This window comes from Teichococcus aestuarii (genome assembly GCF_003116135.1).
GTDB classification, from domain to species: Bacteria; Pseudomonadota; Alphaproteobacteria; order Acetobacterales; family Acetobacteraceae; genus Pseudoroseomonas; species Pseudoroseomonas aestuarii.
On the sequence record NZ_PDOA01000010.1, the window covers coordinates 54,947 to 109,626 of the forward strand.

Consider the following 54,680-nt stretch of genomic DNA (forward strand, 5'->3'; position numbering starts at 1 on the left):
TGATGATCTCGGTGGACGATGACGGCCCCGGCATCCCCGAGCAGGCGCGGGAGGAGGCGTTCCGGCCCTTCACCAGCTTCTCCGCCGGCGGCACCGGGCTGGGCCTGGCGATCGCCCGCGATATCGCCCGCGCCCATGGCGGGGATATCGTGTTGCAGGGCAGCCCGCTGGGCGGGTTGCGCGCCCTGGTCCGCCTGCCGGCCTGAGACATGCGCCGGGAGCAACATGGACAAAAGTCCATGAAAACCTCCCGGCGGCGGCGCTTTTCAGCCGAAGCTGGGCCGCTGCCCCTGGTACCCCCTCCCGAGGAGACCGCCTGTGCCGAACGACGCCGCCACGCCCCTGCTGGTTCCCGGCGAGACCTGCTGGCGGGTGGCGCGGGCTGACAAACTGGCCGTGCTGGTGGATGCGTCGGACTATTTCCGGACGGCCAAGCAGGCCATGCTGCGGGCCCGGCACAGCGTCATCCTGGTCGGCTGGGATTTCGACGCCCGCATCACCCTGGAGCCACAGGGCCAGACGCTGGAGGGCCCGAACCGCGTCGGCGCCTTCCTCAATTGGCTCGCCAAGCGCCGGAACTCGCTGCGCATCGGCATCCTGAAATGGGATCTCGGCCTGCTGCAATCGCTGGGCCGGGGTGAGACGCCGGCCTATTTCCTGCGCTGGCTGTTCGGACACCGGGTGCGGATGAAGCTGGACGGCGCCCACCCGCCCACCGCCGCGCACCACCAGAAGCTGCTGGTGGTGGATGACGCGCTGGCCTTCTGCGGCGGCATCGACATGACGGTGGGCCGGTGGGACACGCCGGAACATGCCGAGGATGCCCCGGCCCGGCACACGCCCGGCGGCAAGCCCCTCCCCCCCTGGCACGACGCCACCACCTGCGCCGACGGCCCGCTGGCCCGAGCGCTGGGCGAGCTGGCCCGCGAGCGCTGGAAGCGCGCCACGGGCGAGGACTGGCCCGCCGCGCCGGGCGAGGGGCCGAGCTGGCCGGAGGAGCTGGAGCCGCTGCTGCAGCAGGTGGAGGTCGGCATCGCCCGCACCATGGCGGCCTACCAGGAGGAGCCGCAGGTGAGCGAGATCGAGGCGCTGACGCTGCGGCTGATCGCCACGGCGCGGCAGAGCCTCTACATCGAGAGCCAGTACTTCGCCTCCCGCCGTGTGGCCGAGGCCATGGCGGCGCGGCTGCGGGAGCCGGACGGGCCGGAGATCCTGCTGATCAACCCGGAATCCGCCGATGGCTGGCTGGAGCAGGCAACGATGGACGCGGCGCGGGTGCGGCTGGTGCACATGGTGCGCAAGGCGGACCGGTACGGGCGCTTCCGCATCCTGCACCCGGTGAACGAGGCGGGCACGCCGATCTATGTGCACGCCAAGATCATGATCATGGACGACCGGGTGCTGAAGATCGGCTCCGCCAACCTCAACAACCGCTCGATGGGGCACGACACCGAGTGCGACCTGGCGGTGGATGCCACCATGGCCGCCGATCCGGAGGCGACGCGGCAGGCCATCCTGGCGCTGCGGCACCGGCTGCTGGCGGAGCATCTCGACCATGATCCGGAAGCCGTCGTGGCGGCGGTCGGGAAGCACGGCTCGCTGATCGGCGCGGTGGAGGCGCTGGCCTCGGGTGGGCGCCGGCTGCAGCCCCTGCCGCTGCGGGAGCTGAGCGCCGCCGAGGAGACCCTGGCGGAGAGCGACCTGGTCGATCCCGAGCGGCCGCCCAGCCTGAAGCGGCAGATGCGCTCCCTGTTCCGGCGGCGCCGCTAGGCGCCGCCGGCTTTGCTCCGGCTCAGCCGGAGGATTTCGCCATCAGCGACTTCACCTCGTCCATCGCCTCGGCGAAGCGGCGGTTCAGCAGCGACAGCGCCTCGGCGTTGGATTTCTGGATGAGATCGGCGATCTCCTGCATGTTGGAGACGGCGCGGCCATAGGTGGCCTTGACCATCTCGGCCTGGCGCGCCGCCTTGGCCTGCGGGTCCGCCTCGCCGCTCAGGCCCTGCATGGCCTGGGTCATCTCCGCCATGGAGCTCTGCAGGATCTCCATGTGCCGGCGGGCGACCGCCTGGGCGCCTTCCAGCGCCACCTTGTTGGCGGCCGAGAGCGCCTCGAAATTGCGGCGCTGGGCGGCGGCGAGCGCCTCGACATCCGGCATCACCGGCAGTCGGAAGTCGGAAAGCATCCGCATGATGTCCATCTCTGGCGGGGGGGTGGGCCTGTCTGACATGGACGTTCCTTATCGTTGCTTCGGTGGCACTCTAGCGCGGCGCGGAACGGGCCGGAAGCGCAACCCGGATCGTCAGGTCACGATCTCGGGGGCGGGCGCCGAAGGGGCAGGCGGGGGAGGGGCAGGCGGGGGAGAGGCGGGCGGCGGCTCCGCGGCATCCAGGCGCAGCATCCGCGCCACGCGCTCCGCCTTGTCCAGCGCGCGGTCCAGCGCGGCCATGGTGGGGCCGAGATCCTGGCTGTCATCCTGTTCCCAGGCCCGCAGCGTGGCGATCCACACCGCCGAGAGGCCCTTGACCCGCAGCAGGCCCTGCAGCCCGCCCGCCTCGATGCGCGCCGCCTCCAGCATCCACTGCATCGATCCGGCCAGCACCGGCGCCAGCGCTAGGCTCAGCGCCGGGTCGCGCCGCATGTCGCGGCCGAAGCGGAGCAGGCCCTCGCGGTGGGGCTGCAGCGCGTCGATCCGCCGCATCAGCGTGTCGAACAGCCGGTCGCGCGGGGCGCCGCCGGTGCTCAGCGCGGAATCGGCCAGCACCGCCCGGTCCACGGCGCGCGCATGGCGGCAGAGCAGGGCGAACTTGGTGGGCACCATCTCGCGCAGCGCCTCGAGCGTCGTGCCGGCGCGCTCCGCCAGCTCGGCCATGGCGAAGCCATGCCAGCCCTGCTCGGCCACCAGGGACCAGAGGGCGTCGTTCAGGCGGGTCTCGTCGGGGGGAGAGCTTGCTTCGGTCATGGGAGGAGTCTGGGGTCCGCGCCGGGTTTCACCAGGGGGAGAGGCTGGCCAGGGGCACCGCGCCCCGCCGGGGAACAGCCGGCGGGGCAGGGGGTTTCAGCCGGGGGTTTCAGCCGGGGGGGTTCAGCCGGCCAGCTCGCGCGAGCGGGCGGTGGCGGCGGCGATGGCCTCGGACATCAGCTTCGGCCAGGCCTCGGGCGCCATCAGTACGTTCAGCGCGCGCTCGGTGGTGCCCTTGGGGCTGGTGACGTTGACGCGGAGCTGCGCGGCATCCAGCGGGCTGGCGGCCAGCAGCGCGCCGGAGCCCGAGACGGTGCGCCGCGCCATGCGCCGCGCCAGTTCGGGCGGCAGCCCCTGCTCGATGGCGGCCTTCTCCAGCACCTCGGCCAGCAGGAACACATAGGCCGGCCCGCCGCCGGAGACGGCGGTGACGGGGTCGATCAGCGCCTCCTCCTCCAGCCAGGCCACCTCGCCGATGGCGGCGAGCAGCGTGTCGGCCAGGGCGCGCTGCTCCTCCGTCACGCCGGGGCCGGCGAAGGCGGCGGTGAAGCCCTGGCGCACGGCGGCGGGGGTGTTGGGCATGGCGCGCACCACCCGAGCCTCGCCGCCCAGCAGCGCCGTCATGCCCGCCACCGTCTTGCCGGCCATGATGGAGACGAACAGCGCGCCGGCCCGCGCGAAGGCGGCGCAGGCGGGCAGCGCGGCCTCGGCCTGCTGCGGCTTGGTGGCCAGCACCACCACGGCGGGGGCGAAGCCGGCCGGGATGGACTCGACCCCGGCGCAGACCGTCACGCGGTCGGAGAAGGGGGCGACGGAGGCGGGCTGCGGCTCGACCACCACGGCCTGCCGCACGCCCCGCTCCAGCCAGCCCTCGAGCATGGCGCCGCCCATCTTGCCGCAGCCGACCAGCAGGATCGGCGGCAGGGGAGAGGCGGCGGGGGTGGGAGCCGGCACGGTCATGCCTCGCCCACGCAGTCCAGCATGGCGGCGGCCAGCGCCTCGGCCGGCGGCTTGCCGCCCCAGAGGACGAACTGGAAGGCGGGGAAGAAGCGCTCGCACTCGGTGATGGCGATGTCCACCATGTCCTCCAGGCTCTCGGCGCTGGCGCCGGGCGCGCCGCGCAGCAGCACGGCATGGCGGTAGACCGGCGCGCCATCCTCGCTGTCAATGCCGAAATGGCCGATCCAGAGCTTCTCGTTGGCGAGCGCCAGCAGCTCGTAGAGCGGGCCGCGCCGGTTGGATGGAACCTTCAGGTCGAAGGCGCAGGTGAAATGCATGGCGCTGATCTCCTGCGACCAGGAGAAGAACAGGCCATAGTCGCACCACTTCCCCGGTGCCTCGACGGCCATCTCGCCATCGGAGCGGCGCTCGAACACCCACTCATTGGCGGCGACGATCTGTTCCAGCACGTCGAGCGGATTGGCGGAACGGTCGCGGTCGGCGGTTTGCAAGCCGGACATCGCGGCACCTCCTTCCCTATCGGGGGACAGGGCCACCCAGGTCTTGGGTGAAGCCAGATGCCCACACCACAAAGGCTTGCATATCGCGGGCTCAAATGCCGTCGCAAGGGGCTTGGCCCGAGTCTGGCGGGGTGCCGGCGGATTTTCATCGCGCCGCAGCATGGGCGCCCCGGGCGGGGCTTCATCCGCCCGCCACCATGGGCAGCGCCGCGGCGCGGGGCTAGGGTCGCGCGCATGTCCGCCGATTCCGCCCTGGGCCCCGCCGCCGCCCCCCGCCCCGCCAGCCGGGAGCGGGCGATCGGCCTGCTCTGCGCCTTCGCCGTCGTGCTGGTCTGGAGCGGCTTCGCCCTCTCCGGCCGGCTCTCCGCCCGCCAGGCCTTCACGCCCTGGGATGTCGGCGCGCTGCGCTACGCCGGCTCGCTGCTGGCGGGGCTGGCGCTGGTGGCGCGCTTCGGCTGGCCGCGGCTGCCCTGGCGGCGCGCGCTCGGGCTGATGGCGGGCGCCGCCTTCGGCTTCCCGCTCGCCGCCTACTGGGGCTTCAGCTTCGCCCCCGCCGCGCATGGCGGCGTCATCATGACCGGGCTGCTGCCCTTCGCCACGGCGCTGCTGGCGGCGCTGTTCCTGGGCGAGCGCTTCTCGCGCGGCCGCGCTCTCTCGCTCGGCGTGGTGGCGCTGGGCATCGGGCTGCTGGCCTCGGACACCTTCGGCACCTATCCCGGCGCCTGGCGGGGCGACCTGATCTTCCTGCTCGGCTGTTTCTCCTGGGCGAGCTTCACCGTGCTGATCCGCCGCTGGGGCGTCTCGGCCATCACCGCCACCACGGTGCTCGCGCTCTACCCGCCGCTGCTCTACCTGCCGGTGTGGTGGCTGGTGCTGCCCTCCAGCCTCGGCACGGCGTCGCCGGGGGCGATCGGCTTCCAGTTCTTCTACCAGGGCTTCATCGCCGTGGTGGTGGCGGGCTTCCTGTTCACCCGCGCCGTGGTGGCGCTGGGCGGCGGGCTGACCACCACCATCACCGCGCTTACCCCCGCGCTCGCCGCCCTGGCCGCCTGGCCGCTGCTGGGCGAGCCGCTGGGCCTGGCCGGGCTGGCCGGCGTCGCCATGGTCTCGGCGGGCATGGCGCTCGGCGTGCTCGGCGGGGGGCGCTGAGCCGTGGCGGAGGCAATGCGCATCGCCCTGGCCGCGCCGCACCCGCGCCTGGGCGCGGTCGCGGCGAACGCCGCCGCCCTGCTGGAAGCCCGCGCCGGGGCCGCCCGCCAGGGCGCCGCGCTGCTGCTCGCGCCGCTGGCCTCGCTGAGCGGCGCGCCCGCCGCCGCCCTGGCCTGCTTCCCCGATTTCCGCGCCGCCTGCGAGGTGGCGCTGGCGCGCCTCGCCGCCGCCACGGCGGATGGCGGGCCGGGGCTGGTGGTCGGCCTGCCCTGGGCGGAGGGCGCGGTGCTGCATGAGGGGCTGGCGCTGCTGGAGGGGGGGCGCGTCGTCGCCCGCCGCGCCTGCCACCGGCTTTTGGCGGCGCAGGAGGGCGTCTTCGCCCCGGGCCCGTCGCCCGGCCCGGTGGCCTTCCGCGGCCTGCGCCTCGGCCTGATGGCCGGCGCCGACCTCGACGACCCCGCCGTGCCCGAGACGCTGGCCGAGACGGGGGCGGAGCTGCTGGTCTCGCTCTCCGCCACCCCCTTCCGCCGCAAGCCGGCCGACCGTGCCATCGACCGCGCCGTGCCGCGCGTGGTGGAGACCGGCCTGCCGCTGCTGGCGCTGAACCTGCACGCCGCCCAGGGCGAGGCGATCTGGCCCGGCGGCGGCTTCGCCCTGAACGCCGATTGCGCCCTGGCCGCGCGCTGGCCGGAGGCGGCGGACGGGCTCTGGCTGACCGAATGGCGCGCCGGCCCGCAGGGCTGGGCCTGCGCCCCGCAGCCCCTGCCGCCGCTGGAGGCGGAGCCGGCACGGCTGTGGCGCGCTTTGGCCTTTGCCCTGGCCGAGGCGGTGGCGCGGGGCGGATTCTCCGGCGTGCTGGTCGATCCGGCGCAGGGCGAGGCGGCCGCGCTGTGCGCCGCCCTGGCCGCGCCGCTGCCGGTGTGGCCAGCGGAGGCCGCGGGCGCTGAGGCGGGCCATGCCCGCGAGGCCGCGCTCTGGGCCGAGGCGGAGGCGCGCCGCGCCCTGCTGGTGAACGCCGCCGACAAGACGGCGCTCGCCCTGGGCGAGGGCCAGCGCGCCGGCCACTTCGCCCCGCTGCGCGACCTGTTCCGCACCGAGCTGGCGGCCCTGGCGGTCGCCCACGGGCTGCCCGCCCCGCCGGGCGATGCCGGCACCGACGGGCTGCTGCGCGGCCTGCTGGAAGAGCACAAGGGTGTGGACGCGCTGGCCGCCGGGGGATACGACCCCGGAGAGGTGCCGGAACTCTGGCGCCGCATGGCCGGGGCGGCCGGCTCCCGCCGCCGCGCGCCGGAGGGGCCCCGCCTCAGCCGCCACGGCTTCGGCCGCGACCCCATCGGCCATGGCTTCACCCACGCGACCACGGAATGACGAGCCCTATCTGCATGAGCGGCAACCGATGAGCGGCGATTTCGACGACACCATCTTCGCCCCCAAGGGCGGCTTCAGCGTGGTGATCCGCGACCTTTCGGGCGGCAACGGCGCCGAGCCGGTGGAGATCGTCCGCAACTTCCCGACCCTGCTGCAGGCCAACGGCTTCGCCCGCCGCTATGTGCGCGACAGCATCGAGCGCTGCCGCGCCCCCGGCCTGACGCCGGACGAGGTGCTGGCCGCCTGGTTCGCCTTCGGCGAGGATGCCGAGGTGACGGGCGCCGAGGCGCAGGGCTGGACCAGCGGCGCCGAGATCCGCGACTTCGCCGCCACGCCGAGCCGCGACCCGGAGGAGCGCAACTGGCGCATCCTCGACCCCCGCCGGCTCGAGGATGACGCGGATGCGGGCGAGGAGGGGGAAGAGGGATGAAGCTCCGCTTCGCGCCCAGCCCCACCGGCTACCTGCATGTCGGCAATGCCCGCGTGGCGGTGGCCAACTGGCTGCTGGCCCGCCGCCATGGCGGCCGCTTCGTGCTGCGCTTCGACGACACCGACACCGAGCGCAGCAAGCCGGAATATGCCGCCGGCATCGAGGAGGACCTGCGCTGGCTGGGCCTCGACTGGGACGAGAGCTTCCGCCAGTCCGACCGGCTCGACCGCTATGAGTTGGCGGCGGAGAAGCTGAAGAAGAGCGGCCACCTCTACCCCTGCCTGGAGAGCGAGGAGGAGCTGCGCTTCAAGCGCGACCAGCGCCAGAAGCAGGGCCGCCCGCCGGTCTATGACCGCGCCGCACTGAAGATGACGGCCGAGCAGCTGCAACGCGCGCTGGACAACGGCAAGAAGCCCTACTGGCGCTTCAAGCTGGCCACCCGCACGGTGGAGTGGCAGGACGGCGTGCTGGGCCGCCGCCAGGTGAAGCTGCCGCCCATCTCCGACCCCGTGCTGATCCGCGCCGACGGCTCCTTCCTCTACACCTTCACCTCGGTGGTGGACGACCTGGAGACGGGCGTCACCGACATCGTGCGCGGCGAGGACCACGTCACCAACACCGGCGTGCAGATCGACATCCTCGAGGCGCTGGGCGGCCGCCCGCAGGGCAGGCCGGGCGCCATCCGCTTCGCGCACCTGCCGCTGCTGACCGATGCCGATGGAGGGCCGCTCTCCAAGCGGCTGAACTCCATGGGACTGCGGCAATTGCGGCGGGACGGCATCGAGCCGGTGGCGCTGGTCGGCTATCTCGCGGCGCTCGGCTCCTCGCAGGACCCGGTGGCGGCGCCGCCGGCGGCGCTGGCGCCGGGCTTCGCGCTCGCCAACATGTCGCGCAGCACGGCGCGCTTCGACCCGACGCAACTGCTGGCGCTGAACCGCCGCCACCTGCACGGGCTGGACTTCGCCACGGTGCGGGACCGCCTGCCTGAAGGCGCCGACGAGACCTTCTGGCTGGCCATCCGCGGCAATCTCGACCTGCTGGGCGAGGCGCGGGACTGGTGGGAGGTGGCGCGCGGCGAGATCGCGCCGGCGCCGCAGCCGGAGGAGGCGGAGTTCCTCGGCGCCGCGCTGGAGACGCTGCCGCCCGAGCCCTGGAACGAGGAAAGCTGGAGCGCCTGGACCCGCGCCCTCGGCGCCGCCACGGGGCGCAAGGGCAAGGCCCTGTTCCTGCCGCTGCGCCGGGCGCTGACGGGTGCCGAGCACGGGCCGGAGCTGAAGCTCTTCCTGCCGGTGATCGGGCGGGAGCGGGCGGTGGCCCGGCTGCGGGCGGCGCGGGGCGGCGCCTAGGGCGGAACCCCCGCGGGGGCGCGCGGCGCCCCCCGCCGCCTACAGCGAGAAGCTCAGGCGCAGGCCGATGGCCTGGAAGCGGCGGTTCTCCTCATCCAGCCGCAGGATGCCGTTCTGGTAGTTCAGCATCACCGCCAGGGTCTCGGTGGGGTACCAGTTGAGGCCGGCCGTCCAGATGCGCTGGGCGCCGCCGCGCAGCACCGGGCCATTCCGCAGCTCGGCGGCGCTGTAGCGGCCGGCCAGCTCCCAGGCGCCCCAGGCGCTGTCCGCCTCCGGGGTCGGGCGCTTCCAGGTGCCGTCCTCGGCATCGTGCCGGCGTGGCCGGCCAAGCAGGGTGTAGGCGCCGGCCAGGTACCAGGCCTGGACCTGCCGGCCGCCGCTCTCCTCCGTCTCGACGCCGATGCGCTGGTATTCCGCCTGGGCGTAGAAGCGGCCGAGGCCGGCCGAGAAGCTCGGGCCCACCGCCCAGGCATTGCTGGCGCGTACCGCATCCGTGTCCAGCAGCTGCCGCCCGCTCAGCCGCAGCTCCGGGTAGTCGGACAGGGCGATGCTCTGCGGGTCGCTCTTGTCGCCGGGGCGGAACTGGTAGGCGCCGTTCACGCCGAGCTGCGCCACGAGCCCCTCGGGCGTGGGCAGCAGCGCCGTCACCCGCCCGACGAGCCCGCGCTGCCCCCAGCTGTTGGGCTGCGAGGCGAGGCCGCCGGTGACGTAGCCGGAGGCGGTCCACCGCTCGCCATTCGCCTCCAGGCCGATGGCGAGGCGCGTATCGCCCGAGGCCAGGCCGGAGGCGAGGTTGGTGGCGGCGGCGGATTCCATGAACAGCAGGTCGCGCGAGCTGCTGGCTTCCTCCAGCATGTGGCGCGGCTCGTAGGCACCCACCCGCAGCGTGCCGATGCCGAGCCCCGAATAGCCCACCCAGGCCTCGTAGAGGTCGCTGTGGTCGTTCGGGTCGCCGCCGAAATCCCAGGCGAAGGCGAAGGTCACATCTTCGCCAACGCTGGCCTCGAAGCCCAGATAGCCGCGCCGCAGATTGGCGCCGGGGCGGAATCCGCCGGGCCGGTTCTGGCCGAAATAGCTGCCCGCATCGGCGTCGAACTGCAGGGTCGGCGTCAGCCGAACCGCGCCATTGCCAAGGGAATAGGCCGTCTCCGCCCGCGCGGCGGCCGGCAGGGCGAGGACGAGCAGGGCGAGCAAGGCATGGCGCATGGGGCGGATGATCCGGCGCAGGGGCGGGGGCCGCCAGCCTTGGCGGGTGCCCATGGCGCCGTCAATCGGCGCCGGGCGGGAGGGGGTGGGCGGCTGGGCGGCGGGGCAGGGCCAGCAGCAGGGCGCCGAAGGGCATCAGCCAGGCGATGCGCGCCTGGTAGCGGTGGTGCGGCTTGGAGAGCGCGCCGGTGGCCAGCGCATTGCCCGAGACCGCGACCAGCAGCACCAGCACGAAGGCCAGCCGCAGCCGCCGCTCCGCCTCGGGCAGGGGGCCGCCGCGCCGGGCCAGCGCGCGCCAGAAGGCCAGCAGCCCCAGCGCACCCAGCACCAGCACCACGCCCTGCGGCCAGAGGAAGGGCGCGGCGAGGCCCTCCAGCCGGTCCTGCGCCTGGGCGGCGGCGTCATGCGCCGCCACCTCGGCGGGCGGGAAGGCCTGGACGAGGCGCGGGCGGACCGAATCACCCAGTGCGTGGCGGCTCAGCGTGTCTCCCACCCCGGCCTTGAAGAGCTGCGCCGCGCCATTGCCGAGCGCCGCCCAGCCCACGGCCAGGGGCTCGCGCCGCAGCGTCTCGGCCACGATGATCCGTGCCTCCTCCGCCAGCAGCACGCCGCCGAGGAAGCGGGGGCGGCCCTCGGCGTCGCGGTTCACCGGGCTGTCGGGGGTCCAGAGGAAGACGTCGCTGTCCGCCGGCAGGCGCCCGGCCCAGGCGCAGAGATACCAGCCCGATTGCGGGCAGCGTTCGGCGATGGTGCGCGCCGCCGGCCCGTCGCCGATCAGCCGCGCCAGCAGGAAGGTGGAGCCATAGGGCGAGAGGGAGAGCCGCCCATGCCCCACGGCGTTGCTGCCGAGCAGCAGCAGCACCGCCAGCCCGAGCGGCGCCGCCACCCGCAGAACCGGCCGCAGCGCCCGGGCGTAGAGCGCCGCCAGCACCAGCAGCGCGAAGGCCAGCGGCAGGTTGGACAGATGCGCCGCGATGGCGAGCGCGCCGAGCAGCAGCAGGTAGAGCGCCTCGCCACGGGACAGCGCGCCGGGTGGGGCGAAGCCCAGCAGGAACAGCGCCAGCACCGCCAGGGGGGTGAGGATGTCCGGCATCAGCAGCGCCGCCACCCAGGGCAGGGCGGTGAGGGTGGCGAGCGCGGCGCAGAGCAGCAGGTGCGCGGCCGGCGTGGCGCCCGTGCCCTGCCCGGTGGCGCGCAGCACGCGCTGGGTCAGCCACAGCAGGTGCGAGAGCGCCAGCCCCTGCGCCAGCAGCGGCGCCCAGAGCGTCTGTTCCCAATGGAACAGGTGCAGCAGCGGGCCGTAGATCCAGGGCTTGTCCCAGATCATCAGCGGCTCGACCGTCTGCGCCAGGAAGGCGCCGGTGTCGCTGAACAGCAGCGGGTAGCCGTTGAGGAAGGCGGGCCAGACCAGCAGCGGCACCGCCGCGAGGATGGCGGCGAGGCGCCCGGCCCGGCGCATGGCGCTAGACGGCCTGCCGCCAGCGCTCGGCGGCGGCGTCGTCGCTGGCGCGGGCCTCCACCCAGCGCTCGCGCCCGTCGGCGAATTCCTCGCGCTTCCAGAAGGGGGCGCCGGTCTTCAGCCAGTCGATGAGGAAGGCGCAGGCCTCCAGCGCGGCGGTGCGGTGGGCGCTGGCGGCCAGCACCAGCACGATCGGCTCGCCGGGCAGGATGCGCCCCACGCGGTGGATGACGGTGCAGCCGGTGAGCGGCCAGCGCGCCTCCGCCTCGGCGGCAATGCCGGCCAGCGCCCGCTCCGTCATGCCGGGGTAGTGCTCCAGCACCAGCGCCGCGATGCCGTCATCGGCGCGGCACAGGCCGGTGAAGGCGGCGATGCCGCCGACATCGACACGGCCCTCCGCCAGCGCCGCCTGCTCGGCCGCGATGTCGAAGGGTGCTTCCTGCACGCGGACCGTGGCCATGGCCTCAGCCGCCCGTCACGGGGGGGAAGAAGGCCACCTCGTCGCCCGGCCGCACCGGGTGGTCGGGCGGGCAGAATTCCTGGTTCACCGCGGCGCGGATCTGCCCCGGCTGGGCGAAGGCCGCCGCATGGCCCGGGCTGCGCGCCGCCAGCCAGCGCATCAGCCCCGCCACGTCCGCCACCTCGGCCGGCGGCTCCAGCGTCTCGGCGCCCTGGCCGACCTTCTGCCGGACCCAGGCGAAGTAGAGGATTTCCATGGCCATCAGCGCGGCGTCGGCACCTGGCGCACCGAGCCGTCCTGGCCCAGCAGCGTGGTGGTGGCCCCCTGCGGGATGGCGACGCCGGAGCCGCCGCCCGGCGAGTTGTAGGTACTGTAGCCCGCCCCCTCCGTGGTGGTGACGGCCGGCCCGGAGGGGGTGGGGATGACGCGCCCGGCGCGGCGCGGCGGCGGGGCCGGCTCGGCCGGCGGGGGCGGGGCCTGGAAGTCGGCGCGGTTGTCGCGCGGCAGCACGGTGCCGGGGGTCAGCAGCTCGGGCGGCGTGCTGCTGCCGCGCGGGATCGGCCGGTTCGGCGGCGGCGGGTCGGCCGGGCGGTTGAGGATGTCGGGCGTGCCCAGGGTGGGGCGCTCGGCCTGGTCCTCCTCGGTGGGCCAGACATTGCCGGGCACCGGCATCAGCGGCTCCGCCTGGGTCGGCATGCCGAGGATGCGCTGGGTGGTCAGGCTGTCGGCCGGCACGGTGATCGGGTCGCCGGTGAAGGAGGAGGCGCAGGCGCCGAGGCCAAGCAGCAGCGCCAGCCCCGCCGGACGCGCCCAGGGGCCGGGCCTGCCGGGAGTCTTGCCACGTGAAAGCTGGGCCATCCGCCCCTCCTGAGACTGCGTTGCGGGAAAGATGCGCCCGCCCTGCCGCCCGCTCAAGTGCGGGGGCCTCAAGGGCGGGAGAGTTCCTTGGGGGCGGCGTTGGCGCGGGCGCTGTCCTGCTGCCCGGCATGGCGCAGCCCGGCGCGGAGATAGTCCCACCCCGTCAGCAGCGTCAGCGCGGCCGCCAGCCACAGCAGCAGCTCGCCCAGCGCGCCGATCGGCAGCAGGCCGAGGCCGAGGGCCCCGGCGCCGCTGTCGCCCGCCAGCAGCACGCCGAGGGCGGTCATCTGCACGCCGGTCTTCCACTTGGCCAGCCGCGTCACCGGCAGGCCGACGGCGAGGCCTGCGAGATACTCCCGCAGGCCCGAGACCAGGATCTCCCGCAGCATGATGACGATGGCCGGCAGCAGCCCGAGCAGCGAGAGCCGCCCGAGGCCGGCCAGCAGCATCAGCGCCGCCGCCACCAGCAGCTTGTCCGCGATCGGGTCCAGCATGCGGCCGAAGGCGGAGGTGAGCTGCCGCTCGCGGGCGATCTTGCCGTCGAAATAGTCGGTGATGGCGGCGGCCGAGAACAGCGCGCAGGCCGCCACGTCGCCCCATGGCGTCTGCAGCGCCGCCAGCAGCACCAGCAGCGGCACCGCCACGATGCGGGCGAGGGTCAACAGGTTCGGCAGGTCGGTCGGCACAGTGTTCTCTTCCCGAGCTTTATCCCGCGGGGCGCCCCGGCGGCTTGCCCGATGTGTGCTTTCCCAAATTCGCCCCGCCCGCGCCAGGGTGGAAATGCTCATGGATGCGCGCCGCCATCGATGGACCGACGCCCGGGCAGTTGCCGAGATCCTCGAGGCCGGCCTGCCGCACCCCCCGCGCCGAGCCGAAATGGTTGAGCAGCCGCCGCTTCAGCGCGCTGCCCACGCCGGGGATTTCGTCCAGTTCGCTGCGGGTGATCGACTTGGAGCGGCCGGCCCGGTGGGTGGTGATGGCGAAGCGGTGCGCCTCGTCGCGCAGGCGTTGCAGGTAGTACAGCACCGGGTCGCGCGGCGGCAGCTGGAAGGGGGCGCGGCCGGCGCTGTGGAACCATTCCCGCCCCGCATCGCGGTCCGGCCCCTTGGCCACCGCGACCATCGGCAGATCCTCCAGCCCCAGCTCCGCCATCACCTCGCGCGCCGCCGAGAGCTGGCCGGCGCCGCCATCGATCAGCACCAGGTCGGGCCAACCCTCGCCCTGGCGCTCCGGGTCCTCCTTCAGGGCACGGCCGAAGCGGCGCTCGAACACCTCGCGCATCATGGCGAAGTCGTCGCCGCCGCCGCTGGCCACGCGGCTGCCGCCGCCGGGGCGCCGGTTGGCGGGGCGGGGAGAGGGGCGGGTCTCGGCCAGGCCGCCCGGCACCTCGGCGGCGATCTCGGGCGGAATCCGCGGCGCCTCGACCGGCGCCTCGACCGGCGCGGCGGCGGGCGGGGAGGGAGCGCCCGGCGGATCGGCCGGCGCCGGGGCCGGCGGCGGCAGCGGGGACAGGGACGGGGGCGGGGGTGCGCCGTGGCGCAGCGCCGCGGCGCCGGCCAGGCCGGTGCCGCCCTGGATGGCGTATTTGCGGTAGGCGGTCTTCAGGAAGCCTTCGGGCCCGGCCACCACCATCACGCCATAGGCATGGCTGCCCTGGATGTGGCTGTTGTCGTAGATCTCGATGCGGCGCGGCGTCTCGGGCAGGTCGAACAGCGTGGCCACGCCCTCCAGCAGCGCGGCCTGGGCCGTGCCCTCGGCCAGGCGGCGCTCCAGCGCCTCGCGCGCATTGGTGCTGGCGTGGTCCACCGCCATCCGCTTCTCGCCGCGCTGCGGCGCGTGCAGCTCCACCTTGCGGCCCGCCTTCAGCGCCAGCGCCTCGGCGATCAGCCCGGCATCCGGCAGGGGATGGGAGAGCAGCACCAGCGGTGGCGGCGGCAGGTCGTCGTAAAGCTGGGTGAGGAAGGCGGAGAGCACCTCCTCCGGCTCGGCATCGTCCTTCAGGTGGGAGGGGAAGAAGGAGCGGTTGCCGTTGTTCCGCCCGCCGCGGAAGAAGAACACCTGCACGCAGCTCTGCCCGGCGATCTGGTGCAGCGCCACCACGTCGGCGTCGCCCACCCCCTCCAGGTTGATGGCGTTCTGCCCCTGCACATGGGTGAGGCCGCGGATACGGTCGCGGAGGGCGGCGGCGCGCTCGAACTCCAGCGCCTCGGCCGCCTGCTCCATCTCGGCCGCCAGCCGCTTCTGGATGGAGGGCGTCTCGCCGGAGAGGAAGCGTTTGGCGTCGCGCACCAGCCCAGCATACTCCTCCGGGCTGACGCGGCCGACGCAGGGCGCCGAGCAGCGCTTGATCTGGTGCAGCAGGCAGGGCCGGTCGCGGCTCTCGAACACCGTGTCGCGGCAGGAGCGGAGCAGGAACACCTTCTCCAGCGCGGTGATGGTCTGGTTCACCGCCCAGGCGCTGGCGAAGGGGCCCCAGTAGCTGGCGCCCTTGCGCTTCTCGCCCCGGTGCTTGCCGATCTGCGGGAAGGGGTGGTCCTCGGTCAGCACCAGCCAGGGGTAGGACTTGTCGTCCCGCAGGACGATGTTGAAGCGCGGCCGCAGCCGCTTGATGAGGTTGGCCTCCAGCAGCAGGGCCTCGGCCTCGCTGCCGGTGGTGATGATCTCCATCCGCCGCGTGCCGTGCACCATACGGCGCAGCCGCTCCGGCAGGCGGGCGAGCTGGGTGTAGGCCACCACGCGCTTCTTCAGGCTGCGCGCCTTGCCGACATAGAGCGCGTCGCCCTTGGCATCGAGCATGCGGTAGACGCCGGGCGAGAAGGGCATGGTGGCCAGCGCCGCCTCGATCACCGCGACGCCTTCCAGCACGGGCGCCTCGGAGCCGTCGCCCCCGGTGGCCGCTTCTGCGGGAGCAGGCTCGCCAGGGTCGGGCCTGTGGGGGTCTGGCGCGTCGGCGGCTGGCTCGTCCGGGCCGGTGTTCTGCATGGGGCGGATCAACCATGTCGGGCGGGCCGGCTCAAGGGCAGGAGCCGGAGGACTTGCCCACAGAAGCTGTGGAAAACCCTGTGGATGAACAGGGGGTGAATGCAGGGAAATGGCTGTCATCTGCGCTTCACACGACGATGCCTAGAGTTTGGGCAAAAAATCAAACTGTTGTTTTTAAATGATTTATATGAAAATCAGCAGCTTCCGGCCCGTCAAGAGGGAGAATGCCATTGACGCGGCGCCGCAAGCAGCGGGGTGCGCTGGGCGGTGGATGAAATCCCGTCCGCAGAGACGGCCAGTATCACGGAAGCGTGATATATACTCTTTGTGTTCTGTTTTGCCGGCGTGTCGACACGGAAACTTGTCCACCGCAGCGGTGGAAAAGCCTGTGGATTACGCCGCTCTCCCTGGAGCGAAACTTTGTCGTAACACGCATTTTCACGAAGTGCCTGAGAAGCGGGCAGAGCTCGGTACGGAACGGCAATGTGAAAACCATGCCGGCCGCGCATGGCGGTCATGCCGCACAGCCGCGAATACCGCGGCGCGCTGTTCGCGCGGCCCGCGAGACCCGCGAGAGGGCCGGACACGCCCCGTCCGGCCCTCTCGGACGAGGACCGAGGCAGGAAGTGCCCAGCATCTGGGCACGGCTTCAGCCGCGCCGCCGTTCCACCGTGACGCCCACGCCTTCCACATCGGCGATGATGTCCGGCTTCTCCACCGTGACCCTGGCGAGCCGGATGCGGCCGTCGCCCGCCAGCAAGGCGCAGGCGATGCGCTCGGCCAGCGTCTCGGCCAGACGGGTGTGGCCGGCCAGCGCCAGGCCGCGGGCGGTGTTGGCCACCGCCTCGTAATCCACCACCCGCTCCAGCCGGTCCTCTCCCACGCCATGGGGGGCGGCGTCGTCGGTCACCAGCAGCTCGATGTCGATCAGCACGCGCTGCGGCGCCGCCTCCTCCTCCGGATAGACGCCAAGGCGCGCCGCGACGCCGAGGCGGCGGATGAAGACGCGCCGCAGGCCCGGGGCCGCGTCCGGGGTGGCATCGGGGGTGACATCGGGGGCGATGCTCATGGCGCGGCCCTCTCGCCGTTCTGGGGCGGCCTCTGGGGCGACCATTGCAGGTGCTGGCCGCCATCGAGGGCGATCATCTGCCCCGTCATCGCCGGCAGGGACAGGATGGCGAGCACGGCACGCGCCACCTCCTCCGGGCTGGTGCCGCGGCCGAGCGGGGTGCCGGCGCATTGCGCGGCGAAATGCTCGGGCGTCTGCCGCGGGCTCGGAATGGCGGGGCCAGGGCCGATGCCGTTAACCCGGATGCGCGGCGCCAGCGCCAGGGCGAGGCTCTGCGTCAGCGCCCACAGCCCGGCCTTGGAGACGCTGTAGCTGACGAAATGCGGGGTGAGGGACCAGACGCGCTGGTCCAGCATGTTCAGCACCAGCCCCTCGGCCCGCTCCGGCAGGGCGGCGGCGAAGGCCTGCGCCAGCACGAAAGGCGCGCGCAGGTTGGGCTCGATATGCCGGTCCCAGCTCTCGCGTGTGGCGTCGTGCCATTCGTCGCGCTCGAAGGTGGCGGCGTTGTTCACCAGCACCCCCACCGGGCCGAGCGCCGCCTGCGCGGCGGGCAGCAGCCCCGCCACCTCCGCCTCGCGCTCCAGCGCCGCCTGCAAGGGGAGGGCGCGGCGGCCGAGGGCGCGGATCTCCGCCGCCGTCGCCTCGGCCGCATCGGCGCTGCCCCGGTAATGCAGGGCGATGTCGAACCCGGCCTCCGCCAGGGCCAGGGCAATGGCCCGCCCCAGCCGCCGGGCGCCGCCGGTCACCAGCGCGACGCGGGGGATGGTGTCTGGAATCTGCATGGCCGCACAGATGGCAAGGCGGCGCGCCAGCGTCCAGCACCCGGCGTCTGCCGTCCTGCATTGGCCGGGCATGGCCCAGGGGCCGGTCTGGCATTCGGCCCGAGCAGGATGCGCCGCCGCCGGGCATTCCCATCTGCGGGAGCATGGAACGCCCCTGCATCAAGGTCTGCGAACTCGACGAGGACACCGGATGGTGCCTCGGCTGCGGCATGACCAAGCCCGAGCGCAAGGCCTGGAAGCGCATGCCCGGCTATCGCGACGCCATCCTGGAGAACCTCCCGGCGCGGCTGGCGGCGCTGGCCGCCGAGGGGGCGGTGACGGGCGAGGCGGCGCGGCGGAAGAAGAAAGGCTGACGCGGCGAAGCGGCGGCTGCCCCCCTTGGGGTCAGGCCAGCGCCGCCTTGCGCACCTCCTCGCGGATCTCGGCCATCAGCCGGGCCTTCAGCGCGGCGAAATCCGGCGTGGTCTTCACCGTCCAGTCGCGCGGATAGGGCAGGGGCACCGGCACCTCCGCCTTCACCCGGCCCGGACGGGCCGACATGACCAGCACCCGGTTGGCCAGGAACACTGCCTCGTCGATGTCGTGGGTAACGAACAGCACGGTCTTGCGGGTCTCCGGCGTGTCGGCGCCCCACACCTCCAGCAGCAGCTCCTGCATCAGCTCGCGCGTCTGGTGGTCGAGCGCGCCGAAGGGCTCGTCGAGCAGCAGGATCTCGGGATCGTTGGCCAGGGCGCGGGCGAGGGCGGTGCGCTGCTGCATGCCGCCCGAGAGCTGGCGCGGCCAGTGCTCCTCGAATCCGCGCAGCCCGGTGCGGGCGATGAATTTCTCCGTGGTCTCGCGGATCTGCGCCTCGGGAAGGCCCCGCTCGCGCAGGCCGAACGCGATGTTCTGCCGCACCGTCAGCCAGGGGAACAGGGTGTAGGACTGGAACACCATGCCGCGGTCCGGCCCCGGGCGCGTCACCTGCCGCCCGTTCAGCGTCACATGGCCGCCCGTGGGCCGGTCGAGCCCGGCCACGATGCGCAGCAGGGTGGACTTGCCGCAGCCCGAGGGGCCGAGGATCGAGACGAACTCGCCCGGCGCCACGTCGAGGTCGGTGGGCTGCAGCGCCAGCGTCGGCGCGGCGCGGCCCTGGCCGGGGAAGGTGCGGGTGAGGCCGCGGATGGACAGACCCATGGGAAGGCCCCGCATCGCCTGCGCGCCGCCGCTCACAGCGAGGCCCAGCGGAACAGGCGGCGGTTGAGCGCCTTGAACAGCAGGTCCGTCACCAGCCCGATCAGGCCGATGACGACGATGCCGAAGATCATCTGCCCCGTGTCGAGCAGGCGCTGGCTGTCCATGATCATGTGGCCGATGCCGCTCTGCGCGCCGATCAGCTCGGCGACGATGACGTAGGTCCAGGCCCAGCCCAGCACGAGTCGCAGCGCCTCCATCACCTGCGGCGCCGCGGCGGGGATGATGACGCGCCGCAGGATGCCGCCCTGCCGCGCCCCCAGCGTGTAGGCCGCCTCCACCAGATCGATCCGCGTGGCGCCGGCGATGACGGCGACCATGATGACGATCTGGAAGACGCTGCCGAGGATGATGACGGAGAGCTTCTGCGCCTCGCCCACCCCGGCCCAGAGAATCAGCAGCGGGATGAAGGCGGAGGCGGGCAGGTAGCGGGCGAAGGAGATGAAGGGCTCGAAGAAGGCCTCCACCGGCTTGTAGGCGCCCATCATCAGCCCGAGCGGCACGGCGAAGGCGGCCGCCACCAGGAAGCCGCCCAGCACGCGCCACACCGTCATGCCGATGTCGCCGAGGAAGTTGTATTCGGTGAAGAGGGACCAGCCGGCGGCCAGCGCGCGCCCGGGCGAGGCCAGGAAGAGCGGCTGCACATAGCCCCCCAGCGTCACCAGCGCCCAGAGGCCGATGAACAGCGCGAAGAAGCCGATGCCGAGCAGGACCCGGACGGAGGCGGAAACAGGTTTCAGGGGTTCCACGGAGCCTCGTTCATCCAGCGTCAACACAGCGGTGAAGAACTGGTATGCAATTGACGGGCCGGCCGCAATGGCATCATTGGCCCAGTTCAAGCTGTGGCATGCAGAACACTATGCTCACGATTTCGTGCTGCCCATTTAAATTGCGGGAAGATGACAGGCGCAATCTGGGGTAGTGGTGTCGGCCTCGCAATCATTGGCAGTCCCCTCTTCATGCGCTCCAGCCATCTCTCCGCCCTGCTGCTCGCAACCACCGCCCTGTGCGCCCTGCTCGCGCCCCGCGCCGGCCATGCCGCGGACAATTTCAACCTCGACCTGAATGTCGGCGGCCAGAGCTACAGCCGCAGCTACAGCACCCTGGACGACCTGCTGAGCGTGCTGGACCCGGGTGGCATCCAGGCCATCGCGCCGAACTACCGCCCCGGCGTGCCGGTCAGCGCCATGGTGAACCTGCGCGGCGTGCCGGCCCAGGTGGTCTCCACCCCCGGTAGCAGCGCCCTCCGGCTCGTCGTTCCCGGCGCGGGCGTGGAGCGCACCTTCGATGCCGGCACCCTCGCCGCCTCGCGCCGCGAGCTGGAGAGCTTCGCCAAGGGCGACGCCCCGGGCGCGACCGAGGAGCTGCAGCGAATCGCCAAGGCCGTGGTCTCCACCACCACCGCCGATCCGGTGGCGGGCAACCCGGGCTCGCTGCTCGGCCAGTCCGTGATGGCCGACTACGCCGTCGCCACCCGCCTGCCCGGCGACCTCGGCGACATGACGCCGCGCGCCGCCGGCTGGCATTTCGGCGCTGGCGTCAACTTCAACAGCCAGAGCACGCGCGACTTCGACACCAACGTCTACCAGCTGCCGCTGACCGCCTCCTACGCCTTCCGCCAGGACGGGCCGGAGGTGTTCTTCAACCTGCCGCTCAGCATCACCGAGACGGGCGGCGCCGTGTCCTACATCGGCTCCGGCTCGCTCGGCGTGCGGCTGCCGGTGGTGACGACGCCGGAGCTGCGCTGGGCGGTGACGCCCGCCGCCCGCTGGGGCGCCGCCGGCTCCGAGGAGATCGGCGCCGTCGGCATGGTGTGGGGCGGCTCGATCACCAGCGACCTGCGCATCGGCCTGCCCGGCCAGCTGACCCTCGGCGTCGCCAACGGCTTCGGCTACTACATGACGCGGCCGCTGAAGGTCGGCGAGTACGACGTCAAGTACGACCTCAGCAACCCGTACTTCCGCAACGGCGTCTCGCTGACCAAGCCGGTGGGCGAGGTGTCCGGCCGCCCCGTCACGATCGGCGCCTCCTTCGTCGACACCCGCATGACGGGCAGCGACCTGGCGGTCTCCAACTGGCAGGAATACGGCGTGACGGCCACGGTGGGCCGCGTCATGCCGGTGCGCCTCAGCGCCACCTACATCGACGGCGAGCGCGGCTATGAGGGCTTCCGCTTCGGCCTGAGCATGGCCTTCTGAGAAAGGCGGCCGGGGGAGGGTGCTCCCCCGGCCAGTGTTCCCCGGCCGGTGTTTCCCCGGCCTGCTGCCCTTCCGGCTCTCAGGCCAGGAAGCGGGTGTCCAGCAGCTTGCCGAGATCGGGGGATTGGCGCACCACCCCGGCCTCCTTCTGCACCTCCAGCGCCTTGGTCATGAACTGCGGCAGGCCATCGGCCACATAGGCGCGGTTCTTCGCCGCATCCTGCCACTCGATGAACTGCGCGCTGGCCTTGAAGGCCTCGGCGCTCTGGTTCACCCGCTTGCCCATGATCTCGTAGGACCTGTCCGGCTCGCGCGCGATCATCGCCAGCGCGTCGTGCCAGCTCTTGACCACCCGCTTCACTGCCTCGGGGTTCTTCGCCACGAAGTCCGGGGTGAAGGCCAGCGTGTCCACCACGCAGGGGTGCTGGATGGTGGTGGCCAGGATGCGGCCCTTGTCCTCGCCCATCGCCCGCACCTGGGAGAGGTAGGGCTCGTAGGTGGAGCAGCCGTCGAACTGGCCGGCGACGAAGGCCTGGGCGGCGGGCTGCGGCGCCAGCGTCGCGGTCTGCACGTCCTTGATGGTCATGCCGTTCTCGCGCAGCATGTAGGCCAGCACGAAATAGGGCGTGGTGCCCGGCCCATCCACGGCGATGGTCTTGCCCTTGAGGCCCGCCCAGCCGCCGACCGAGGGGCGCACGGCGATGCCGTCGCCGCCCTTCGAGCGGTCGAGCACCAACACCTGCACCAGCGGCATGGTGCTGCCCCACAGGATCATGGTGTCGACCGTGGTGACGACGCAGTTCAGCGCGCCGGCGGCCAGCGCCAGGTTGCGCTCGCGCTGCGGCACGAAGCGCGTCTCGACCTCGATGCCGTTGGCCTTGAACAGCCCGGCCTGCTCGGCCAGGGTCAGCGGCGCGAAGCCGGTCCAGCCGGACATGCCGATGGTGATCTTGGGCAGGGTCTGCGCCCGCAGCACGGATGGCAGGGCGAGCGCGCCGGCGGCGGCGCCCAGGAACAGGCGGCGATGCATGATGTGGTCTCTCCTCAGGGCCTGGCGGCCTTCCCCCATTGCCGCTGAGGGTAGCGCCGCCGCCGGGCCGCGGGGAAGGGCTCAGCGCCGCCGGTCGAGCAGCAGCGTGGCGGCACTGACCCCGAGGCAGACCAGCAGCAGGATGAAGCCGAGGGCGAGCGCCAGCGGCAGGTCGCCCTTCTGGGTCTCGAGCGCGATGGCGGTGGTCATGGTGCGCGTCTCGCCCCGGATGTTGCCGCCCACCACCAGGATGGCGCCGACCTCGGCGATGGCGCGGCCGAAGGCGGCGAGGAACACGGTGGCCAGGGCCGGCCGCGCCATCCGTACCAGCTCCAGCCCGCAGCGGAACGGGCCGGCGCCGTCGATGCGCAGCGGGTCGCGCACCTCCTCCCACTGCGGCGCCAGCGCGCGGTGGGCCAGCGCCGTGACGATGGGCAGCGCCAGGACGGTCTGCGCCATCACCATGGCCTGGGGGCGGAACAGCCAGCCGAGCGGCCCGAGCAGCCCGCTGCGCGAGAGCAGCAGGTAGCAGACCAGGCCCACCACCACCGGCGGCAGGCCGAGCGCCGCGTTGGCCAGCACCAGCATCATGCCACGGCTGCGGAAGCGGCCGATGGTGAGCAGCGCCGCCAGCGGCAGGCCGAGCAGGAAGGCGAACAGCGCCGCGCTGCCCGAGACGCGCAGGGAAAGGCCGACGATGCGCGTCAGCTCCGGGTCGGCGCCGCCGATCAGCCGCAGCGCCAGCAGAAAGGCTTCGGCCAGGTCAGTCATGGCGGGAGAAGGGCATGGTGCGGCCGGAATGCCCATTGCGGGAGGCGGGGGCAAGCCCGCCCCTGCCGCTCCTTGCCGGCATCTGCCAGGGTGCCTGCAGAGGCGAAAGCCGGGAGAAACCTGCTCTGCGTCAAGGAATTCTTTGGCGGATCGGGGCCATTCTGGAGTGGCCCGAGTTTGAGGATCCGAGACATGCCGCACGATGCCGCCACCCCGCGCCACCTCCTGGTGCTCGATCCGCGCCAGACGGCCTGGGGCGCGCTGCTGGCGGCCGCGGGCGAGGACGTGGCCGTGCTGGTGCTGGACATGGCGCGGGACGGGCTGGTGCAGGTGGCCGAGGTCGCCGCCGAGCTGGCGCCGCTGGAGAGCATCCGCTTGGTCGGGCCGGGCGGGGCCGGCCGCGTCACCCTGGGTACGGTGGTGCTGGAGCCGGAGACGGCGGAGGAGCGCGGCTGGGTGCTGGCGGCGCTGGGCGCCACGCTGCTGCCGCAGGGAAGGCTGGAACTGCTGGAAATGGCCGGCGCCGGCGCCAGCGGGGGCCGGCTGATGGCCATGCTGGGGCGTGCCCTGGGGCGGGACGTGATGACGGAGGAAAGCCGCTTCGGCGCGCCGGAGATGACGGTGCCCGCCGCTCTGAGCAGCCCGGCCTGGGTGTGGGCGCCGCGCGGCCATGCCACGGCCGAGGCTGCCGCCCTGCGCTGAAGGCCGCCGCCTCTCCGGTTCCGTGCGCCACGGCAAGGGCACGAGAGAAAATGCCCGCCCGAGAGGCGGGCATTTCCTTCATGCATCCGCGGGCCGGGGATCAGTCCTCGTAGCGGAAGCCCTGCATCGCCTTGACCTGGTCGCGGGTCATGGAGAGCGTCATCCGGTCGCGGTTGTTGGCGGCGGGCGTCAGCTGGGAGACCGGCACGGCCACATACTTGTCGGTGAAGCCCAGGCGGGATTCGACCTCGATGACCGCGAGCACGACCTGGTTCTGGGCGTTGAGGATCAGGTCCTCAACCTCGCCGATCTCCACATCGTCCGAGCTGTAGACATCGCGGTCGAGCATCGCCTTGGCGCGGGTCTGGCCGGACTCGATGCGCGTCTGCGCGGCGGCCGGGGCCTGGCCGGTGCTCTGCGCCTGGGCGGGCAACACGACACCGCCCAGCATGAAGGCCGTGGCGGCGCCAGCGAGCAGGATCTTGCGTGTCATGATGGCGTTCCTTCTTCCGAGTCTGGATACGCCGCTCTAACGCGCACGGGCAGCGCCAGGTTGATGAAGTATCCGCGGCAGAAACAAAGGCGTTCCCCCCGTCCAGGGTTGGGCTAGATTCCCATAATCCTCGAAATGTCGTTGACTCCGGCCGCAGGCAGAGATATTTCGAATTTCATCGAAAGGTGAGGGGTGGCATGGAACCGAAGCAGGCTGTGGCGGCCCTGGGTGCCCTGGCCCATGAGCATCGGCTCGCGGCCTACCGCCTGCTCGTGGAGGCGGGCCCCGAGGGATTGCCCGCCGGCGTCATCGCCGAGCGGCTGGGCACGCCGTCCTCGACACTGACCTTCCACCTGCAGCAGCTCCTGCAGGCGGGGCTGGTCACGCAGCGCCGCGCCGGCCGCCAGCTCCTCTACGCCATGGCGCCGGCATCCATGAACGCGCTGGTGGCCTACCTGACCGAGAATTGCTGCGGTGGCGAAGCCGCCTGCGCCCCTGCCTGCGGGCCGGCGGCCCAGGCCACCCGCCTTCGCAAGACCTCCGCAGCCTGAGGGCACGAGGATGCCCGGCAAGACCCGTGAGGCGCCCCGCCAGCGGCCTCGTCCAGCCGCCTGGCACAGGCCGGGAGGCGGCGCGGCGCCGGGGATGCACACAGCCAGAGGGAAGGCGTCGTGACCGTCACCATCTACCACAACCCGGCCTGCGGGACGTCCCGCAACACCCTGGCCCTCATCCGCAACAGCGGCGAGGAGCCGGAGGTCATCGAGTATCTGAAGACGCCGCCGACGCGGGAGGCGCTGGCCGGCCTCATCCGGCGCATGGGCGTCCCGGTGCGCGACGTGCTGCGCCAGAAGGGCACGCCCTATGCGGAACTCGGCCTCGGCGATTCCTCGCTGACCGACGACGAGCTGCTCGACGCCATGATGGCGCACCCGATCCTCATCAATCGGCCGGTCGTGGTGACGCCGCTGGGCGTGAAGCTCTGCCGCCCGTCCGAGGCGGTGCTCGACATCCTGCCGAACCCGCAGCGGGGCGCCTTCGCCAAGGAGGATGGCGAACAGGTCGTCGACGCACAGGGCCACCGCCTGATCTGAGCCGGGCGCCCGCGCCTTTCCGTCCCTGAACGCGGCGCGCGGCGCCGCTGCCATCCAAGGCAGCGGATGGGCCGGCGCCGCGCAACGCCCGAGAGAACATGCCCCATGCTGGCCCTCGCCATCTTTGTCCTCACCCTCGTGCTGGTCATCTGGCAGCCACGCGGCCTCGGCATCGGCTGGAGCGCCATGGGCGGCGCCGTGCTGGCGCTGCTGACCGGCGTCATCGGCTGGGCCGATGTGCCCGTGGTCTGGGGCATCGTGTGGGACGCCACCTTCACCTTCGTGGCGCTCATCATCATCTCGCTGCTGCTCGACGAGGCGGGCTTCTTCCAGTGGGCCGCGCTGCACGTGGCGCGCTGGGGCGCCGGCCGCGGGCGGCGGCTGTTTCCGCTCATCGTGCTCCTCGGCGCGCTCATCGCCGCCTTCTTCGCCAATGACGGCGCGGCGCTGCTGCTGACGCCCATCGTCATGGCCATCCTGCTGCGGCTGAATTTCTCCGCGGGCGCCACGCTGGCCTTCATCGTCGCCTGCGGCTTCGTGGCCGACACCACCAGCCTGCCGCTGGTGATCTCCAACCTCGTCAACATCGTCTCCGCCAACTACTTCGGCATCGGCTTCGACCGCTACGCCGCCGTCATGGTGCCGGTGAACCTGGTGGCGCTGGCGGCGACGCTCGCCGTGCTCTGGGCCTATTACGGGCGCCAGATCCCCGCGCGCTATCCGCTGGCGCAGCTGGAGGCGCCGCGCACCGCCATCCGCGATGCCCTCGTCTTCCGCGCCGCCTTCCCGCTGCTGGCTTTGTTGCTGCTGGCCTATTTCGTCCTGGCGCCGCTCGGCGTGCCGGTGGCCGTGGTGACCGGCGCCGCGGCCCTCATCCTGCTGGTGCTGGCCGGGCGCTGGCACCGGGGCGGGCAGGGCGGCGTCATCCCCATCCGCAGGGTGGTGGGCGAGGCGCCGTGGCAGATCGTCGTCTTCTCGCTCGGCATGTACCTCGTGGTCTACGGGCTGCGGAACGCCGGGCTGACCGGCCATCTGGCCGGGGTGCTGGAATGGCTGGCCGGGCATGGCCTCTGGGCCGCGGCCATCGGCACCGGCTTCGGCGCCGCGCTGCTCTCCTCGGTGATGAACAACATGCCGGGCGTGCTGGTCGGCGCCCTGGCCATCGAGCAGGCGCAGGGCATCCCGCCCGCCATCCGCGAGGCGATGATCTACGCCAACGTCATCGGCTGCGACCTCGGCCCCAAATTCACCCCCATCGGCAGCCTGGCGACGTTGCTGTGGCTGCACGTGCTGGCGCGCAAGGGCACCACCATCACCTGGGGGCAGTACATGAGGGTCGGCCTCGTCATCACGCCGCCTGTCCTCCTGGCGGTGCTGGCCGCCCTGGCGCTCTGGCTGCCCGTGGTGGGCGCGCCATGAGCGAGGGCGCCCTGCACGATGTGGTGGTCATCGGCGGCGGGCAGTCCGGGCTCGCCGCCGGATACTTCCTGCGCCGGAGCGGCATTTCCTTCGCCATCCTGGACGCCCATGACCGGCCGGGCGGCGCCTGGCCCGGGGCATGGGATTCGCTGCGGCTGTTCTCGCCCGCGGCGATGAGTTCGCTGCCCGGCTGGCCCATGCCGCCCTCGGAGGGGGGCTATCCGGGCCGCGACCATGTCGTGGATTACCTGGCCCGCTACGAGCAGCGATACGGCCTGCCCGTCCGGCGGCCCGTGCGCGCCGAAAGCGTCCTGCGCATGGAGGGCGGCCTGTCGGTGCGGACCGACCGTGGCACCTGGCGTGCCCGGGCCGTCATCAGCGCGACCGGCGGCGCCAGCCGGCCCTTCATCCCGCCCTGGCCCGGCGGTGCGCTGTTCCAGGGCAGGCAGATCCATTCCTCCGCCTACCGCTCGCCGCACGTCTTCGCGGGCCAGCGCGTGCTGGTGGTGGGCGGCGGCAATTCGGGCGCGCAGATCCTGGCCGAGCTTTCCCGGGTCGCCGAGACGACATGGGTCACGCTGGAGCCGCCCCGCTTCCTGCCGGATGAGGTGGATGGCCGCGTGCTGTTCGCGCGGGCCACCGAGCGGGTGCATGCCCAGATGCAGGGCCGGGAGCCGGCCGCGCCCGGGGGCGGGCTGGGCGACATCGTCATGGTGCCGCCGGTCCGCGAGGCCCGGGACCGGAACAGGCTCCACGCCGTCCGGCCATTCGCCCGTTTCGTGCCGGAGGGGGTGGTCTGGCAGGACGGGACGCAAAGCCCCGTGGACGCCGTCATCTGGTGCACGGGCTTCCGCCCGGATCTCGGCCACCTGGCGCCGCTCGGCGTGCTGGAGGCCGATGGGCGCGTGGCCGTCGAGAACGGCCGCTCCACGCGTGAGCCACGCCTCTGGCTGCTCGGCTACGGCGACTGGACCGGCGCCGCCTCCGCGACCCTGGCGGGCATCACCCGGTCCGCCCGCGGCACCGTCCATGCCATTCAGCACTTCCTGACAACGGAAAGATCCTGATGCCCGCTGACCTCGACCTCTCATTGCCCAACCTTTCCGAAGACCAGGTTGAGATGCCGGACCGTGGGAAGCTCGGCATTCCCGGCGCCAGCCGGCATCCGCCGCGCATCCTGCTGCTCTACGGCTCGCTGCGCGAGCGGTCCTACAGCCGCTTCCTGACGCTGGAGGCGGAGCGCCTCCTCCGCCGCTTCGGCGCCGAGACGCGGGTCTTCGATCCCCGCGACCTGCCCGTTGTGGACAGCGTGCCCGCCGACCATCCCAAGGTGGTGGAACTGCGGGAACTCTCCCTCTGGTCCGAGGGCCAGGTCTGGTGCAGCCCGGAGCGGCATGGTGCCGTCACGGGAGTCCTGAAGAACCAGATCGACTGGCTGCCGCTGGAAAGCCGGGGCGTCCGGCCGACCCAGGGCAGGACGCTGGCGGTGATGCAGGTCTCCGGCGGCAGCCAGAGCTTCAACGCGGTCAACACCCTGCGCCTGCTCGGGCGTTGGATGCGGATGGTCACCATCCCCAACCAGTCTTCCGTGCCCAAGGCCTTCGAGCAGTTCGACGCGGCGGGCCGGATGCTGCCGGGGCCGCTCTACGACCGCGTCGTGGACGTCATGGAGGAGCTGGTGAAGTTCACCCTGCTCACCCGCGACATCTCGGCCCACCTCACCGACCGCTACAGCGAGCGCAAGGAGCGGGCGGAGAAGCAGGCCAGGGAAGATCTGGCCAGGGAGGATCTGGCCAGGCTCTCCGGCGCGGCCGGATGAGGGCGCCGCTGCTCATATAACGGCGCGCACTTAGATGGACTGCGCACGCCGTAACCCTTTGATCTGCGGCGTGCGCCTCTGCACGTTCCACGGACAGGCGCACGGCTTTCTTCAGACTCGGAGCCACCGAGTGCGCCAATCCCGAGACCAGAAAATCTGCCAACAATGTCAGGGTGTTAATGGCTTGGCGATGGTGAGTTCTTCGAAGCCTGCCGCGCGCGGCAAGTTGTGGTGCCGGACGAGGTAGGAACGCGAGCAGCTGAAGCCGAAGCATCCACTATGCGGCTAGATACGGGAGTTACCCCGCCTCGCCGGAGGCCGCGATGGCGTGCCGCGAGCAACCTGAGTCTCGGTGTCTGAGTGCCTTATCCAAGCTAAGGCTCAAGGGCTCCGCGCGTCCAACTCTCGCGCCGCGCGCCTGTAGTCCTTCACTGCCTGCTTGATCGCCCACCCGCCACCGTTGGGCAGCGGCGTCGCCCAGCGCACGATGCCCTTGGTCACCTTTTGCGTCGCCGTGGTGACGTCCGTGAGATGGAGCCTCCGCATGTTGTCGAGTTCGGCGTGAAATCCCGCGGGCCAGTTCCGGACCGCTGCCAAAGAGCGGGCCAGCGCCTCATGCGGCGGCACCTCGACGTCGCCCATGTTCTCGAAGCCGAAGAAATACCGCCGCGGGCGCGTCGCGGCCGCGTCGAGCCCAAGGCGGACCAGGAACTCGATAACTTGGGCGTGCGCCATGTTACGGAACGGCGGCAGGGCCAGGACGCCGGTCCCCTCCTCGGTGAACTGAGGATCGCCCAACAATCCCTGGACGCAGGCCGTGGCGTTCGCCTGCTCAGGCGTGACCGGCGCCGCCGGGGCTTTCGTCAGGTCGCCGCCCTTTCGGCAGCCACACCATGCTAAACCGTTGCCTTTCCACTTGATCGGGTTCTCGCACGCATGACACTTGTCCACGAGGGCTTTGCGGTGGACCGGGCATGCTGAGATAAAGGACAGGTCCCAGACGGCTAGGTGCCGTCCGCGTTCAGCCAGACACTCGGGGCACACCTTGCGCCCCTCTTGCAACCCGAAGTCCAAAGCGCTGCCGGGAAGCTCGTGGTTCCAGAACAGGACAAAGGGGGAGTGCGGGTCGCCGCGCCAGAGCGGCAGCAAGGATTTAAAGGGAACCGACGCCTCCAAGGCAAGCCTCTCGACAGAGTTGAGAGACGCACGTGACGCGAGTCCCTTGAAGCCCAATCGCTCACCCAGGGCTTTCGGCGTCTCTGTCCGCCGCCGATTGGCGAGACGGAAGATGTAGCTTTGGAGGCTTTCGTCCGCGGACGGTGTCAGGCCAAGGCTGTGTGGACGTGGCGCACCCTCTGGCGACAGGTAGCCTGGCGGGAGGCGCGGCTGTGGCGGTAGCGGCATGGCGCCGCACACTACAAGGACAGCACGCCTACAGTCGATCGGCAGGCGAGGGCGAACAGTCCCCTAATCCTACCGCCACACGCTCGACGTCGCCCAACGTAGCCCGACGCAAGCCTTAGGCGACGCAATTCCGATTAGGAAACAAGGATAGGTTTTGGCGTCATTTCGGCTGCTGGCGGCCCATCCCGGGCGCGGTCGCGCGCGGGGTCATCGATGGCTGAGCTGAAGATTGGCGACAGGCTGACGTTGCCCCACCAGTACGCCCTGGACGAGCAGGTCGCCGGGAACCCCATCCGCCAGCTGCTGCACCTGGCCCGGACCGCCACGGTTGCTGCCCGCCGCCTGAACGCCCGGGGTGCGCCAGACGGCTTCACCCTCGACATCGAGGGGGGCGGGTCCACCCTGCTGCTGGACCGGAAGCCCAGGGGTGACGAAGGATTCGAGCAAGCTCTGGTCTGCAGGCCCGGGCGCCTGCCTGCCGACCCGGCGGCGCAGTCCGCGGAGCTCGGCGCAGTTTGGACCAAGGTTAGCAAGGGTGCCTCCGAGTGGCAGGCACCGGGAGCGGCGGCGGAAGCCGCGAGGGTGTCGTGGGCGGATCCTGCAGGGTTTGAGCTGGGACGCCGCCGTCTGGTTCTGCCCTGGTTTCATTGACGATCACGAGGGCCGCAAGCGGAAGTCAGCCTAAGCAGTCGCAGCCTGGTCACGTCGACAGGTATGCCTTCCCTTGATAATGCTTCGCCTCTCCATCGAAGGGGAACTGAGTTGGCGAGTAACGAAGATCCGCGAGCGCGTGGCACAAAGCAAGCGGCGGATGAGGACGGTTCGGCGACGGGCAAGTCTGGCAACGGTGGTTCTGGCGGAGAGGCCGAAAGCGGATCCGGATCTGGATCCGGTGCTGCCTCCGGTCACCTCAATGCAATGGAGCGTTCGAAACTTCGGCGCCAGGTCAGGGAAGCTATTCTTAAAGATCTGCAGGCGATGAAATCGCAGGGCACTGGCGATGACACCCGTAACGCAAAACTGAGCAGCGTTCAGAAGCAGACCTTGCTCAACAGCTCGCGGTGGCCATTCCTCGTTTATCGCCTTGAGCCTCCTGTTCCCTCGGCCTTTGTATTGTTCCTGTACATTCCTGGGGGCGCTCCGCAGCGGATTGGATACTACGCCACGGACAAGGAAGTCGATGCGGCCATCGAGCGGCAATTATCCGAGACATCATCCGAGCCGGAGCACCGTCCCTTCGGTCGATGATCGCCACCATCTGATCGCAGCCGCTCCGTGAAGGCCATCAGTCGCCTCTGAGTGTCACGGGCGAGCGCACTGTGCGCCAACTGCCTGAGGCCTTCGGGCGTCTCGTACCAACTCAGGGCGCCGCGAAGATTGTCCATGGTCCAGAACGGATGCGGTGTTGGCTGATCCTTCGGCAGGAGCTGCCCAGAAGCCTTTGCCGCTTCCAACGCGGCGATGATGTTCTCAAGCCGCTCCTTCGCCTTTGGCGCCCGGATTCTTTTCAGAATCTCCGCGCGGCTCGGATCTGCCAGACCTTCGGCGATGAGCCAGAAGCTACCGCTCTGCACAGCGCCCTCGTAGGCATTGAGAAGGCGAGCTGCGTCGGACGCCCATCTCTGTCGCGGTGCCATCTTCGTGCCTCCAGCTGCATCCATTCGCCTCCCATGATAAGGGAGAGAGGCAGTAAGGGGAGCCCTTTCACCCGCGCCATGGACCTAAATGGCTACTAATCGGCCCTACCGCTCCCATGTCCGAGGGTGGGAAGCCGGGGACGGGGCTGAAGGGCTTCGGGAGCTACGCTGCAATCGTTGCGGCGCATATCGGGCCGGGTTGTGTCGCCTCAAGCACGCCTCCGGCAGGGGGCGACGACTCCAGATCCGCCGATTTCGAATTCCGGTTCGGGGCAAACGGCGTCCGCTACTTCCCCGCAGGCGGCCCACCGGCCTACATCAACATCGGCGGCAGGCGTACGCCGCTCGGCGACTGGCTGGCAGACAATCCCCCCTGGGTCCATTTCGCGAACGGCGCCGTGCTGCTCGATAATGAGCTGTTCTTCCCGCAAGGCATGACGGGGCGCATCCCGTACCCCCGCGAGCGCATCGCCGCCTGGGATTGGACGGGCACCGCCATCCGCAAGGAGTCGCAGAAGGCGCAGAAGCGCCCCGACGCGGTGCAGCACAAGGTGATCCGGCACCTGCTCGCGCAGACGGGGAACGAGGCGTTCGACATCGTCTTCGATGACGACGACGCGGGCGAGGCCGCCGACGTGGTCGCCATCAGGGCCACGCCCGACTGCATCGTCGTGCACCTCTACCACTGCAAGTACTCCGAAGGGGCGAAGCCGGGCGCGAGGCTGGACGACCTCTACGTGGTCTGCGGCCAGGCGCAGAAGTGCGTCCGCTGGCGGGACGACGCCGAGGCACTGTTCCGCCACCTTCTGTCACGCGAGGGCAAGCGCCTGGCGTGGGCGGCCCCGAGCCGGTTCGAGCGGGGCAACTTGGTCGCCCTGCGAAAGCTAGAGAGCATGATCCGCAGCGCCGAGCGGGAGTTCGCCGTCTTCATCGTGCAGCCGGGCCTGTCGCGTGCAGAGGCCGGGGGCGAGCACCTGGAGCTCCTGGCGGCGACGGAGACCTATTTGATGGAGACGTCAGGGATGTTGCTGGGCGTCATAGCCAGTCAGTAGTGCACCAGGCGCCTTGTCTCAGATGGAACCGAGGTGATCCCGGAGTGCCGTGGAGAGTTTCGCCATCCCGAACTTGGGCCCCGCAAGATAATTGACATACTCCGTGGCATTCATGGGTGTCCTCTTGAGGCTGGCACGGTGTGCCCGGAGGCCCGCGAGGGCCTCCGCCTGCTGACTGGCGAGTAGACCGGCGCAGAATGGATCCGGCCTGTGCTTCGCCAGGCGGTAGTGCGCGAGCACGGTTCCATGAAAGTCTTTGATGTTGTGGGTCACGATGCTGCCCGCTTCTGCGTTGACCGCGCTGGCGACGACGTGGGCATCCTTGCGCTGCGCGGCGGTTTTGCACATCGCCTGGATGGTGGCCGTCAGAGAAGCGTCGCCTGGTACATTGGCGGCCGGAAAGGCCCTCTCCATCTCCGCGTGCCGATAATCAATCTTGTCCACCGGGATGCTCATGCTCAGGGCCAAGTTCCTCTTCCATTCGAGATGAATTTCGTCGGACCAAACCGGCTCGAAAGCTTTTGCCTCGGCGAGGCAGAGCAGGAGATCGGTCAGCTTGCCTTGGAACAGGATGCAGGCATCTAAGACGGCGACTTCCATCTAGCTTCGGACTACCCTCGTTCAGAAGTCGTACTCATCCGTCAGTTGAGCGATGCTGTCGAGTGCTTCCCTCTGAGTTTTAGTGTGGGCCCGTTGGTAAGCCAGCACCTCGGTGCGGGATAGCTTGTTCCGGCTGTGAACCTTGCGCGGATGCAGCAATCCCTTCTCAATCAGCCTCATGACGGAGGGGCGGGACATCTGCAGGATAGCGGCAGCCTCCTGCGGGCTGATTTCATCGGGGAGGGGTGCCTGCTGCTCCGCCTTCGGGAGCCTGGACGCCACTGCACCGGCTCCCGCCGGACCCTTGAAGGTCATGCCCTCTAAGACCTTGAGCAGGACGCGCAGGGTGCCGGAATTCACCTCCACCTTCGCGTTCCCCCGCGCTCGCGCCACGGTCGACCGCAGCGCCCTCACCTCCCGCCTGACGCGGTCAAGTTCCTCCGCACTGGCCTGCATCTCAACCTGGGTCGCCATGGCTACCTCCAATTTCGGCTCCAATCTGGAGGTTATCTGCATTAATTGCAAGGTTTGCAGTAAATGAATGACCGAACGCCTGAGGCGCTAGGCGGGACCAAGGCGGACTGGACCTTGGAACAGGTGTCCTGAGACGCACCCACTCAGGCATCGTACACAGCCCTCCTCCTGAAGAACGCCTGCCGCCCGCCGTCCACGCGACCTCTCCATTGCCACGACACGCCGTAACCTGAAGCCCCGCAGGCGAAAGGGTATGGACATGCCGAGGGTGCTGCTGATCGAGGTTTCCTCGACCGAAGCGTTGCCGCTCGAAGAGTGCTGCGAGGCGGTTCAACTCCCTGCGGACATGGATGATGTCATGGCGGCCGCCCGCAACATGCTCTTGCTGGATGCCTCGCTGCGTCTCGAGCATCCCAAGCGGGTGAGCGATGGCTACGAAGTTCCGCTTGGTGCCCCCGGATGCACCGCTTGGATTGCCGAGGTCGACGGCAGGACCGCAAGGTCGTGGCGCAAATTTTGGGACAGTATTGGGAAACAGCGCCCAGAGACGGGGGGCATCGCGCTCCGCCCAGATGACGAGCGCCAGTCGGAAGCGCTGAGCGAGTTAATGTCTGAAGTCTCGCCTGAGGAAATGCGTTCGTCCCTCCTGGGCTCCTTTTCCCACGCTTCTGGCGGATGATCGTGTTGAGGGAGAGACGCAATGCATGACATCGAGATAGTCACCGTGCGCGCGGAAACCCACCGCGGGCCCCTCGACTTGGCCGTCCGTCGGGTTCGGCAGTCCTTGGGAGATGCGGGCAAACTGGGCTTGATTGAACGCGCGCTTGAGGTCGGCGACTCTGACCTTGCCGTTCGGTACCTGAGGGATTGGGCCACTGTGCTCGAGGCTAGTCCGGATAACAGTATCATGGACCGCGTCCGGCTGGCCTCGATGAAACTACAAAAGCTCCTGACGCACGAGGTCGTCCATGGTCGTTTCAGCCTGCTCGACCGCACCGCCCCGGAAATCGTGAGGTATGAACAGGAAATGCGTTGGAGAGGATTGCAGTCACGGTACAGCCCTCACCTGGAATGCATGCGGGGGGAACCGCGTGCAATTTGTTCAAAGGCCGATGAATAGTTGGCGGCCGCATCTCGAAAGAGAATGCGGCCTTCTTCAGGCTTGCTAACATCGACAATGATGCACGGTTCGTTGGGTGCACCGGCTCCCAGCGAGTAGATTTCCACATCGTAAGGCACGTCCGTTGGATCGATAGCAACTTCGACCGCGAGGTTCTCGGACTGATAGATTTCAAGCGTGGCCTGCTTTTCATCCGCTTAGGAGTCCTGGCCGCCCGCACGGAGGTCCGCAATCTCATCCACCTTCGCGTGGATGTCGGTCTCGAACTGGAATACCGCTTCGTGCGCCTCGTCAAGGGTGCCGCACTTACGTGCCAGAGGGCGGCCAAAGGCAAACGGGATGTATCGCCATCGACCCGAGATCCAGATTACCTGTGCCGAGGCATCCTCGGGAGGTACATTGTCATAGTCGAGCCACCACGGTAGCTGCCGAGAGGCCATGTTCTTCCCCAAGTCGAGCGCGCTTTCTTAATCCTCGGTGTCCGGTGCGACAACAGGCTGCTTTAATCCGGTTCCGGACCCATCCTCCACGAGTCCTTTCCTGAAAAACGCTTGCCGCCCGCCGTCCACCCCCGGCCCCGTCACCGGCAGCACCCCCACAGCCCGCAGGTCTGCCGCCAGCTTCCGCGGCGACGTGCCGCGCTCGCGCGCCAGCTCCGCGCCGGACACGTACGCCGTCCGGAAGCGGTCGAGCTCGGTGGCCGTGACGGCGCCGCCCTCGGTCCGGAGCAGGCCACGCCGGATCAGGTGGGCCACCACCTCGCGCTTGAGGCCGAGCAACGCAGCGGTGGCGTAGGCGCTGAACGGACCCCGCTCGAGAGGGGCCGCCGCCCGACGCACGGCCGCCCGGTCGAACCGCAGGCGCTTGAGGCCGACCGCGGCATGGTCCAGGGCCGCCACCGGCAGGTTGCCCGAGAGCACCATGCCTACGAAGTCCGCCAGCCCGACGCCGCGCCGCCGCATCGTCTCGGCCGCCACCTCGAAGCCCACGAGCCCTCGCTCGAGGCCGGTGTCGATCGGGGCGCCCGCCGCCATGCGCCCCGGCAGCCCTTCGATGCTGGCGCGCCGGAACGCCCAGCGGCCCCAGCCATCGGCCGCTGCCCGGTGCACCGCCTCGAGAACGCCTGCCTCCGCCAGCCGCCGCACCCGTGCCCTGGACACCCCTAGGGCGGCTGAGGCTTCGTCCAGCGTCAGCGCGTCGCGCAGTTCGGCCGCCAATCCTTCCACCTTCGCGCGGCCGATCACCGCTGGTAGGCCGCGCCCCGTGCCGTCAGGCGTCGGCAGCAGGCCAGCCTCCGCGAGCCGCTTGGTCGTGGGCAAGGATCTGCCCACCATGCGCGCGACCTCCTTCAAGGCGACGCCGTCACCCTGGACGCCCAGCAGCAGCGAGCGGTGCATCCGGCGGCCCAGCACTGGGTCGGCGGCAAGGAATTGGCGGGTCGCCTCGGCCAGGGCGTCGCGGAACGGCCCGGCCTCCAGCATCGACAGCCAGCCGTAGTAGGCGCCCATGGTTTTGGTGGCGCCGAAGCGTCCGGCACGGGCGGCCTCCACGGCCCGCGTCGCCGCAAGGAATCCGTGAAGGGGAACAGGCCATGCCTCGACCGCGGCAAGGCCAGCGCCGACGACGCGGGCCACGGCGTCCGGCCCGGACGCGACGAGGGTCTCGATGCGTCTTTCCTTGTGCCAAGCGGTCAGGAACATGCCGGTGACCATGACCAGGCGCACGAGGTCGGCCGGTCCGACGGCCGACAGGGCAGGGGGCAACCACGGGATCGTCTCGCCCGTGGCCAGCGCCAGCACGCGGGCGCTCGCCTCTGCCTCGTCGGAGGGGACCGGCATTCCGGCGAGCGCCCGAAGGTCGGTTCCGCAGGCGCAGCGGGTGACGTCGGCCACATTCCACCCCAGCCCCCGACAGCGAGGTCTGTGGCACCTGTCCACGAAGCGCAGGGCGTGGTGGGAGCAGGCGGTCACCAGGGCGCAGTCCCAGGCGGCACGCTGGATGGGCGCCGCGACGAGACAGGCTGGGCAGGCGCGCCGCCGTGAGATGTCGATGAACTCGCGGTGGAGCTCACCGCCAAGGAAACGGTGGTGGGCGAGGCGACCTGTGGGGCGGTAGGTGGCGGCTTCGAGAGCGGCGGGATCGGCGCCGGACAGGGTCGCGAGGCCGCGTATGTCATCCCCAGAGGTGGCGGAGCCAGGCTGGCGCAGGCCGACATGGATGGCGAGGCGGTCGGCGCCGGGGAAGCGGGCGCGGCCCGCGAAGCGCATCATGAAACCAGGGATGCTCTCGCCCGGCACGATGCCCATGCCGAGCGAGAGTGGCTGTATGCCCATGTGCTCAGGGCCGGAAGTTATGGTGGCGGTCGCTGCGGCGGGTACGGCCGCGCAGGCGGGTCTTTTCGGGTCCCGTGTCGATGGTAGGCCCGACTGCCTCGGGGAAGGCGGGGCGCTCCGCCGTCCACACTGCCGACTTGCCGTATGCTTTCACCAGGTGGGCGTAGGTCAGCCTGTCCGCCTTCCCGGCCGCGACGTCGTAGACGGCCTCCGCAGCGGCGGTCTCGATGAGGGTCGCCATGTCGCCGAGATATCCCGATGCGGCACGGCACAGCGGATAGGCCATCTTGGCTCCTGCGAGGCCGGACAGCACGCCGAAGACGTTGTCCCGGAGGAACTCATCCCATTCCATCAACACGTCCTGCAGGAATTCGCGGCTTTCGGCGATGTCCCAGTCCAGCGGCAGGAGTTCGTGCCGGATGCTCGCCCGCCTTCGGAATTCCGCGTCGGCCTCCCTGAGCAGTAGGACGGATGCCGTACCGGCGATGATGAGGGACGGTCCGCCCTTGGCGTTCACGATGTACCGGCAGAGACTCGCGATGCGCTTGATGGCAGCGGTGTCCTTGCCTTCGAGGCACTGGCTGAACTCGTCAGCGACGACGAGCCTGTTCCCCACTTCGCGTCCTACTGCGACAATGTCCTCCTGGATGACGAGGCGCTTCCGGCCCCGACCTACGACGTGATCGATGCTCTGGCCGGTCAGCGCGGCGAACCAGACCTCGGCGACGTCCTTCTCGCTTCCGTTCGGCGCTTTGAAGTACAACACGTCTTTGCGGTCAGCGAATGCGCCATCCGGGCCAGCGATGGCTCGGGGTTGGTCGGGGAACTGGCTGGTGTAGTCCAGGACGAGCTTTGACTTGCCGCTGCCTGACCCCCCGACAAGGAGAAGGATGCCAGCCTCGCCAGACGACCCATGGTCGCGGTGGTGGAGGCGACGAATATCTCGCTGGATTTCGTCCGACTTGTCAGTCGGCAGGTAGAGCTCGCGGAACCTGCCCGAGAGCCTGACGAGACGGTCGATTTCGTTCTGGTCCATGGTGCTCATTGCCCTTCGTCGCCGCGCATGCGCTTCGCCTGCCGCCGCGGACGTGCCGCGCGGCCCTCGTCGCTTGTGTTCTCCGACTTCTCGGGCGCCGCCTGCGGCTCGCTGGCGTCCGGTTGCGGCTGCACGTCGCCGGTGTCGTCGCCGGACGGCTGGTTGCTGTTCATCATCAGGAAGCGGACCAGGGCATTCCGCTTGAGCTTGGACAGCGATTTGCCGCTGGCCAGCAGCCGCGTGGCGTCCTCGAGCAGGGCGGCCTTGAGGGCCCGCAATTCGTCGGTGTCGTAGGTCCGCTCCAGGCGCCTATTGAATTTGAGAGTGATGTCGTGCTGGTGAAGGGTGAGACCGACCATCAGGCGACGATTGAAGGGTTCGACCTTTGCGATCGCACCCGTGAATGGGTTGACGACCCAGGCTTGCGACACATCGTGCTCGTCGAAGAGGACCTGGATTTTCGTGCCTTTGCGGTAGTTCGGGTTGGCGACGATCTGCCGGATGGCCTCGCCGTGCCACGTGAGACCTTGGGTGGTGACCCTTCCGCGCAGCGGCAGGCACATGTGCCGGTGGGTGAGCAGCACAGTCAGGTCGTGCTCGCTGCGGAGTGCCCGGGGCGGGTGCCTGTCCGTGTGCTCCTGCCAGCGGCGAAGGGGCACGTCGTCGATCCCAGTGTGCCACGACTTGGCGTAGACCATGGCGACCCAGGTCCAGAGGCGACGCACGAGGTCGGAGTACCGGATGATGGCATCCGGCTTCTCGGGGTCGTTATCCTCGCGGTGGCTGGGCGGGTTGGGTCCCGCAAGCGGCCGCTCCGCCTGTTCGCGGAAGTTCCGGATGAAGCGCTCGATGCACGCCTTGAGCTGCGGGTTCTCGCCCTCGGCGTAGTCCATGATCATGTCCAGGACCAGGGACGCGTTGCGCACGTGGTCATTATTCGTCGCCGCGGCCTGGTCGAAGAAGAACGACATCGGAACGCCGGTCGGGAACTCGTAGTCGAGGTTCGGTACGAGCTTCTTGAGGAAGCCCTTGGGCGTCATCGTCATCCGCAGGACGCTGAACCCGATGCCGAGGGTCTCGCCCGCGAAATGGACGATCAGCGCGAGCGGCATGCGGGTGAAGTGGTCGTAGGCGATGGAGACCCAGGCGCCGCCCATGTCCAGGCCGCTCCGGTCGTCCAGCACCCTGATCCGCCGCAGGCGGAAGTGATCGACCTCGACACGCTCCAGCGGGAACGTCGTGACCACACCGTTGCCGATGGTGCGGACCTTGTCGAACTCCTTCTTGCCCTTGCGACGGCGGACGGCGACGTGCTGGTCAACTTCCTCGCGGATATAGCGGGCCACCTGGCTTTCGCTCGGACACCAGAGCTGGTTGTCCGGGTTCGCCGTGTTCCAGTTCGTCACCCGGTCGTTGAGCGCGCTCCAGACCTTCGACTTGCGGTTTTCCTGCCGCGTGAGCCAGACTAGTGTGATGGTCTCGATCAGCCACTGCTCGACCATAGCGGGCATCTTGCGCCCCCGCGGTCCCTGCCTGTCGAAGCGGGGCGCGAGGGCGCGGATGTCCCCGCCTGCCTGCTTCAACGTGTTGAGCCAGCCGTAGAACGTGCTGACGCCCGGGGCTTTCTGCCCGGTCGCCTTCGCGACCTGTTTCAGGAAGGCGAGGAGGGTCGCCTTGGAGACGCGGCCGCTGAGGTCGATGCGCTCGGCGACGGGGAGGTCCGGCATCCTCTCGCGGTAGAAGCGCTCCGGGTCACGGTACGCCTCCACGAAAACGGCGCTCCACTGCACCTTGGCTTTCATCGAGCTCGGCAAGCCGTCGAGCGGGACGCGGAGCACTTCCCGGATGCGCTCCGGCAGGTCCGCGTCAGGTGAATCGACGACCCAGCTCTCGCCGCGCCAGCACTCCTCCTGCCAGGCGATGTTGTTGACGACGGCGGTCTCGTCGGTCTTGACATTCTCCAGGTGGATCAGGCCGCTCTTGAACAGCTTCACGCGCCAGACGCTGCCCTGGCGGCGGATGTAGGTGCCGCGGACGAGGCGCCGCCGGTCCAGCGGCTCCGGGACGGTTGGCTGGCGCAGGCTGCCGTTCTGCCAGTGCAGGATCCAGGAGGCGAGGCCCCAGGTCAGGACCTCGCCGGTCATCCGGTTGCGCAGGTCGAGGCCGTCGTTGTCGAGGCGCTCCACCATCCACGGGTGGCCGTCCCAACGGACGATCTGGCCCAGTCGGGGCAGGTATCGGTTGCTCATGTGCGCCACCCCTTAGTCCGCCAGGCCAACACGGGGGTGTCCGGTCCGAGCCCGGCCGAGATGTCGGCAACCACGAACCCGTTCGCGACCATGGACAGCAGTTGATGCCAGGTGGCGAGGCCATCCAGCAGCCGGTGCAACTCCCCAAGGGTGGCAGGGGCGTGACGCTCGGCCACGGTCGACACCGAGAAGGGCAGGGAGTCCGGCCACTGCCAGTAGCGGTAATAGAACAGGTCCTTGGCACCGGGCAGCGCGACGTCCTCGGTGACCTCGTCGCGGTTCAGGTGAACGAAGCCAAGACCCTGGCGCTCGCAGGCCGCGCGCATGGCGGCGAGGCGCTTCTTGCGGCGCGCGTCCGGCTTGGCCAGCGGGTGCAGGATTGTCAGCGCGTAGGAGCGCGTCTCCTCATGCACGATGAAGTCGGGGACGAATTTGAAGTCCTTGCATTCCCAGTGGACTTCGATGGCCTCGGCTGTGGAGGTCCAGCCCAGCACCTCGTGCCGGGCGTCCAAGAGGAACGCGGCGTCGCGATGGTGATAACTCCGCAGGTGCTCGTAACGCCGCTTGCCCTTGGCTGGCGGGTAGTAAGTCGGGACCTGTGTCCGAGCCTTCGGTTGGTCCTGCTCTTCTTCCTTGGGTTCCTCGCCCCCGGCTTCCTTGCTGACAATCTTGCCTTTGGCCTTCCCCTTGGGGGGCTTGGACGGGAATTTGGGGTTCCAGTTGCCGCGCGTCGGCACTGCCCCCAATGCGAATCTGCGCATCGTGGCTTCCAATCGTTTGAGCGTTCGGGATGCCGCCGGTGGGCGGCGTCAGACGGCGCGAGAACGACGTATCAGGGTGGGGAGCCGGAACTTGGCCCGGAAGCCTGGAAGGAAGCCGCGCGCGCCACGCGGCGGCGTGCGCCGCGCCGTCGTCGGCGCAAAGGATTTGTGGTGGTGCATGATGTCCTCAGCGGTGAGGCCAGGAAAGCTGCAGGCGGGCACAGCGACGTGGGCGCCGTGCCGCAAATCCTCAGTCCGTGGCTATTCGCTTCGTGGAGATCATGGCTGCAGAGACGGCTGGCGCCTGGATTGGTTTCGCGCCCCCTTGCCATTTTCATGGACGGCTCTGGCGAGGCGTCCGGGTCGGGGCCGGTCATGGCCGCACCCTCCGGGGGCGGCGACCGGCGCCTGGCGGTCGGCAATCCTTCGCGGCCGCCCCGGACGCCGCGACCAGGGCCTCGATCTCGGCGCCCGGCACCGTCTCCTTGGCGACCAGCATGTCCGCCAGACGGCAGATGGCCAGGCCGTGGTGCCGGACCACCGACCGCGTCTCGGCGTAGGCCGCGTCCAGCATCTCGCCGACCCGGCGCGCGACGTCGGGCCGCGCCGCCAGCAGCGCGGGGACACCGGCCGCCTCCGGCAAGCCGCGCCAGACCAGGGCGCCACCGCCCTTGTCGAGGCCGAGCGCGGTCACCGCCGCCGTCGCGAGGCGCGTCGCCGTGGCGAGGTCGCTCTCGGCGCCGCCGCCGCTCCCGCCCGATGCCTCGCCGAGCAGCTCCTCCTCGGCCGCCCGGCCCGCCAGCGCCTCGCGCAGCAATGTTGACAGGGCCGCACGGGTGACCGTGGCCTGGCCATCCGCAGGCTCCGTCCATAGCACCCGGCCCGCGCGGTCGCCCTGCGCCAGCACGGTGGCCGAGATCAGGGCACCGGGCCGCCCAAGCGCCGCCACCACCGCGTGCCCGGCCTCGTGGATGGCCACGCGGCGCAGCACCTCCGGAGCCGGGCGCGACCCCTTGCCGCGCAGCTCCGCCTCCAGGTCGGCCAGGGTCGGCTCGCGCCGGTCGTGCCGCGCCCGCCGTCGCATGCCGCGCACCCAGCGCTCGGCCTCGGCGCCGGTGGACCCGAGGCCCAGCAGCGCGAGACGCGACAGGTCGGCGCCGGGCAGGTCGCCGCCGAGGTGGTGGCGCAGGATGGCGGCCAGTGCCGCCTGGTCCGGCAGCGGCACCCCAATCAGGCGCTCCAGGCGGCCCGGCCGCAGGATGGCCGGGTCGATGCGGCTGGCGTCGTTGCAGCAGCCCAGCACGACCACGCCCTCGCGCCCGGCGGCGCCGTCCAGTTCCTCGAGGAAGGCGTTGACCACCTGGACCGAGTAGTCGCGGTCGTGGTGGCGGAAGGTGGTGCGGTTGCCGAAGCTGTCGATCTCGTCCACGAGCAGGATGCAAGGCGCCGCCTTGCGCGCCGCCTCGAAGGTCCCGCGCATGGCGCCGAGGGTCGTGCCGAGGTGGCCGTCCTTGGCGCCCTGCCACTGGCCCAGCGAGCCGGTCACCAGCGGCACCCCGCATTGCGCCGCCAGCGCCCTGGCGAAGGTCGTCTTGCCGGTGCCGGTGGGACCGACCAGCACGGCGCCGCGGTCCACGTCGCGCCACGGCAACGCGCCGCGGGCGTAGTCGGTGAGATCCCGCGCGACGTCCTTGCCCCACCGCGCGGCCTCGTCCATCCCGTGCAGGCCGTCGAGCGTCAGCGGGCGGACGGAGAGCCGCTGCGACGCCAGCTCCGCCAGCCGCCGGAGGTAGTCGTCGGCATCCTGGTGGGGCAGCCGGGCCAGCCACAGGTCACCGACGGTGACCAGCCGCGCCACCTCCGGCGGTACGGACGCGGTGACCGGCGCGGCGCCCGTCAACATGGTCGCCGCCTCGGCCAGCGCGGCCGGATCCAGCGGGCCGACGGTCACCGTCGCCGTGGCGGCCCGCAGCAGATCGGATGGCAGGCAGCGGGCGGGCGCCGGGCTGAAGCCGTAGACCGGGCGCCCGCTGGCGACCATGGTGCGGACGGCGCCGTTGCCGTCCTCGGGGCGGTGCCAGCGGTCGGAGCCGTCGCGGCGGAACTCGGCCCAGCTCGGCTCAATCTTGCTGATCCGCCGGTATGGCCGGTCCTGGGCGTCGTCGCCGTCGAACGGTACCTCGTCCGTGCCCTGGATCAGCATGCGCCAGGTCTCGGCGACGGGGACGACCCACTCGGCGTCCGGCACCTCGACCACGAGGACCGCGCCCGGCTCCCGCGCCCTGCCGTGCAGGGTCGGATCGGCCTCGAGCAGGCGCCGGAGCATGGCGTGGGCTGCGGCCTCGGCAGGGTCTTCCAGGCGCACGCGCGATGGCTGGTGGACGGGCGGGGGCGTTGGCTTCCGCGCCTGCGGCGGAACGGGACCGAGGTGGAACGGCTCGTGGCCGATCTCCTCCTCGACGGCTTCGGCCAGCCCTTCGATAGCGAGGTCCAGCGCGTCGCCGGTCAGGGCGGCGGCGCCACCCATGCTGCCGGGCGGCAGGGCAGGTGAGGGGGCGGATGCGGAGATGCTGGGGATGGGGTTTGGCATGGTGTCACCGCAGGCCCAGGGAGCAGGTCCGGTCGGCGGGCGGCGGCACGACCGGCATGGGCGCGCGCGGGGCGCCGAGGCGATAGAGGCGGTTCAACGTTCGCGCCCAGCCCACGGTCGGCGCGAAGGCCCAAAGGTCTGAGGTCCGGCAGTAGGGGCCGTCCAGCAGCGGATGGCCGGTGACGGCGCCGACAAGGCACATGACCGGGCGCGAGGTCACGGCCCATCCCTCCAGCAGCGGCGCCTCCGACAGCTCCGCCGCCGACGGCATCCCGGCCGCCGCGAGCCGCCGCAGGTCCGCCGCCAGTGCCTCCAGCCTGCTGGCTTCCGCCTCGACGTCGCCGCGCACGGTTCCTCGTTCACCGATGATGAGCATGGTGCCTCCTGTCTCTGATGGGTGGTTGTCGGTGTGTTGATGGCGGCCCGCGGGAGGGGCCGCCGGGCGCCCTATGCGGGCGCGGGGATGACGACCCAGTGCCCGTTTTCGCGCCCGCCGACGTACCCCGCCGGGCCAGGGGGACCCGGTTCAGTCGCCTCAGGGAAGGGAAGGGCGGTCGTCATGCCCAGAACAGAAGCGGAACATCTCGCCCGGCGCAATAGGCATGCGTCGGTGTGATTTGCCAGCAAAGGAGGCATCACCAGCTGCCTTGAGACCGGGTGACAATCCCTCCCGCAAGCCGATCTATCGCCCTGAATCCTTGTGGTTTTCCTTGCAACATTCATGGCGTCGCGGGCCGACACGACGCGTTCGGTGTCGCTGGCGACCGACGGCCATGCCCGAAATCTCGTAGGATCAGATGCCTAGCAGTGGGCGCCGAGTACGCCATTCCAGAGACCGTGCGCCGACCACCGGCCGGGGCGCAGACTCTCAAAACGGCCCCAAAAGGCATGTACCTGGGCGCCCATCGTCATTCGGATGCGGCATGTCGCTCCGCGGATCGTGAACAGCGGCTCATCCAGCGAAAACCGCGGTGCGGCAAAACTCCGATCCGGTGGCGCCCCGCGCCTGTGGGCAGCAAGGTTGCACATGGGCTGCCACATGGCCTTCTCATGGCGTCGCCGCAGGGTGCCGCCTCAACCACCCTGTCGGCGCAGGTTCGCGTCCAGCTGAGTGTACCGGGGATCCGTGCTCAGATCCGGATTGGCGTCCAAGACGCGTCTCAGCAGGCGGCGTAGCCCCAGCCCATCCCAGGAGTTCCCCAAGCCATCTGTAATCGCGTCGAGTAGCTTCAGAACGTCATTTGGGAACCGCTCGGGGAGGTCGTTCTCGGCCAAGTTGTGGACAAGGCGGAAGTGCTGGTTGCACCGGACCACCGTGCCCGCGATCAGGTCCACGGCCAGCGGGAAAGCCTCCCCGCTAGCGGCTGCCGCCAGTGCGAGGTTTTCGGAACTGCCCGCGTCGCGCAGGCCGACATCCTTGGGCCAGGCTTCGTCGATCCAGGGGCCAAGTCGGGCTTCCCAGAAAGCCGCCGCCTTCGCCGCGTCATCCGGCATCATGCGGTACAACTGGAACGCGGCGTGGCGGCGTGCCTCCGGATCTGCCGACCGGAGCAGGGATTGGGCTTCCTTTGCCTCGATGAGACCGGGAACCTCGATGCACGCCATCACCAAAAGCGACCAGAGCTGCTCCTTCGAGCGGTGCACCTCGCTGTCGTGATGGCGCAGCGTATCCAGGAGATCGTCCTTGAGCGCCGACAAGACCTTGGGGTGAATGGAACCCCCGGCGATGAAGCCCTTCCACAGGGCCGCGGCCTCGCGGGGTACCGTCCAGCTGAACTTCGGGACCAAGTGCTGCTGCGCCCAGTCCTGCTGTGTCATGAACAGGGCGGTCAGGTGGCGCGCCAGGATCACGCGTCCAAGCAGAAAGCCGTCCCCGCCGCCGGACGTCACCTGACGCAGGCGTAGTTCCGCCTCCGCCGGAATGCCCTGGCCCACTTTCGGTTGGTAGGCAAAGAAGCGGTGCAGGAGCGCCTCGGTCAGGCGCCCCGGCGGCTCGTTGATCGCGGCGTCCAGGGGGCTGGTATCCGGGCCGAGAGAGACAGGTAGCGCGAAGAAGATCGGAGCCAGCCGGTCCCAGAGCTGCCAGAAAAGGTCGGCCGGATCCGCTGCGGTTACTCGCGTGGCTCCCGGAAGCCAGTACCCGATGGCCCAGGCGACTTCCCGGTTCTGGAGGAACGAGTCCGGCGCCTGGAGCAGGAGGGGAGCCATTCGGCGGAACAGGGCGGCCTTGGCACAACCCCGCTTCATCCCGCTGAAGGCAACCAGCGTGGCCTGCCAGGTGTCACCCGGCCAAATCCCCCGGGCCGCGAGCTGCTCGAGCACCCTCGCAGCCGCCTTTGGCCGTGACGGAACCACCTCGCCCCAGAGCGCCATCAGGGATTCTCGCGTGTCGTCGAAGGCGCGGTGCTGGCGGACGGCGGGCTCTTGCAGGAGCGAGACGAGCTCCTCCAGCTTCAGCGCGCGCATCTCCCTCTCCGACACGCCCGCGCGATCAGGCACGCCCAGGCGTTCGAACTCGAACCCGAGCCTCACCGACGACGGCGCTTCCACGGGGCCGTGCGCCGCCTCGTAGGCCGCAAGGAGAGCGGATGCTTCGGGCGGCAGCGGTCTGTCGCCCGCGTCGCGCATCTCGGCCAGCCTCGAGGCGAGCTGCCACGCCCGCCGGTCGGCATCCTCGACATCTGGTGGACCGGCGACAGCCCTCCCGGCCAGCCGGGCGGCGCTTTCCTCGGGCAGTTCCCGCCAGAGCCGCCCCAGGAGGCGCATGCTTTCCGGTTCGTGACGCCTTGACCACAGGATGTCGCCGGACAGCAGGTAGTCGAGACCTGCCGCCAAGCGCGCTTCAGACTGCGTAGGCATCGAGAGCCATCCTCTGAAACAGGACGTAAGGGAGCGCCCGCCAGCGGAGCAGAAGGGCATCCGCCGCCTGGGCGTTCGTTTCCCTCAACGCCTCCATCGAATCCCGCGTCACGTCGATCAACCGCGTCCAGTCCTCGTAACCACGGGCCTCGGGGCCGGGTCGGACCGGGCGGTACATGACAGGGAGCGGATCGCTGGTTTCGCCCGCCTGCCCCACCAGGGCAAACAGGTCGAGCGCGCGCTTCAGCTGGCTGGTCAGGTCATCCGCCACCGCCGCGAGAAAGGCCGTCCGGCCCCGGACTGCCTCGAGCAGGGATTCGAGCATGTCGCCGCAGGCCAGCTCGATGTCGATGGCGACGTGGTCTCCAGCCGTTGGCAGACGGAAGGAGGCGGTTCCTCCAGGAGGCGACACACTCGGCTCGAAAAACGGATGGGTGCGCTTGATCCGTGGGATAGGGGCCATCATCCGCGTGAAGTCCTGCCGGGTGACATGGTCGTCCGCCCCGCCCTTGAGGCGCGTCCAGCACGCATGAACGTCCGCGAGGTCCGCCATGGGCGCGCGGGCCATAGGATGCGCGACCAGGCGCCAGGCCGCCTCCAACCCGGTGTCGAGATGAGGTTTCTCGTTCGGCTTCGCGACGGCACCCGGCGCGGCGGCGGGTTCATCCAAGCGGTCCAAGATCGCCGTCTGCAGGGCGGGGTGAGGGCTGCCACCTTTCAGCACCCAGTCGAGCAGCTCCGGCTTGTCCAGGTGCCGCGTCAGCCAGACCATCAGCTGGAAGTGGGTTGGCGAGACCCAGCGTGCCGCCACGTCCTGGGCGGTCTGGGACACCGACGCACCCGTCGCGGGGAGGCTTGCGCGCACGCCGAGGAGTTGCCACTCCTCGAGCACCGGCAGCCATTGGATCGGGGCAGGCACCTCGGCCTTGGCGAAGCTGAGAACGGCAGCCGGTTCCTCCAGCGCCCAGCGCACCGCCTCCACCTCGTGATCGACGGAGTAGGGGGGGACCGGGATGATGTCGGAGGCCCGCTCGGCCGCACGGATGCGTGCCGTGAGCCCGAACTTCTTCCGCTGCCCCCACTCGGCGAGGGTGTCGTAGAGCAGCGAGTGGTCGTGATTGGGCGCCGCGTACGGGATGGGCTCGACGCCCTTCGCGCGCCACGCCTCCTCCTCCTGGGCCATGGCCGTCGGATCCTGGTAGGGCGCGAATGCCCAGGCTCGTGGCGACGGTTTGGCTGATGACCCAGCAAGCTGACGCTCGGCGGCGAAGGCGTCCATCAGGTAGCGCATCACCGGGTCGTCGACGCTGTATCCCACGAACAGCACCGGGTACTTGGTGAACAGGTCGGTGACGAACCGACTGGCCCAGCGCTCGGTGAGGTATGCCAGCCCGAAGTCGCCGGTGCTGTAGACCAGTGACTGCACCGACGTGTGCTCGCCCGTGGCGCCGGGTGCGATCTTGCCGTGAAGGTAGGCGACGCTGCGCCAACGGTGCTGCTTCGGCACGGGCAGCATGGGCGCGACGTCGTTGGTGACCTCGTAGCCCAGGGCCTTGGCAGCATGGTCGAACTGCGGGTCGAAGTTGGTGGTCACCATGCGGAAGCCGCCGTCCCGCAGCCGGGCCAACTCGAGCACCGCCTTGTGGCGTTCGAACGGCGCCGTGACCGTCAGCACGTCGACAACCGCCTGCCGCACCCGGTTTCGGCCCAGGCGCTGCTCCAGCAGGTGTAGGGCGCGATCGTACTGGTACCCCGTGAGGGCAGCCTGCTCCTGGTCATTTAGGACCTGCCGCAGCGCCCCCGTGACGCTGTTCACCAGTTGGCTGAAGGAAGGCATTCCGGCGACGCCGGGCCCGGTGGACATGGACACACCTGCTCCGCAGAACAGGACCAGTTCCTCGTCCTCCAGGGCGCGCCGGACGGCGTCGGGGATGTCAGGGCCGTCGGCCACGAAGCGCATGGTTACATCCGGTCCCGCCGCGCGCGGGCCTGCCCACCGGCGGGCAGCGGCGCCCGGCGGCGTGCTCCGTCAACAATACAACAAGGATTCAAACCCGGGAGCCCCCACCATCACGACGTGCGTCGTGGCGGGCGTGGCGCCTTGCTGATCCCGGTGACGAGCCTTCTGAAACGTGAAACACCGGCTGGATCGCAGCCGAGAAACGAGGCAGATTCCATGGCAGCGCAGTTGCGGCTTCCAGTCGCCGGACGCTGCCGCCGGAGCTCGCCCATGATCGTCTTCCCCGACACCAACTTCTTCCTGCACCACCAAGATCCGGCAGCTATCCCGTGGGCGCAGATCACTGGGGACGACCACATCAGACTGGTGATCTGCCGCAACACCGCTCGGGAACTTGACAAGAAGAAGTTCGAGCTACAGGGGCGCCCGCAGAAGAGGGCGCGCAAGTACGCGGCTGTCATCGCCGAGGTGGTGGAGACGAAGCAGCCGGTGGAGCTGCGGGCCGCCGATCCAAGGGTGACCCTTGAGATGGCGCCACCGCGCCCTGGGGCTTGGGCAGTGCCGCCTGACCTGGAGGCTCCCTTCATCCTTGGGGATGATGCCTTCGTCGCCGATGTCTTGCACTTCCGCGACGTGATCGGCGAGGACTGCACCGTCCTCACCGCCGACAGCGGGCCTCTCGAAAAGGCGGCGGGCCACGGTCTGCCGGTGGTGCGTACCACGCGACCGGGCTGGCAACTGCCCGACGAGCCGGACACGCGCGACAAGCGGATCAAGGAGCTGGAAAGGCGCCTGGAGGAGATGGAGGGCGATGGTCCAGCCATCGCGGTCGAGGTGCGCCTGCAAGATGCCCCAGCTAGGGTCGTTCCGCTTGATGTGGTGCGATACCCGGTCCTGGCCGAGGAACGGGTAGAGGCTCTGCTGGCGGAACTCCAGGCTCGACACCCGCGGGTGGTCGAGTTCCCCAGGCCAACCGAGGCGGACGAAAAGGATCCGTTCACACCTGCCGCAGGCCAGCCCTTCGACCTCGCGGAACTCGAGGGACCGTTCGACTGGGTTGGGCCGACGGAGAAGCAGCTCGCCACCTACAACACCGCGTACGACACCTGGCTTGAAGAGGCACGCGCCCTCATCGACAACCTGCCGAAGCAGCGGCAGCGGCCGGAGTTCGACGCATCATTCAAATTCTGCCTGGAGAACGTCGGTGTCGCTGCCGCAGAAGGTGTTCGGGTATCCCTGGAGGCAACAGCCGGACTGCTTCTCAAGGATCTCGATGATGGTCCCAAGAAGAAGGCGGCGGGGAAGGCAAATGCTGTTGCGCAGCCTGTTCCGACGTCGCTCCGGCCGCCGCCCAAAGCCCCCGGCTGGCGTAAAATCTACCGAGAGGTGGCCCAGCCGACCCCGGACACTGTGAAGCCGAACAGGACGATGTCAGTTCTCGAGGCCATGCGCATTGCCGAGGCGGGCGGCGCATACGGATCCGCTTTGGCGGAGCACGAACGCATGCAGAAGATCATGCGGGATGCCGGTCTTGGGCCCCTGCCGGGAATGCCTGGCTTGCACGGTAGCGAGATGCTCAGCGGCTTGGGCTACCGCAGTCCAATGGAGGAGTTGCGAGTTCCCGTGGATTCCTTGTTCCCGCGCCAACCCAAACCGCGGGATCCGGAGGATTTCTACTGGCGAGGTGGAGCGCCTGTACGCCTGCAGGCGCGATGGGATCTCGAATGCGAGCTTCTCCGCCATCACGTCCAACCGAGGGTATGGACGCAGGCCGTGGTGGCGCGGCTCGACCGCCTCCCCGGAAACGGCGGCTCGATCCGGGTTGAGGTGCATGCACGGAACCTGAAGCGGCCATTTACGAGGGACGTGCCGGTGCGCATCTCAGTGCGCGATGAGGACACCGAGGCTCTGGTACGCGCAGCGCTTTTCGGCCCTTCAACTGGGTGAAGGGGCGGCTTCCCTAGAGGTGCCGCTTCCTAGCCTCCAATCACCAACCGCGTTCGTAGCGCGGGCCATAACCTTGCTGGTGCCGCCACGCCCGGCGTTGCTCGCGTTCCTGCTCGATGCGCCAGGCTTCGCGCCGCGCGGCCTCGGCGATGAGGGCCTCGTCCCGCTCCCGGCGCCACTCCCGCCACTGCTGGCGCCGCTCCCAGTTGCCGTCGTACGGCCGCTGGTCCCAGTACTGCACGGTCTGGGCAGCGGCTGGCGGGGCAGCCAGGATGCTGGCGGCAGGGGCCGCGGACGCGTTGTGCGCCGCCAGCGTGAGCAGACTCGCTGTCATTGCGGCTGCTGCCGCCACTACGATCCGACGCATCTGAACCTCCACGGTGGGATGCCGAGGCTGGCAAAGTCGCAGGACAGCTTGTCGGCTGTTGGGCTGAACGATGGCCTCCGCGGGGCAGCCAAAGCCATCGCGGGGGCCGACCTGCTCGTCCGGCGGGGCTCCGAACCAGCGAGTTGATGCTATGCTGCCGCCTCCCCGAAGCTCACCGGCGCCATGGACGGACCAACCAGCTGCCAGCCTCCCGCGATGCATGACTTGGACAGGGACGGCACCCGGCTCCCCTACGGCTTGGCCGAGGATGGCCGCCTGGCCCACGTGTCGGAGGTGGCCTCGGGGCTGGCGTGCCGGTGCCGCTGCCCAGGCTGCGGCGAGCGGCTGGTGGCCCGCAAGGGTGCCATCAAGGTCCACCACTTCGCCCACCACGTGGACCGCGCTTGCGTCGGCGCATGGGAAACCACCCTGCACCGGCTGGCCAAGGAGATCGTGCTGGAAGCCCGCGACATCCTCCTGCCGGACGCGGTGGCCGAGGTCGACGGCCTGCGCCAGGACGTCGCCTTCGCCACCGTCTTCCCCTACGAGGCGGCGGAGGCCGAGGTCGACATGGGTGGCCTGCGGCCCGATGCCGTCATCCGCGGCCGGGGCAGGGAGCTGCTCCTCGAGTTCCACGTCCGCCATCCCTGCGGCCCCGAGAAGCTGGCCCTCCTGCGGGAGCGGAACCTGCCCGCGGTCGAGATAGACCTCTCCCGTGTTCCCCGGCACGCCTCCCGTGCCGAGCACGCCGAGCATGTCCTGCGCGCGGCGCCCCGCCACTGGCTGCACAACGCCAAGGTCGCCGTTGAGGAGGAGCGCCTGCGGCGCATCGCGGCGGAGCGGGCGGCAGTCGAGAAGCGGCGCTTGCAGCGGCTCCATGGCCGGATCGCCGACGAGATCGCGGGCGCCTGGGTTGAGCCGGTGAGCCCTGGCCACTCCAGCTGGCGCATCAGGGCCGTGGACGCTGGCTTCGGCGGGTTCGTCGGCCGGGCCGTCCCCGGTGACGGATGCTTCGCGGTAGTCGCCGAGACGTGGCAGGCGGCGTTCCTGGACCATGTCGCCATTGGCGCCGCTGGCCACTGGGTGACGGGCGACGCCGCGCTCAGGACCCTCCAGAAGCGGCAGATGCTCAAGGCGCCGTTCCAGATCCGGCGGAACTGGGAGCCGGAGCTGGTCGCGCACATCCAGGAGCGCGTGCCGGGCTTCCGCCCGCCCCACGAGGTCATCGCCGACTACGCCGACTGGCTGGCGGAGCGCGGCCTGCTGATGCGCGTCCGCCAGGGCTGGGTGGCCGCCCAGACCGTCGGGTGGGAAGCCAGGCAGCGGATGGAGGCGGCGAGTGAGGCGAGGCGCCGCCAAGGTGAACTCCAGGACAAGCTGGGCACCATGCTGAAGGCGGCTGGGCTGCCCTGGGCGGACACGGCAGGCTGGCTGGAGAGGGCTGTCCCCGAGTTCGGTGCGGTGCCTCGTGTGCTGGCCGAGGAGGGCGGCGAGGGCTTCGGGCGCCTCATGCGAAGGCTCGATGAGCTCGAGAGGATGGTCCAGCCGCAAGCCAGTCCGTACGAGGGCGGCTTGCTGGGCCTGCCGCTGGATGCGGTGCGGCTGAGGCGCCGGGACGAGGCGCGTGCCCGGCAGGAGGCCGCACGCCTCGAGCGCGAGGAGTTCGCGCGGCAGGCTGCGGAACGCCGCCGCCAAGAGTCAGGGGACTTCGTGGGCACCCTGATGACACGAGCCGTCGCCTTGATGGGTCAACATGCGGGCACGACCTGGGTCTGTGATGCGGTCAGCGCCGCAACCGGGCTGCCCCTCGACGAGGGGCAGTTCGCCCTGGACTGGCAGGCGAGGAACCGCATCAGCGAGGCGATGGCGGGCGAGCGGGACCGCATCATGGCGACCCGGGAAGCCGAGAGGCGCCGCCTCGACAAGGAGGCGGAGGCTGCCGCCGTTGTGGCAGGCTGCCGGAGCAGGCTGGAGGCGGAGGTGATGGCCCGCTTCCCCGGTCAGCCGGACTGGGCGCACATGTGGCTACGCGGCAAGCACCCCGCATTGGGCCGGTCGCCCTGGGAACAGTGCGTCGACGAACGGACGCTCGAACGCTGCAGGAGCCTGCTCGATGCGGCGCGGCCTAAGGGCAGGCGGCGGTAAGGTGATCGGCACGGGCCGATAGCTTGGAGGGCTCCATTTCCAGCCCCCATGACCGAACATGGGGCACGCTGCTCCGTTGTGGCAGGTCAGGAGGACAACCGATGATCGATCCCACATCCGAGATGGCTCGCCTCGTGGAGAGGGCGAGGCCGTACGTTCCGCAGAGGATTACGCTGGGAACTATCGTGCTTGAGGGTGCCGCACCTCGCCTCGCTTGCGTCTCAGTCGAGCAGCATCCCGATCAGGACGGGGACCACGTGCGGCGGCAAGATGATGTCGAAGGTGCCGCCTTCATGAAGCCGTCCAGAGACGAGGACGAGATCGTTTGAAGTCGGCGAGGCGCTCACCTCGGCGACCATCGACCGGGTCGCGTAGTCATTGATGTTCCCGGCATTGGCGGCCGATCCCATGCCGCTGGACGCCTGCTGGAATGCAGCCATCCCCGCATCGAAAGCGGCCATGTCCGAGCCCGCCACCCGGGTCACCAGGTGCCCGACAGGTGCGGAGCCGAGCGCATCGATGAGCTGATCGCGTCCCCTCGATGTGAACGCGAGCGTCCTGTCCGAGAGGGGAGGATGCCGGAAGGTGATGGCGTAGCAGGGCTCTCGAGCAGTCTCCGTGATGTGCGCGAGGGCGACCCTTGCGCCGATCACGACGCCGGGCCGGTAGGTTCCAGGCTTTGCCGGGGTTTCAATGCTGTCGTCGGCCATGGATGCCATCCGCGAATTCCCGGCAGCCTATAGTCGCTTGGCTCGGGCGGCGACAGGCGAATGTCACAGAGGGTTATGCCGATTTGGCTGTGGCCCGCCGCGTCTCGACGCGACCGCCTATCGGCTCTCATGATCCGATGATGCCAAGGATTCCTGCGCCCAGCTTCCCGGCGTCCTCCTCGCGCAGAACGACGGTGACCGGCTGGAGCACATGACCGGCCGGATGCCGCAGCACCGCTTGGCCGGTCACGCGGACGATGCCGCCGACCCGCTCGTAGGCGAAAGCGAACGCGCCCTCGGGGCCCCGCGACAGCTCCAGCATCCAGGACCCGTCGGCGCCCTGCACCACCGGCGGCTGTCCCTCCGGGCGTGCCAGCGGGGCAGGGGTGTGGCCGATGAACGTCGTGTCCTTGCCGGGCATGCGCATTCCTTCTGCTTCCGCGCACGCCGTCCTTGGTGACCAACGACCAAGCCTTGCTGGCGTGCGGCGGCGAAGGTGGCGCCGACGCGATCGCCGGTCCAATCACAGGAACGGCGCCGCGCGGCGGGACGGAGGCGACGGCCGCGCGACGGCCCGCATGACCGGGCGTCAATCCTTCGCGGACGCCTTGCCGCCGGACGCCTCCATGACGACACGGACCATCATCTCGACGGCCGCCGACCGGCTGCCCAGCCCGTTGTAACTGGCCAGCGTGTCCAGCCATCCGGCAGTCTCGGCGTCTATTCGGATGGTGCGGAAATCCTCTGCCCGGCGCACCTCGTCACGCAGCTTCGCCAGCAGCCGCGCCCGCGTGGCCACGGCGAACTTCTCGGTCACCAGCAAGTCGGGCGAGTGCGGATTCAGCACGTGCCGGGTCAGCCAATCCGCCTGCGCGGCGCCACGTGCTGCGCGCCACGCCGTGCGGCGCACCGGGAATGAATCTGCGAGCGCGTTGTGCTCTTCGTCGGTCGCCTCGGGCGGGAAGGCCAGGATGGGTTCCGGCCCCCCAGCCTCCCGGTACTGCCCGACGCGCCTCAGCACGCCCGGGTGCCGCATCGCCACGCCAGCTTTGGCCAGCCACGCGAAGCAATCGTCGCCGACCTCCTGCTGGAGCAGCATGGCGGCCATCCTCTCACGCCTCGGCGTCGTGCGGCGGCCCATGGTGGTTG

The 54,680-nt window shown here is 70.3% G+C and carries 54 protein-coding genes (1 of these 54 cut by a window edge); 21 read left to right on the forward strand and 33 right to left on the reverse strand.

What is annotated here, in order from left to right; all coding sequences use genetic code 11:
• Both CR165_RS15040 and CR165_RS15045 read left to right on the forward strand, forming a co-directional pair.
• Window positions 1-206, forward strand: partial view of an ATP-binding protein gene (locus tag CR165_RS15040; protein WP_109517817.1) — the 3' end only. The gene continues 1,177 nt to the left of window position 1, outside the view; the window shows 206 of its 1,383 coding nt (coding positions 1,178-1,383); its start codon lies beyond the left edge, outside the window; its stop codon occupies window positions 204-206.
• A gap of 112 nt (window positions 207-318) precedes the next feature.
• A complete protein-coding gene (locus CR165_RS15045; RefSeq protein ID WP_181378185.1) occupies window positions 319-1,770 on the forward strand; it encodes a phospholipase D-like domain-containing protein in 1,452 nt (483 codons plus the stop codon).
• Window positions 1,771-1,792: 22 nt separating this feature from the next.
• Here CR165_RS15045 and CR165_RS15050 read toward each other — a convergent pair whose 3' ends face one another.
• From CR165_RS15050 to CR165_RS15065, 4 genes are all read right to left on the reverse strand, one after another.
• Window positions 1,793-2,227, reverse strand: a complete 435-nt coding sequence (locus tag CR165_RS15050; RefSeq protein ID WP_109517818.1) for a phasin family protein — start codon at window positions 2,225-2,227, stop codon at window positions 1,793-1,795.
• 72 nt (window positions 2,228-2,299) lie between these two features.
• Window positions 2,300-2,959, reverse strand: a complete 660-nt coding sequence (locus CR165_RS15055) for a TetR family transcriptional regulator (RefSeq protein ID WP_181378186.1) — start codon at window positions 2,957-2,959, stop codon at window positions 2,300-2,302.
• Window positions 2,960-3,082: 123 nt separating this feature from the next.
• Window positions 3,083-3,919 (reverse strand): pyrroline-5-carboxylate reductase, encoded by an 837-nt coding sequence (proC, locus tag CR165_RS15060; protein ID WP_109517819.1) that lies wholly within the window; start codon window positions 3,917-3,919, stop codon window positions 3,083-3,085.
• Window positions 3,916-4,419: a type III secretion system chaperone family protein gene (locus CR165_RS15065; protein WP_109517820.1), complete on the reverse strand. Its 504-nt coding sequence runs from the start codon at window positions 4,417-4,419 to the stop codon at window positions 3,916-3,918. Before CR165_RS15065 ends, proC begins: the two co-directional genes overlap by 4 nt.
• Before the next feature lie 234 nt (window positions 4,420-4,653).
• On the opposite strand from CR165_RS15065, the gene CR165_RS15070 reads away from it, so the two are divergent.
• From CR165_RS15070 to gltX, 4 genes are read left to right on the forward strand one after another with little or no spacing between them, the layout of a single operon-like run.
• Window positions 4,654-5,568 carry a DMT family transporter gene (locus CR165_RS15070; RefSeq protein ID WP_109517821.1) on the forward strand — a complete coding sequence of 305 codons (915 nt, stop codon included), beginning with the start codon at window positions 4,654-4,656 and terminating at the stop codon, window positions 5,566-5,568.
• 15 nt (window positions 5,569-5,583) lie between these two features.
• Window positions 5,584-6,936 (forward strand): NAD(+) synthetase, encoded by a 1,353-nt coding sequence (locus CR165_RS15075; RefSeq protein WP_109517822.1) that lies wholly within the window; start codon window positions 5,584-5,586, stop codon window positions 6,934-6,936.
• A 28-nt stretch (window positions 6,937-6,964) separates the two neighbouring features.
• A complete protein-coding gene (locus CR165_RS15080; RefSeq protein WP_109517823.1) occupies window positions 6,965-7,366 on the forward strand; it encodes a hypothetical protein in 402 nt (133 codons plus the stop codon).
• A complete protein-coding gene (gene gltX / locus CR165_RS15085) occupies window positions 7,363-8,712 on the forward strand; it encodes a glutamate--tRNA ligase (RefSeq protein WP_109517824.1) in 1,350 nt (449 codons plus the stop codon). The genes CR165_RS15080 and gltX overlap by 4 nt, the downstream gene beginning before the upstream one ends.
• Before the next feature lie 39 nt (window positions 8,713-8,751).
• On the opposite strand, the gene CR165_RS15090 is transcribed toward gltX, so the two are convergent.
• The 9 genes from CR165_RS15090 to CR165_RS15130 all read right to left on the reverse strand — a co-directional run bounded on the left by CR165_RS15090 (window position 8,752) and on the right by CR165_RS15130 (window position 17,528).
• The gene (locus tag CR165_RS15090; RefSeq protein WP_181378187.1) at window positions 8,752-9,918 is read right to left on the reverse strand and encodes an OprO/OprP family phosphate-selective porin; all 1,167 of its coding nucleotides are present in this window, start codon (window positions 9,916-9,918) and stop codon (window positions 8,752-8,754) included.
• 61 nt (window positions 9,919-9,979) lie between these two features.
• The gene (locus CR165_RS15095; RefSeq protein ID WP_245906459.1) at window positions 9,980-11,377 is read right to left on the reverse strand and encodes a hypothetical protein; all 1,398 of its coding nucleotides are present in this window, start codon (window positions 11,375-11,377) and stop codon (window positions 9,980-9,982) included.
• A 4-nt stretch (window positions 11,378-11,381) separates the two neighbouring features.
• On the reverse strand, window positions 11,382-11,837 hold the full coding sequence (locus CR165_RS15100) for a molybdenum cofactor biosynthesis protein MoaE (RefSeq protein ID WP_109517826.1): 456 nt from the start codon (window positions 11,835-11,837) through the stop codon (window positions 11,382-11,384).
• A 4-nt stretch (window positions 11,838-11,841) separates the two neighbouring features.
• On the reverse strand, window positions 11,842-12,093 hold the full coding sequence (gene moaD, locus CR165_RS15105) for a molybdopterin converting factor subunit 1 (protein WP_109517879.1): 252 nt from the start codon (window positions 12,091-12,093) through the stop codon (window positions 11,842-11,844).
• A gap of 5 nt (window positions 12,094-12,098) precedes the next feature.
• The gene (locus CR165_RS15110; RefSeq protein ID WP_109517827.1) at window positions 12,099-12,695 is read right to left on the reverse strand and encodes a hypothetical protein; all 597 of its coding nucleotides are present in this window, start codon (window positions 12,693-12,695) and stop codon (window positions 12,099-12,101) included.
• Between the two features lie 68 nt (window positions 12,696-12,763).
• A complete protein-coding gene (gene pgsA / locus CR165_RS15115; protein ID WP_109517828.1) occupies window positions 12,764-13,381 on the reverse strand; it encodes a CDP-diacylglycerol--glycerol-3-phosphate 3-phosphatidyltransferase in 618 nt (205 codons plus the stop codon).
• Window positions 13,382-13,400: 19 nt separating this feature from the next.
• Entirely contained in the window at window positions 13,401-15,677 is a 2,277-nt protein-coding gene (gene uvrC, locus CR165_RS15120) for an excinuclease ABC subunit UvrC (protein ID WP_408887539.1), read from the reverse strand.
• Between the two features lie 649 nt (window positions 15,678-16,326).
• Window positions 16,327-16,746 (reverse strand): dihydroneopterin aldolase, encoded by a 420-nt coding sequence (locus CR165_RS15125; protein WP_109517829.1) that lies wholly within the window; start codon window positions 16,744-16,746, stop codon window positions 16,327-16,329.
• Window positions 16,743-17,528 carry an SDR family oxidoreductase gene (locus CR165_RS15130; protein WP_109517830.1) on the reverse strand — a complete coding sequence of 262 codons (786 nt, stop codon included), beginning with the start codon at window positions 17,526-17,528 and terminating at the stop codon, window positions 16,743-16,745. The genes CR165_RS15125 and CR165_RS15130 overlap by 4 nt, the downstream gene beginning before the upstream one ends.
• A gap of 143 nt (window positions 17,529-17,671) precedes the next feature.
• On the opposite strand from CR165_RS15130, the gene CR165_RS15135 reads away from it, so the two are divergent.
• On the forward strand, window positions 17,672-17,881 hold the full coding sequence (locus CR165_RS15135) for a DUF1289 domain-containing protein (RefSeq protein WP_109517831.1): 210 nt from the start codon (window positions 17,672-17,674) through the stop codon (window positions 17,879-17,881).
• A 31-nt stretch (window positions 17,882-17,912) separates the two neighbouring features.
• On the opposite strand, the gene CR165_RS15140 is transcribed toward CR165_RS15135, so the two are convergent.
• Together CR165_RS15140 and CR165_RS15145 are read right to left on the reverse strand one after the other, a co-directional pair.
• Window positions 17,913-18,704: an ABC transporter ATP-binding protein gene (locus tag CR165_RS15140; RefSeq protein ID WP_109517832.1), complete on the reverse strand. Its 792-nt coding sequence runs from the start codon at window positions 18,702-18,704 to the stop codon at window positions 17,913-17,915.
• A 32-nt stretch (window positions 18,705-18,736) separates the two neighbouring features.
• On the reverse strand, window positions 18,737-19,510 hold the full coding sequence (locus tag CR165_RS15145; protein WP_109517833.1) for an ABC transporter permease: 774 nt from the start codon (window positions 19,508-19,510) through the stop codon (window positions 18,737-18,739).
• A 210-nt stretch (window positions 19,511-19,720) separates the two neighbouring features.
• Between CR165_RS15145 and CR165_RS25090 the strand changes: the two genes are divergently transcribed.
• Window positions 19,721-20,959, forward strand: coding sequence for a hypothetical protein (locus CR165_RS25090; RefSeq protein WP_181378188.1), 1,239 nt, complete (start codon window positions 19,721-19,723; stop codon window positions 20,957-20,959).
• Window positions 20,960-21,038: 79 nt separating this feature from the next.
• On the opposite strand, the gene CR165_RS15160 is transcribed toward CR165_RS25090, so the two are convergent.
• A complete protein-coding gene (locus CR165_RS15160) occupies window positions 21,039-21,989 on the reverse strand; it encodes an ABC transporter substrate-binding protein (protein WP_109517836.1) in 951 nt (316 codons plus the stop codon).
• An 81-nt stretch (window positions 21,990-22,070) separates the two neighbouring features.
• Entirely contained in the window at window positions 22,071-22,760 is a 690-nt protein-coding gene (locus CR165_RS15165; RefSeq protein ID WP_109517837.1) for an ABC transporter permease, read from the reverse strand.
• Window positions 22,761-22,952: 192 nt separating this feature from the next.
• Between CR165_RS15165 and CR165_RS15170 the strand changes: the two genes are divergently transcribed.
• Window positions 22,953-23,462 (forward strand): DUF4347 domain-containing protein, encoded by a 510-nt coding sequence (locus tag CR165_RS15170; protein WP_109517838.1) that lies wholly within the window; start codon window positions 22,953-22,955, stop codon window positions 23,460-23,462.
• Window positions 23,463-23,562: 100 nt separating this feature from the next.
• On the opposite strand, the gene CR165_RS15175 is transcribed toward CR165_RS15170, so the two are convergent.
• A complete protein-coding gene (locus CR165_RS15175) occupies window positions 23,563-23,955 on the reverse strand; it encodes a PRC-barrel domain-containing protein (protein ID WP_109517839.1) in 393 nt (130 codons plus the stop codon).
• 197 nt (window positions 23,956-24,152) lie between these two features.
• On the opposite strand from CR165_RS15175, the gene CR165_RS15180 reads away from it, so the two are divergent.
• The 5 genes from CR165_RS15180 to arsH all read left to right on the forward strand — a co-directional run bounded on the left by CR165_RS15180 (window position 24,153) and on the right by arsH (window position 28,287).
• The gene (locus CR165_RS15180) at window positions 24,153-24,506 is read left to right on the forward strand and encodes an ArsR/SmtB family transcription factor (RefSeq protein ID WP_109517840.1); all 354 of its coding nucleotides are present in this window, start codon (window positions 24,153-24,155) and stop codon (window positions 24,504-24,506) included.
• 120 nt (window positions 24,507-24,626) lie between these two features.
• On the forward strand, window positions 24,627-25,049 hold the full coding sequence (arsC, locus tag CR165_RS15185) for an arsenate reductase (glutaredoxin) (RefSeq protein WP_109517841.1): 423 nt from the start codon (window positions 24,627-24,629) through the stop codon (window positions 25,047-25,049).
• Between the two features lie 105 nt (window positions 25,050-25,154).
• Entirely contained in the window at window positions 25,155-26,468 is a 1,314-nt protein-coding gene (locus CR165_RS15190; RefSeq protein WP_109517842.1) for an arsenic transporter, read from the forward strand.
• Window positions 26,465-27,535, forward strand: coding sequence for an ArsO family NAD(P)H-dependent flavin-containing monooxygenase (locus CR165_RS15195; RefSeq protein WP_109517843.1), 1,071 nt, complete (start codon window positions 26,465-26,467; stop codon window positions 27,533-27,535). The genes CR165_RS15190 and CR165_RS15195 overlap by 4 nt, the downstream gene beginning before the upstream one ends.
• On the forward strand, window positions 27,535-28,287 hold the full coding sequence (gene arsH, locus CR165_RS15200) for an arsenical resistance protein ArsH (protein WP_109517844.1): 753 nt from the start codon (window positions 27,535-27,537) through the stop codon (window positions 28,285-28,287). Before CR165_RS15195 ends, arsH begins: the two co-directional genes overlap by 1 nt.
• 381 nt (window positions 28,288-28,668) lie before the next feature.
• On the opposite strand, the gene CR165_RS15205 is transcribed toward arsH, so the two are convergent.
• Complete coding sequence (locus CR165_RS15205) at window positions 28,669-29,691, reverse strand: TniQ family protein (RefSeq protein WP_109517845.1); 1,023 nt, start codon at window positions 29,689-29,691, stop codon at window positions 28,669-28,671.
• A 213-nt stretch (window positions 29,692-29,904) separates the two neighbouring features.
• On the opposite strand from CR165_RS15205, the gene CR165_RS15210 reads away from it, so the two are divergent.
• The 3 genes from CR165_RS15210 (at window position 29,905) to CR165_RS15215 (ending at window position 32,380) form a co-directional block, all read left to right on the forward strand.
• Window positions 29,905-30,342, forward strand: coding sequence for a hypothetical protein (locus CR165_RS15210; RefSeq protein WP_099097328.1), 438 nt, complete (start codon window positions 29,905-29,907; stop codon window positions 30,340-30,342).
• Between the two features lie 111 nt (window positions 30,343-30,453).
• Window positions 30,454-30,939 (forward strand): hypothetical protein, encoded by a 486-nt coding sequence (locus CR165_RS24555; protein WP_141563267.1) that lies wholly within the window; start codon window positions 30,454-30,456, stop codon window positions 30,937-30,939.
• A 505-nt stretch (window positions 30,940-31,444) separates the two neighbouring features.
• On the forward strand, window positions 31,445-32,380 hold the full coding sequence (locus CR165_RS15215) for a hypothetical protein (RefSeq protein WP_109517846.1): 936 nt from the start codon (window positions 31,445-31,447) through the stop codon (window positions 32,378-32,380).
• 18 nt (window positions 32,381-32,398) lie between these two features.
• Here CR165_RS15215 and CR165_RS15220 read toward each other — a convergent pair whose 3' ends face one another.
• Window positions 32,399-32,980: a PIN domain-containing protein gene (locus CR165_RS15220; protein WP_109517847.1), complete on the reverse strand. Its 582-nt coding sequence runs from the start codon at window positions 32,978-32,980 to the stop codon at window positions 32,399-32,401.
• 21 nt (window positions 32,981-33,001) lie between these two features.
• Window positions 33,002-33,454: a helix-turn-helix domain-containing protein gene (locus tag CR165_RS15225; protein WP_181378189.1), complete on the reverse strand. Its 453-nt coding sequence runs from the start codon at window positions 33,452-33,454 to the stop codon at window positions 33,002-33,004.
• Window positions 33,455-33,722: 268 nt separating this feature from the next.
• Between CR165_RS15225 and CR165_RS15230 the strand changes: the two genes are divergently transcribed.
• Both CR165_RS15230 and CR165_RS15235 read left to right on the forward strand, forming a co-directional pair.
• Window positions 33,723-34,133 (forward strand): hypothetical protein, encoded by a 411-nt coding sequence (locus tag CR165_RS15230; RefSeq protein WP_146201915.1) that lies wholly within the window; start codon window positions 33,723-33,725, stop codon window positions 34,131-34,133.
• Between the two features lie 21 nt (window positions 34,134-34,154).
• Window positions 34,155-34,574, forward strand: a complete 420-nt coding sequence (locus CR165_RS15235; RefSeq protein ID WP_109517850.1) for a hypothetical protein — start codon at window positions 34,155-34,157, stop codon at window positions 34,572-34,574.
• Between the two features lie 467 nt (window positions 34,575-35,041).
• Here the strand turns inward: CR165_RS15235 and CR165_RS15245 are convergent, their stop codons facing one another.
• The 8 genes from CR165_RS15245 to CR165_RS15285 all read right to left on the reverse strand — a co-directional run bounded on the left by CR165_RS15245 (window position 35,042) and on the right by CR165_RS15285 (window position 48,362).
• The gene (locus CR165_RS15245; RefSeq protein ID WP_181378190.1) at window positions 35,042-36,880 is read right to left on the reverse strand and encodes a TniQ family protein; all 1,839 of its coding nucleotides are present in this window, start codon (window positions 36,878-36,880) and stop codon (window positions 35,042-35,044) included.
• A 31-nt stretch (window positions 36,881-36,911) separates the two neighbouring features.
• The gene (locus tag CR165_RS15250; RefSeq protein ID WP_181378191.1) at window positions 36,912-37,943 is read right to left on the reverse strand and encodes a TniB family NTP-binding protein; all 1,032 of its coding nucleotides are present in this window, start codon (window positions 37,941-37,943) and stop codon (window positions 36,912-36,914) included.
• 5 nt (window positions 37,944-37,948) lie between these two features.
• A complete protein-coding gene (locus CR165_RS15255; protein ID WP_146201916.1) occupies window positions 37,949-40,192 on the reverse strand; it encodes a hypothetical protein in 2,244 nt (747 codons plus the stop codon).
• Window positions 40,189-40,953 (reverse strand): hypothetical protein, encoded by a 765-nt coding sequence (locus tag CR165_RS15260; RefSeq protein WP_109517855.1) that lies wholly within the window; start codon window positions 40,951-40,953, stop codon window positions 40,189-40,191. The genes CR165_RS15255 and CR165_RS15260 overlap by 4 nt, the downstream gene beginning before the upstream one ends.
• A 373-nt stretch (window positions 40,954-41,326) precedes the next feature.
• A complete protein-coding gene (locus CR165_RS26010; protein WP_146201917.1) occupies window positions 41,327-43,543 on the reverse strand; it encodes an AAA family ATPase in 2,217 nt (738 codons plus the stop codon).
• 4 nt (window positions 43,544-43,547) lie between these two features.
• A complete protein-coding gene (locus CR165_RS15275) occupies window positions 43,548-43,919 on the reverse strand; it encodes a DUF6634 family protein (RefSeq protein WP_099097337.1) in 372 nt (123 codons plus the stop codon).
• Window positions 43,920-44,617: 698 nt separating this feature from the next.
• On the reverse strand, window positions 44,618-46,402 hold the full coding sequence (locus CR165_RS15280; RefSeq protein ID WP_109517857.1) for a hypothetical protein: 1,785 nt from the start codon (window positions 46,400-46,402) through the stop codon (window positions 44,618-44,620).
• Window positions 46,386-48,362, reverse strand: coding sequence for an SIR2 family protein (locus CR165_RS15285; protein WP_109517858.1), 1,977 nt, complete (start codon window positions 48,360-48,362; stop codon window positions 46,386-46,388). Before CR165_RS15285 ends, CR165_RS15280 begins: the two co-directional genes overlap by 17 nt.
• A gap of 270 nt (window positions 48,363-48,632) precedes the next feature.
• Between CR165_RS15285 and CR165_RS15290 the strand changes: the two genes are divergently transcribed.
• Window positions 48,633-50,309, forward strand: a complete 1,677-nt coding sequence (locus CR165_RS15290) for a hypothetical protein (RefSeq protein WP_099095870.1) — start codon at window positions 48,633-48,635, stop codon at window positions 50,307-50,309.
• A 40-nt stretch (window positions 50,310-50,349) separates the two neighbouring features.
• On the opposite strand, the gene CR165_RS25095 is transcribed toward CR165_RS15290, so the two are convergent.
• Window positions 50,350-50,676 (reverse strand): hypothetical protein, encoded by a 327-nt coding sequence (locus CR165_RS25095; RefSeq protein WP_176559830.1) that lies wholly within the window; start codon window positions 50,674-50,676, stop codon window positions 50,350-50,352.
• 258 nt (window positions 50,677-50,934) lie between these two features.
• Between CR165_RS25095 and CR165_RS15300 the strand changes: the two genes are divergently transcribed.
• Complete coding sequence (locus CR165_RS15300) at window positions 50,935-52,821, forward strand: competence protein CoiA family protein (RefSeq protein ID WP_198368131.1); 1,887 nt, start codon at window positions 50,935-50,937, stop codon at window positions 52,819-52,821.
• Window positions 52,822-53,042: 221 nt separating this feature from the next.
• Here the strand turns inward: CR165_RS15300 and CR165_RS15305 are convergent, their stop codons facing one another.
• The 3 genes from CR165_RS15305 to CR165_RS15315 form a co-directional block, all read right to left on the reverse strand.
• The gene (locus CR165_RS15305; protein WP_099095873.1) at window positions 53,043-53,531 is read right to left on the reverse strand and encodes a hypothetical protein; all 489 of its coding nucleotides are present in this window, start codon (window positions 53,529-53,531) and stop codon (window positions 53,043-53,045) included.
• Window positions 53,532-53,658: 127 nt separating this feature from the next.
• Window positions 53,659-53,952 (reverse strand): hypothetical protein, encoded by a 294-nt coding sequence (locus CR165_RS15310; protein WP_141563145.1) that lies wholly within the window; start codon window positions 53,950-53,952, stop codon window positions 53,659-53,661.
• 168 nt (window positions 53,953-54,120) lie between these two features.
• Window positions 54,121-54,630 (reverse strand): hypothetical protein, encoded by a 510-nt coding sequence (locus CR165_RS15315; protein ID WP_141563146.1) that lies wholly within the window; start codon window positions 54,628-54,630, stop codon window positions 54,121-54,123.
• Window positions 54,631-54,680 lie beyond the last annotated feature (50 nt).

What these genes read in the sequence shown, in the direction of transcription:
- CR165_RS15080 (WP_109517823.1), top strand. Translation starts at nt 6,965, where the DNA reads ATGAGCGGCGATTTCGACGACACCATCTTCGCCCCCAAGGGCGGCTTC.
- CR165_RS15125 (WP_109517829.1), bottom strand. Translation starts at nt 16,746, where the DNA reads ATGAGCATCGCCCCCGATGTCACCCCCGATGCCACCCCGGACGCGGCC.
- moaD (WP_109517879.1), bottom strand. Translation starts at nt 12,093, where the DNA reads ATGGAAATCCTCTACTTCGCCTGGGTCCGGCAGAAGGTCGGCCAGGGC.
- proC (WP_109517819.1), bottom strand. Translation starts at nt 3,919, where the DNA reads ATGACCGTGCCGGCTCCCACCCCCGCCGCCTCTCCCCTGCCGCCGATC.
- CR165_RS15235 (WP_109517850.1), top strand. Translation starts at nt 34,155, where the DNA reads ATGCATGACATCGAGATAGTCACCGTGCGCGCGGAAACCCACCGCGGG.
- CR165_RS15250 (WP_181378191.1), bottom strand. Translation starts at nt 37,943, where the DNA reads ATGGACCAGAACGAAATCGACCGTCTCGTCAGGCTCTCGGGCAGGTTC.
- CR165_RS15315 (WP_141563146.1), bottom strand. Translation starts at nt 54,630, where the DNA reads ATGCTGCTCCAGCAGGAGGTCGGCGACGATTGCTTCGCGTGGCTGGCC.
- arsH (WP_109517844.1), top strand. Translation starts at nt 27,535, where the DNA reads ATGCCCGCTGACCTCGACCTCTCATTGCCCAACCTTTCCGAAGACCAG.
- CR165_RS15095 (WP_245906459.1), bottom strand. Translation starts at nt 11,377, where the DNA reads ATGCGCCGGGCCGGGCGCCTCGCCGCCATCCTCGCGGCGGTGCCGCTG.
- CR165_RS15275 (WP_099097337.1), bottom strand. Translation starts at nt 43,919, where the DNA reads ATGCTCATCATCGGTGAACGAGGAACCGTGCGCGGCGACGTCGAGGCG.
- CR165_RS15225 (WP_181378189.1), bottom strand. Translation starts at nt 33,454, where the DNA reads ATGGCGACCCAGGTTGAGATGCAGGCCAGTGCGGAGGAACTTGACCGC.
- CR165_RS15180 (WP_109517840.1), top strand. Translation starts at nt 24,153, where the DNA reads ATGGAACCGAAGCAGGCTGTGGCGGCCCTGGGTGCCCTGGCCCATGAG.
- CR165_RS15215 (WP_109517846.1), top strand. Translation starts at nt 31,445, where the DNA reads ATGTCCGAGGGTGGGAAGCCGGGGACGGGGCTGAAGGGCTTCGGGAGC.
- uvrC (WP_408887539.1), bottom strand. Translation starts at nt 15,677, where the DNA reads ATGCAGAACACCGGCCCGGACGAGCCAGCCGCCGACGCGCCAGACCCC.
- CR165_RS15190 (WP_109517842.1), top strand. Translation starts at nt 25,155, where the DNA reads ATGCTGGCCCTCGCCATCTTTGTCCTCACCCTCGTGCTGGTCATCTGG.
- CR165_RS15175 (WP_109517839.1), bottom strand. Translation starts at nt 23,955, where the DNA reads ATGACACGCAAGATCCTGCTCGCTGGCGCCGCCACGGCCTTCATGCTG.
- CR165_RS15075 (WP_109517822.1), top strand. Translation starts at nt 5,584, where the DNA reads ATGCGCATCGCCCTGGCCGCGCCGCACCCGCGCCTGGGCGCGGTCGCG.
- CR165_RS15260 (WP_109517855.1), bottom strand. Translation starts at nt 40,953, where the DNA reads ATGCGCAGATTCGCATTGGGGGCAGTGCCGACGCGCGGCAACTGGAAC.
- CR165_RS15195 (WP_109517843.1), top strand. Translation starts at nt 26,465, where the DNA reads ATGAGCGAGGGCGCCCTGCACGATGTGGTGGTCATCGGCGGCGGGCAG.
- CR165_RS15130 (WP_109517830.1), bottom strand. Translation starts at nt 17,528, where the DNA reads ATGCAGATTCCAGACACCATCCCCCGCGTCGCGCTGGTGACCGGCGGC.
- CR165_RS15140 (WP_109517832.1), bottom strand. Translation starts at nt 18,704, where the DNA reads ATGGGTCTGTCCATCCGCGGCCTCACCCGCACCTTCCCCGGCCAGGGC.
- CR165_RS25090 (WP_181378188.1), top strand. Translation starts at nt 19,721, where the DNA reads ATGCGCTCCAGCCATCTCTCCGCCCTGCTGCTCGCAACCACCGCCCTG.
- CR165_RS26010 (WP_146201917.1), bottom strand. Translation starts at nt 43,543, where the DNA reads ATGCCAAACCCCATCCCCAGCATCTCCGCATCCGCCCCCTCACCTGCC.
- CR165_RS15110 (WP_109517827.1), bottom strand. Translation starts at nt 12,695, where the DNA reads ATGGCCCAGCTTTCACGTGGCAAGACTCCCGGCAGGCCCGGCCCCTGG.
- CR165_RS15165 (WP_109517837.1), bottom strand. Translation starts at nt 22,760, where the DNA reads ATGACTGACCTGGCCGAAGCCTTTCTGCTGGCGCTGCGGCTGATCGGC.
- CR165_RS15255 (WP_146201916.1), bottom strand. Translation starts at nt 40,192, where the DNA reads ATGAGCAACCGATACCTGCCCCGACTGGGCCAGATCGTCCGTTGGGAC.
- CR165_RS15170 (WP_109517838.1), top strand. Translation starts at nt 22,953, where the DNA reads ATGCCGCACGATGCCGCCACCCCGCGCCACCTCCTGGTGCTCGATCCG.
- CR165_RS15100 (WP_109517826.1), bottom strand. Translation starts at nt 11,837, where the DNA reads ATGGCCACGGTCCGCGTGCAGGAAGCACCCTTCGACATCGCGGCCGAG.
- CR165_RS15055 (WP_181378186.1), bottom strand. Translation starts at nt 2,959, where the DNA reads ATGACCGAAGCAAGCTCTCCCCCCGACGAGACCCGCCTGAACGACGCC.
- CR165_RS15220 (WP_109517847.1), bottom strand. Translation starts at nt 32,980, where the DNA reads ATGGAAGTCGCCGTCTTAGATGCCTGCATCCTGTTCCAAGGCAAGCTG.
- CR165_RS15305 (WP_099095873.1), bottom strand. Translation starts at nt 53,531, where the DNA reads ATGGCCGACGACAGCATTGAAACCCCGGCAAAGCCTGGAACCTACCGG.
- CR165_RS15160 (WP_109517836.1), bottom strand. Translation starts at nt 21,989, where the DNA reads ATGCATCGCCGCCTGTTCCTGGGCGCCGCCGCCGGCGCGCTCGCCCTG.
- CR165_RS15245 (WP_181378190.1), bottom strand. Translation starts at nt 36,880, where the DNA reads ATGGGCATCGTGCCGGGCGAGAGCATCCCTGGTTTCATGATGCGCTTC.
- CR165_RS15050 (WP_109517818.1), bottom strand. Translation starts at nt 2,227, where the DNA reads ATGTCAGACAGGCCCACCCCCCCGCCAGAGATGGACATCATGCGGATG.
- CR165_RS15090 (WP_181378187.1), bottom strand. Translation starts at nt 9,918, where the DNA reads ATGCGCCATGCCTTGCTCGCCCTGCTCGTCCTCGCCCTGCCGGCCGCC.
- CR165_RS15205 (WP_109517845.1), bottom strand. Translation starts at nt 29,691, where the DNA reads ATGCCGCTACCGCCACAGCCGCGCCTCCCGCCAGGCTACCTGTCGCCA.
- CR165_RS15065 (WP_109517820.1), bottom strand. Translation starts at nt 4,419, where the DNA reads ATGTCCGGCTTGCAAACCGCCGACCGCGACCGTTCCGCCAATCCGCTC.
- CR165_RS15285 (WP_109517858.1), bottom strand. Translation starts at nt 48,362, where the DNA reads ATGCGCTTCGTGGCCGACGGCCCTGACATCCCCGACGCCGTCCGGCGC.
- CR165_RS15290 (WP_099095870.1), top strand. Translation starts at nt 48,633, where the DNA reads ATGATCGTCTTCCCCGACACCAACTTCTTCCTGCACCACCAAGATCCG.
- CR165_RS15135 (WP_109517831.1), top strand. Translation starts at nt 17,672, where the DNA reads ATGGAACGCCCCTGCATCAAGGTCTGCGAACTCGACGAGGACACCGGA.
- CR165_RS15070 (WP_109517821.1), top strand. Translation starts at nt 4,654, where the DNA reads ATGTCCGCCGATTCCGCCCTGGGCCCCGCCGCCGCCCCCCGCCCCGCC.
- CR165_RS25095 (WP_176559830.1), bottom strand. Translation starts at nt 50,676, where the DNA reads ATGCGTCGGATCGTAGTGGCGGCAGCAGCCGCAATGACAGCGAGTCTG.
- CR165_RS15310 (WP_141563145.1), bottom strand. Translation starts at nt 53,952, where the DNA reads ATGCCCGGCAAGGACACGACGTTCATCGGCCACACCCCTGCCCCGCTG.
- CR165_RS15210 (WP_099097328.1), top strand. Translation starts at nt 29,905, where the DNA reads ATGGCTGAGCTGAAGATTGGCGACAGGCTGACGTTGCCCCACCAGTAC.
- CR165_RS15280 (WP_109517857.1), bottom strand. Translation starts at nt 46,402, where the DNA reads ATGCCTACGCAGTCTGAAGCGCGCTTGGCGGCAGGTCTCGACTACCTG.
- gltX (WP_109517824.1), top strand. Translation starts at nt 7,363, where the DNA reads ATGAAGCTCCGCTTCGCGCCCAGCCCCACCGGCTACCTGCATGTCGGC.